General features: G+C 56.5%; 55 protein-coding genes, 1 tRNA gene and 1 pseudogene (1 of these 57 running past the window's edge). 34 read left to right on the top strand and 23 right to left on the bottom strand.

Translation table 11 applies throughout. The features are described from left to right. Positions 1–18 precede the first annotated feature (18 nt). The 4 genes from plsC (at position 19) to OTG14_RS19130 (ending at position 5045) form a co-directional block, all read left to right on the top strand. Positions 19–756 carry a 1-acylglycerol-3-phosphate O-acyltransferase gene (gene plsC, locus OTG14_RS19145; RefSeq protein WP_024906505.1) on the top strand — a complete coding sequence of 246 codons (738 nt, stop codon included), beginning with the start codon at positions 19–21 and terminating at the stop codon, positions 754–756. A 58-nt stretch (positions 757–814) separates the two neighbouring features. Then, complete coding sequence (gene ftsP, locus OTG14_RS19140; RefSeq protein ID WP_267215608.1) at positions 815–2227, top strand: cell division protein FtsP; 1413 nt, start codon at positions 815–817, stop codon at positions 2225–2227. Between the two features lie 131 nt (positions 2228–2358). Then, positions 2359–4533, top strand: coding sequence for a YgiQ family radical SAM protein (locus OTG14_RS19135; RefSeq protein WP_032650245.1), 2175 nt, complete (start codon positions 2359–2361; stop codon positions 4531–4533). Positions 4534–4643: 110 nt separating this feature from the next. Then, positions 4644–5045: a carboxypeptidase-like regulatory domain-containing protein gene (locus OTG14_RS19130; RefSeq protein ID WP_267215607.1), complete on the top strand. Its 402-nt coding sequence runs from the start codon at positions 4644–4646 to the stop codon at positions 5043–5045. Positions 5046–5086: 41 nt separating this feature from the next. Here the strand turns inward: OTG14_RS19130 and dkgA are convergent, their stop codons facing one another. Then, on the bottom strand, positions 5087–5914 hold the full coding sequence (gene dkgA / locus OTG14_RS19125; RefSeq protein WP_048990483.1) for a 2,5-didehydrogluconate reductase DkgA: 828 nt from the start codon (positions 5912–5914) through the stop codon (positions 5087–5089). Between the two features lie 105 nt (positions 5915–6019). Then, entirely contained in the window at positions 6020–7183 is a 1164-nt protein-coding gene (gene yqhD, locus OTG14_RS19120) for an alcohol dehydrogenase (protein ID WP_024906510.1), read from the bottom strand. Positions 7184–7378: 195 nt separating this feature from the next. On the opposite strand from yqhD, the gene OTG14_RS19115 reads away from it, so the two are divergent. Then, a complete protein-coding gene (locus tag OTG14_RS19115) occupies positions 7379–8278 on the top strand; it encodes an AraC family transcriptional regulator (protein WP_032650243.1) in 900 nt (299 codons plus the stop codon). Positions 8279–8326: 48 nt separating this feature from the next. Here the strand turns inward: OTG14_RS19115 and yghB are convergent, their stop codons facing one another. Both yghB and metC read right to left on the bottom strand, forming a co-directional pair. Further along, positions 8327–8986, bottom strand: a complete 660-nt coding sequence (gene yghB / locus OTG14_RS19110; RefSeq protein WP_024906512.1) for a DedA family general envelope maintenance protein YghB — start codon at positions 8984–8986, stop codon at positions 8327–8329. Positions 8987–9129: 143 nt separating this feature from the next. Further along, positions 9130–10317 (bottom strand): cystathionine beta-lyase, encoded by a 1188-nt coding sequence (metC, locus tag OTG14_RS19105; RefSeq protein WP_267215606.1) that lies wholly within the window; start codon positions 10315–10317, stop codon positions 9130–9132. 251 nt (positions 10318–10568) lie between these two features. On the opposite strand from metC, the gene exbB reads away from it, so the two are divergent. The 3 genes from exbB to OTG14_RS19090 all read left to right on the top strand — a co-directional run bounded on the left by exbB (position 10569) and on the right by OTG14_RS19090 (position 13455). Next, positions 10569–11300 carry a tol-pal system-associated acyl-CoA thioesterase gene (gene exbB / locus OTG14_RS19100; protein WP_048990476.1) on the top strand — a complete coding sequence of 244 codons (732 nt, stop codon included), beginning with the start codon at positions 10569–10571 and terminating at the stop codon, positions 11298–11300. Between the two features lie 4 nt (positions 11301–11304). Beyond that, the gene (gene exbD / locus OTG14_RS19095) at positions 11305–11730 is read left to right on the top strand and encodes a TonB system transport protein ExbD (RefSeq protein WP_267215605.1); all 426 of its coding nucleotides are present in this window, start codon (positions 11305–11307) and stop codon (positions 11728–11730) included. A gap of 273 nt (positions 11731–12003) precedes the next feature. Beyond that, positions 12004–13455, top strand: a complete 1452-nt coding sequence (locus OTG14_RS19090) for a methyl-accepting chemotaxis protein (RefSeq protein ID WP_267215604.1) — start codon at positions 12004–12006, stop codon at positions 13453–13455. Here OTG14_RS19090 and OTG14_RS19085 read toward each other — a convergent pair. Beyond that, positions 13452–13898, bottom strand: a complete 447-nt coding sequence (locus OTG14_RS19085; protein ID WP_024906517.1) for a hypothetical protein — start codon at positions 13896–13898, stop codon at positions 13452–13454. The two genes, OTG14_RS19090 and OTG14_RS19085, sit on opposite strands and share 4 nt — an antisense overlap. A gap of 1 nt (position 13899) precedes the next feature. Beyond that, positions 13900–14304, bottom strand: coding sequence for a hypothetical protein (locus tag OTG14_RS19080; RefSeq protein WP_024906518.1), 405 nt, complete (start codon positions 14302–14304; stop codon positions 13900–13902). Positions 14305–14407: 103 nt separating this feature from the next. On the opposite strand from OTG14_RS19080, the gene OTG14_RS19075 reads away from it, so the two are divergent. Both OTG14_RS19075 and OTG14_RS19070 read left to right on the top strand, forming a co-directional pair. Further along, the gene (locus OTG14_RS19075; RefSeq protein ID WP_023309170.1) at positions 14408–14911 is read left to right on the top strand and encodes an ESA_00282 family adhesion-associated protein; all 504 of its coding nucleotides are present in this window, start codon (positions 14408–14410) and stop codon (positions 14909–14911) included. An 81-nt stretch (positions 14912–14992) separates the two neighbouring features. After that, on the top strand, positions 14993–15481 hold the full coding sequence (locus OTG14_RS19070) for a TIGR00645 family protein (protein WP_023333400.1): 489 nt from the start codon (positions 14993–14995) through the stop codon (positions 15479–15481). A 93-nt stretch (positions 15482–15574) separates the two neighbouring features. On the opposite strand, the gene OTG14_RS19065 is transcribed toward OTG14_RS19070, so the two are convergent. Next, a complete protein-coding gene (locus OTG14_RS19065; RefSeq protein WP_267215603.1) occupies positions 15575–16615 on the bottom strand; it encodes an aldo/keto reductase in 1041 nt (346 codons plus the stop codon). Between the two features lie 219 nt (positions 16616–16834). Between OTG14_RS19065 and OTG14_RS19060 the strand changes: the two genes are divergently transcribed. The 3 genes from OTG14_RS19060 (at position 16835) to OTG14_RS19050 (ending at position 19239) form a co-directional block, all read left to right on the top strand. Further along, positions 16835–18382, top strand: a complete 1548-nt coding sequence (locus OTG14_RS19060; protein WP_267215602.1) for a methyl-accepting chemotaxis protein — start codon at positions 16835–16837, stop codon at positions 18380–18382. Positions 18383–18508: 126 nt separating this feature from the next. Continuing rightward, positions 18509–18763: a hypothetical protein gene (locus OTG14_RS19055; protein ID WP_267215601.1), complete on the top strand. Its 255-nt coding sequence runs from the start codon at positions 18509–18511 to the stop codon at positions 18761–18763. Between the two features lie 203 nt (positions 18764–18966). Further along, positions 18967–19239 (top strand): hypothetical protein, encoded by a 273-nt coding sequence (locus OTG14_RS19050; RefSeq protein ID WP_045909956.1) that lies wholly within the window; start codon positions 18967–18969, stop codon positions 19237–19239. Between the two features lie 119 nt (positions 19240–19358). Here OTG14_RS19050 and OTG14_RS19045 read toward each other — a convergent pair whose 3' ends face one another. Together OTG14_RS19045 and yghU are read right to left on the bottom strand one after the other, a co-directional pair. Beyond that, positions 19359–19691 (bottom strand): glycine zipper domain-containing protein, encoded by a 333-nt coding sequence (locus tag OTG14_RS19045; protein ID WP_008499797.1) that lies wholly within the window; start codon positions 19689–19691, stop codon positions 19359–19361. Positions 19692–19849: 158 nt separating this feature from the next. Next, positions 19850–20716: a glutathione-dependent disulfide-bond oxidoreductase gene (gene yghU, locus OTG14_RS19040; protein WP_008499796.1), complete on the bottom strand. Its 867-nt coding sequence runs from the start codon at positions 20714–20716 to the stop codon at positions 19850–19852. A gap of 245 nt (positions 20717–20961) precedes the next feature. Between yghU and OTG14_RS19035 the strand changes: the two genes are divergently transcribed. The 6 genes from OTG14_RS19035 (at position 20962) to gss (ending at position 28319) form a co-directional block, all read left to right on the top strand. Further along, the gene (locus tag OTG14_RS19035) at positions 20962–22551 is read left to right on the top strand and encodes an ABC transporter substrate-binding protein (RefSeq protein ID WP_032650237.1); all 1590 of its coding nucleotides are present in this window, start codon (positions 20962–20964) and stop codon (positions 22549–22551) included. Between the two features lie 45 nt (positions 22552–22596). Then, on the top strand, positions 22597–23550 hold the full coding sequence (locus tag OTG14_RS19030) for an ABC transporter permease (RefSeq protein ID WP_080350521.1): 954 nt from the start codon (positions 22597–22599) through the stop codon (positions 23548–23550). Positions 23551–23555: 5 nt separating this feature from the next. Next, positions 23556–24401, top strand: a complete 846-nt coding sequence (locus OTG14_RS19025) for an ABC transporter permease (RefSeq protein WP_021242100.1) — start codon at positions 23556–23558, stop codon at positions 24399–24401. Next, on the top strand, positions 24394–25371 hold the full coding sequence (locus OTG14_RS19020; protein WP_267215600.1) for an ABC transporter ATP-binding protein: 978 nt from the start codon (positions 24394–24396) through the stop codon (positions 25369–25371). Before OTG14_RS19025 ends, OTG14_RS19020 begins: the two co-directional genes overlap by 8 nt. Further along, the gene (locus OTG14_RS19015) at positions 25368–26345 is read left to right on the top strand and encodes an ABC transporter ATP-binding protein (protein WP_267215599.1); all 978 of its coding nucleotides are present in this window, start codon (positions 25368–25370) and stop codon (positions 26343–26345) included. Before OTG14_RS19020 ends, OTG14_RS19015 begins: the two co-directional genes overlap by 4 nt. Before the next feature lie 111 nt (positions 26346–26456). Further along, positions 26457–28319, top strand: coding sequence for a bifunctional glutathionylspermidine amidase/synthase (gene gss / locus OTG14_RS19010; protein ID WP_024906527.1), 1863 nt, complete (start codon positions 26457–26459; stop codon positions 28317–28319). 52 nt (positions 28320–28371) lie between these two features. On the opposite strand, the gene pgaD is transcribed toward gss, so the two are convergent. The 4 genes from pgaD to pgaA are packed head-to-tail and all read right to left on the bottom strand — an operon-like array spanning position 28372 to position 34508. After that, positions 28372–28803, bottom strand: a complete 432-nt coding sequence (pgaD, locus tag OTG14_RS19005; RefSeq protein ID WP_061714482.1) for a poly-beta-1,6-N-acetyl-D-glucosamine biosynthesis protein PgaD — start codon at positions 28801–28803, stop codon at positions 28372–28374. After that, entirely contained in the window at positions 28800–30131 is a 1332-nt protein-coding gene (gene pgaC, locus OTG14_RS19000) for a poly-beta-1,6-N-acetyl-D-glucosamine synthase (RefSeq protein ID WP_208763251.1), read from the bottom strand. The genes pgaD and pgaC overlap by 4 nt, the downstream gene beginning before the upstream one ends. Then, positions 30124–32061 carry a poly-beta-1,6-N-acetyl-D-glucosamine N-deacetylase PgaB gene (pgaB, locus tag OTG14_RS18995; RefSeq protein WP_267215598.1) on the bottom strand — a complete coding sequence of 646 codons (1938 nt, stop codon included), beginning with the start codon at positions 32059–32061 and terminating at the stop codon, positions 30124–30126. Before pgaB ends, pgaC begins: the two co-directional genes overlap by 8 nt. Before the next feature lie 8 nt (positions 32062–32069). After that, positions 32070–34508: a poly-beta-1,6 N-acetyl-D-glucosamine export porin PgaA gene (gene pgaA / locus OTG14_RS18990; RefSeq protein WP_267215597.1), complete on the bottom strand. Its 2439-nt coding sequence runs from the start codon at positions 34506–34508 to the stop codon at positions 32070–32072. Positions 34509–35180: 672 nt separating this feature from the next. Between pgaA and OTG14_RS18985 the strand changes: the two genes are divergently transcribed. Both OTG14_RS18985 and OTG14_RS18980 read left to right on the top strand, forming a co-directional pair. Continuing rightward, entirely contained in the window at positions 35181–35708 is a 528-nt protein-coding gene (locus OTG14_RS18985; RefSeq protein ID WP_050597738.1) for a helix-turn-helix domain-containing protein, read from the top strand. 284 nt (positions 35709–35992) lie between these two features. After that, a complete protein-coding gene (locus OTG14_RS18980) occupies positions 35993–36319 on the top strand; it encodes a hypothetical protein (protein WP_071995311.1) in 327 nt (108 codons plus the stop codon). Here OTG14_RS18980 and OTG14_RS18975 read toward each other — a convergent pair. Further along, positions 36297–37115 carry a DUF4225 domain-containing protein gene (locus tag OTG14_RS18975; RefSeq protein WP_248207224.1) on the bottom strand — a complete coding sequence of 273 codons (819 nt, stop codon included), beginning with the start codon at positions 37113–37115 and terminating at the stop codon, positions 36297–36299. The two genes, OTG14_RS18980 and OTG14_RS18975, sit on opposite strands and share 23 nt — an antisense overlap. A gap of 321 nt (positions 37116–37436) precedes the next feature. Between OTG14_RS18975 and OTG14_RS18970 the strand changes: the two are divergent. The 3 genes and pseudogenes from OTG14_RS18970 to OTG14_RS18960 form a co-directional block, all read left to right on the top strand. Next, positions 37437–37637: pseudogene (locus OTG14_RS18970) on the top strand (hypothetical protein); the annotation flags it as partial. A 107-nt stretch (positions 37638–37744) separates the two neighbouring features. After that, a complete protein-coding gene (locus tag OTG14_RS18965) occupies positions 37745–38197 on the top strand; it encodes an STM2901 family protein (RefSeq protein ID WP_024906536.1) in 453 nt (150 codons plus the stop codon). Continuing rightward, on the top strand, positions 38197–38514 hold the full coding sequence (locus OTG14_RS18960; RefSeq protein WP_024906537.1) for a DUF1493 family protein: 318 nt from the start codon (positions 38197–38199) through the stop codon (positions 38512–38514). Before OTG14_RS18965 ends, OTG14_RS18960 begins: the two co-directional genes overlap by 1 nt. A 24-nt stretch (positions 38515–38538) precedes the next feature. Here the strand turns inward: OTG14_RS18960 and OTG14_RS18955 are convergent, their stop codons facing one another. The 3 genes from OTG14_RS18955 to OTG14_RS18945 form a co-directional block, all read right to left on the bottom strand. Next, positions 38539–39021 carry an Hcp family type VI secretion system effector gene (locus OTG14_RS18955; protein ID WP_061714485.1) on the bottom strand — a complete coding sequence of 161 codons (483 nt, stop codon included), beginning with the start codon at positions 39019–39021 and terminating at the stop codon, positions 38539–38541. Positions 39022–39293: 272 nt separating this feature from the next. Further along, a tRNA-Phe gene (locus tag OTG14_RS18950) sits at positions 39294–39369 on the bottom strand. Positions 39370–39464: 95 nt separating this feature from the next. Beyond that, positions 39465–40181, bottom strand: a complete 717-nt coding sequence (locus tag OTG14_RS18945; RefSeq protein WP_024906539.1) for a DUF554 domain-containing protein — start codon at positions 40179–40181, stop codon at positions 39465–39467. A 181-nt stretch (positions 40182–40362) separates the two neighbouring features. Here OTG14_RS18945 and OTG14_RS18940 point away from each other — a divergent pair, with 181 nt between their 5' ends. Next, on the top strand, positions 40363–42498 hold the full coding sequence (locus OTG14_RS18940) for an ornithine decarboxylase (RefSeq protein ID WP_267215596.1): 2136 nt from the start codon (positions 40363–40365) through the stop codon (positions 42496–42498). A gap of 54 nt (positions 42499–42552) precedes the next feature. Here the strand turns inward: OTG14_RS18940 and OTG14_RS18935 are convergent, their stop codons facing one another. Together OTG14_RS18935 and OTG14_RS18930 are read right to left on the bottom strand one after the other, a co-directional pair. Continuing rightward, positions 42553–43245 (bottom strand): response regulator, encoded by a 693-nt coding sequence (locus OTG14_RS18935; RefSeq protein ID WP_024906541.1) that lies wholly within the window; start codon positions 43243–43245, stop codon positions 42553–42555. Next, complete coding sequence (locus OTG14_RS18930) at positions 43235–44860, bottom strand: ATP-binding protein (protein WP_061714489.1); 1626 nt, start codon at positions 44858–44860, stop codon at positions 43235–43237. The genes OTG14_RS18935 and OTG14_RS18930 overlap by 11 nt, the downstream gene beginning before the upstream one ends. Positions 44861–45205: 345 nt before the next feature. On the opposite strand from OTG14_RS18930, the gene OTG14_RS18925 reads away from it, so the two are divergent. From OTG14_RS18925 to citG, 8 genes are read left to right on the top strand one after another with little or no spacing between them, the layout of a single operon-like run. Then, the gene (locus OTG14_RS18925) at positions 45206–46567 is read left to right on the top strand and encodes a 2-hydroxycarboxylate transporter family protein (RefSeq protein ID WP_032650157.1); all 1362 of its coding nucleotides are present in this window, start codon (positions 45206–45208) and stop codon (positions 46565–46567) included. A gap of 17 nt (positions 46568–46584) precedes the next feature. After that, positions 46585–47448, top strand: a complete 864-nt coding sequence (locus OTG14_RS18920; protein ID WP_267215595.1) for a fumarylacetoacetate hydrolase family protein — start codon at positions 46585–46587, stop codon at positions 47446–47448. Between the two features lie 10 nt (positions 47449–47458). Then, complete coding sequence (gene citC / locus OTG14_RS18915; RefSeq protein WP_024906545.1) at positions 47459–48481, top strand: [citrate (pro-3S)-lyase] ligase; 1023 nt, start codon at positions 47459–47461, stop codon at positions 48479–48481. A gap of 16 nt (positions 48482–48497) precedes the next feature. Then, positions 48498–48791 (top strand): citrate lyase acyl carrier protein, encoded by a 294-nt coding sequence (gene citD / locus OTG14_RS18910; protein ID WP_267215594.1) that lies wholly within the window; start codon positions 48498–48500, stop codon positions 48789–48791. Beyond that, positions 48788–49663 carry a citrate (pro-3S)-lyase subunit beta gene (gene citE, locus OTG14_RS18905; protein WP_023326048.1) on the top strand — a complete coding sequence of 292 codons (876 nt, stop codon included), beginning with the start codon at positions 48788–48790 and terminating at the stop codon, positions 49661–49663. Before citD ends, citE begins: the two co-directional genes overlap by 4 nt. Positions 49664–49673: 10 nt before the next feature. Then, positions 49674–51197 carry a citrate lyase subunit alpha gene (citF, locus tag OTG14_RS18900; RefSeq protein ID WP_267215635.1) on the top strand — a complete coding sequence of 508 codons (1524 nt, stop codon included), beginning with the start codon at positions 49674–49676 and terminating at the stop codon, positions 51195–51197. After that, positions 51194–51733 carry a citrate lyase holo-[acyl-carrier protein] synthase gene (citX, locus tag OTG14_RS18895; protein ID WP_267215593.1) on the top strand — a complete coding sequence of 180 codons (540 nt, stop codon included), beginning with the start codon at positions 51194–51196 and terminating at the stop codon, positions 51731–51733. Before citF ends, citX begins: the two co-directional genes overlap by 4 nt. Next, entirely contained in the window at positions 51711–52514 is an 804-nt protein-coding gene (gene citG, locus OTG14_RS18890) for a triphosphoribosyl-dephospho-CoA synthase CitG (RefSeq protein WP_267215592.1), read from the top strand. Before citX ends, citG begins: the two co-directional genes overlap by 23 nt. A gap of 79 nt (positions 52515–52593) precedes the next feature. On the opposite strand, the gene OTG14_RS18885 is transcribed toward citG, so the two are convergent. From OTG14_RS18885 to mutY, 4 genes are all read right to left on the bottom strand, one after another. Further along, positions 52594–53850: a nucleoside permease gene (locus OTG14_RS18885; RefSeq protein ID WP_008499767.1), complete on the bottom strand. Its 1257-nt coding sequence runs from the start codon at positions 53848–53850 to the stop codon at positions 52594–52596. Between the two features lie 218 nt (positions 53851–54068). Continuing rightward, positions 54069–55145, bottom strand: coding sequence for a membrane-bound lytic murein transglycosylase MltC (gene mltC / locus OTG14_RS18880; protein WP_024906549.1), 1077 nt, complete (start codon positions 55143–55145; stop codon positions 54069–54071). 56 nt (positions 55146–55201) lie between these two features. Next, positions 55202–55474, bottom strand: coding sequence for an oxidative damage protection protein (locus OTG14_RS18875; RefSeq protein WP_023309138.1), 273 nt, complete (start codon positions 55472–55474; stop codon positions 55202–55204). A gap of 26 nt (positions 55475–55500) precedes the next feature. Next, positions 55501–56553, bottom strand: coding sequence for an A/G-specific adenine glycosylase (gene mutY, locus OTG14_RS18870; RefSeq protein WP_267215591.1), 1053 nt, complete (start codon positions 56551–56553; stop codon positions 55501–55503). Between the two features lie 144 nt (positions 56554–56697). Here mutY and trmB point away from each other — a divergent pair, with 144 nt between their 5' ends. Further along, positions 56698–56726: the 5' end (the start) of a tRNA (guanosine(46)-N7)-methyltransferase TrmB gene (gene trmB, locus OTG14_RS18865; protein WP_023333355.1), read on the top strand. Its footprint extends 691 nt past the window's final position; only the first 29 of its 720 coding nucleotides appear in the window; the start codon lies at positions 56698–56700; its stop codon lies off the right edge, out of view.

Genomic DNA, 56726 nt, shown 5'->3' with positions numbered 1-56726 from the left:
GGGGCTTCAGAGGTCGCTATGCTATATATTGTTCGTCTTATTCTTACCGTTATCTACTGCATTCTGGTCTGTATTTTCGGCTCTATTTATTGCCTGTTCAGCCCGCGTAATCCGAAGCATGTCGCCACCTTCGGCCATATGTTTGGTCGCCTTGCGCCGCTGTTCGGTCTGAAGGTTGAAAAACGTCTGCCGGAAGGGGCGGAGAATTTCGGTAACGCCATCTATATCGCCAACCATCAGAACAACTACGATATGGTAACGGCCTCTAATATCGTGCTTCCACCGACCGTGACGGTGGGCAAAAAAAGCCTGCTGTGGATCCCGTTTTTTGGTCAGCTGTACTGGCTTACCGGTAACCTGCTGATCGACCGTAATAACCGTGCAAAAGCGCACAGCACCATTGCGGAAGTGGTGAATCATTTTAAAAAGCGCAAAATTTCAATCTGGATGTTCCCGGAAGGGACGCGCAGCCGCGGCCGCGGCCTGCTGCCGTTTAAAACCGGTGCGTTTCACGCTGCAATTGCGGCAGGTGTTCCAATTATTCCTGTGTGCGTTTCCAATACTTCGAATAAGATTAATCTTAACCGCCTGAATAACGGGCTGGTGATTGTCGAAATGCTGCCACCCGTCGATACCAGCAAATACGGTAAAGATCAGGTGCGCGAGCTGGCCGCGCACTGCCGTGATCTGATGGCTGAGCATATTGCGCTGCTCGACAAAGAAGTCGCAGAGAGAGAAGCCGCCGGTAAGATTTAATCCGGCGTTGAAGGGAAAACGAATTCCCGCGTTGTTAGTCGTTTCAGATGGAGCTTATATGTCACTCAGTCGGCGTCAGTTTATTCAGGCTTCGGGGATCGCCCTTTGTGCGGGTGCGATGCCGCTGACAGCCAGCGCCGCCGGGCAGCAACAGTCGCTGCCTATTCCGCCACTCATTGAATCCCGTCGCGGTCAGCCGCTTTTTCTGACGCTGCAGCGCAGCCACTGGTCCTTTACCCAGGGGACGCGTGCACCCGTCTGGGGCATTAACGGACGTTACCTTGGGCCGACCATTCGCGTGTGGAATGGCGATGACGTAAAGCTCATCTACAGTAACCGCACCCCTGAAAATGTCGCCATGACCATCAGCGGCCTGCAGGTGCCTGGCCCGCTGATTGGCGGCGCGGCGCGAATGATGTCCCCCAGCGCCGACTGGGCGCCCGTTCTGCCGATTCGCCAGAGCGCGGCAACCCTGTGGTATCACGCCAACACGCCTAACCGCACGGCGCAGCAGGTCTATAACGGCCTGGCCGGAATGTGGCTGGTGGAAGATGAGGTCAGCAAATCCCTGCCGATCCCGAACCACTACGGCGTGGATGACTTCCCGATTATCATACAGGACAAACGTCTGGATAATTTCGGTACCCCGGAATACAGCGAACCGGGCAGCGGCGGCTTCGTTGGCGATACGCTGCTGGTAAACGGCGCGCAGAGCCCGTTTGTCGAAGTGTCCCGTGGCTGGGTGCGCCTGCGTCTGCTCAACGCGTCTAACTCGCGCCGCTATCAGCTGAAAATGAGTGATGGCCGTCCGCTGCACGTAATTTCCGGCGATCAGGGCTTTTTACCGGCGCCGGTTTCCGTCAAACAGCTGGCGCTCTCGCCGGGTGAACGTCGCGAAGTGCTCATTGATATGACCAATGGGGATGAAGTGTCTGTCACCTGCGGTGAAGCGGCCAGCATTGTTGACCGTATTCGCGGGTTCTTTGAACCGTCGAGCATACTTGTCTCGACCCTGGTGCTGACCCTGCGTCCAACCGGTCTGCTGCCGCTGGTGACCGACAGCCTGCCAATGCGTCTGCTGCCGCAGGAGATCATGAGCGGCTCGCCGGCGCGCAGCCGTGATATCAGCCTGGGCGACGATCCGGGGATCAACGGCGCGCTGTGGGATGTTAACCGCATCGACATCACCGCGCAGCAGGGCACCTGGGAGCGCTGGACGGTTCGCTCGGATATGCCGCAGTCGTTCCATATTGAAGGGGTGTCATTCCTGATCCGCAACGTTAACGGCGCGATGCCGTTCCCGGAAGATCGCGGCTGGAAAGATACCGTCTGGGTGGACGGCCAGGTGGAACTGCTTGTCTACTACGGTCAGCCTTCGTGGCCACACTTCCCGTTCCTGTTCCACAGCCAGACGCTGGAGATGATGGACAGGGGCTCCGTGGGGCAGATGCTGATCAATCCGGCACCGTAAATTGCATTTCTCCCTCTCCCTGTGGGAGAGGGCTGGGGTGAGGGCAACAGCCTGCATAATACCCCTTCATTTCCCACATTGATCCAGCGTATAATCCCGCTCCTTTTGTCTATTTTTTCTTCGGAAGCATTATGAGCGCAATTTCCCTGATCCAGCCGGATCGTGACCTCTTCTCCTGGCCCCAGTACTGGGCGGCCTGCTTTGGACCGGCGCCGTTCCTGCCGATGTCCCGGGAAGAGATGGACCAACTGGGCTGGGACAGCTGCGACATTATTCTGGTCACGGGCGATGCCTATGTTGACCATCCGAGCTTCGGCATGGCCATCTGTGGCCGTATGCTTGAGGCGCAGGGCTTCCGCGTGGGGATCATCTCCCAGCCTGACTGGAACAGCAAAGACGACTTTATGCGTCTGGGTAAACCCAACCTGTTCTTCGGCGTGACCGCGGGCAACATGGACTCGATGATCAACCGCTATACCGCCGACCGTAAGCTGCGTCATGACGACGCCTACACGCCGGATAACGTGGCGGGTAAACGTCCGGACCGCGCGACCCTCGTCTATACCCAGCGCTGCAAAGAAGCCTGGAAAGACGTGCCGGTGATCCTGGGCGGCATCGAGGCGAGCCTGCGCCGCACCGCGCACTACGACTACTGGTCAGATACCGTTCGCCGCTCGGTGCTGGTGGACTCCAAAGCCGACATGCTGATTTACGGTAACGGCGAGCGTCCGCTGGTAGAAGTGGCGCACCGTCTGTCGCAGGGCGAGCCGGTGAGCAGCATCCGTGACGTGCGCAATACCGCCATCATGGTGAAAGAGGCGCTGCCGGGCTGGCGCGGTGTGGATTCCCGCATCATTGATATGCCGGGCAAAATCGACCCGATCCCACACCCGTACGGTGAAGATCTTCCGTGTGCCGATAACAAGCCGGTTGAGCCGAAAAAAGCGGAAGCGAAGGCTATCGTCGTGCAGCCGCCGCGCCCGAAACCGTGGGAAAAGACCTACGTGTTGCTGCCGTCCTACGAGAAGGTGAAAGCCGACAAGGTGCTCTACGCGCACGCGTCCCGTATTCTGCACCATGAAACCAACCCGGGCTGCGCCCGCGCGCTGATGCAGAAGCACGGCGAGCGCTTTATCTGGATCAACCCGCCGGCCATCCCGCTCTCCACCGAAGAGATGGACAGCGTCTTTGCGCTTCCGTACAAGCGCGTGCCGCACCCGGCGTACGGCAACGCCCGCATCCCGGCGTATGAGATGATCCGCTTCTCGATCAACATCATGCGCGGCTGCTTCGGCGGATGCTCCTTCTGCTCCATTACCGAGCACGAAGGGCGTATTATTCAGAGCCGTTCGGAAGAGTCGATTATCAATGAGATCGAAGCGATTCGCGACACGGTGCCGGGCTTTACCGGCGTGATTTCTGACCTCGGTGGCCCAACCGCCAACATGTACATGCTGCGCTGCAAGTCGCCGCGCGCGGAGCAAACCTGTCGTCGCCTCTCCTGCGTCTATCCGAGCATTTGCGAGCACATGGACACCAACCACGAGCCGACGATCAACCTCTACCGCCGCGCGCGCGATCTGAAGGGCATCAAGAAGATCCTCATCGCTTCCGGGGTACGTTACGACATCGCCGTGGAAGATCCGCGCTACATCAAAGAGCTGGCGACGCACCACGTCGGCGGCTATCTGAAGATTGCGCCGGAGCATACCGAAGAAGGCCCGCTGTCGAAGATGATGAAGCCGGGCATGGGCAGCTACGATCGCTTTAAAGAGCTGTTCGACACCTACTCGAAGCAGGCGGGCAAAGAGCAGTATCTGATCCCGTACTTCATCTCCGCCCACCCGGGCACGCGCGATGAGGACATGGTGAACCTGGCCCTGTGGCTGAAGCAGCGTCGCTTCCGTCTGGATCAGGTGCAGAACTTCTATCCATCACCGCTCGCCAACTCGACGACCATGTATTACACCGGCAAGAACCCGCTGAGTAAGATTGGCTATAAGAGTGAAGAGGTGGTGGTGCCGAAAGGGGATAAACAGCGTCGTCTGCACAAGGCGCTGCTGCGTTACCACGATCCGAAAAACTGGCCGCTGATCCGCCAGGCGCTGGAAGAGATGGGTAAAAAACATCTGATCGGCTCGCGCCGCGACTGCCTGGTACCGGCCCCGACGCTGGAGGAGATGCGCGAAGCGCGTCGCCAGAACCGCAATACGCGCCCGGCGCTGACCAAGCACACGCCAATTGTGCATCAGCGTTCGAACGGTGGGGCGGGAACGAAGAAGAACGTAAAACGTAAGATCGGTTAAACCTGTAACAATGCCCGGTAGCGCTGCGCTTACCGGGCCTACAGGTCAGCGCGTAGGCCGGGTAAGTCCCGCCACCCGGCTTTTTTCTGCATAAGGGTAGGAGGCCCAAAATGAAAATAAGGAAGTTAACAGGAACGATGCTGATTGGCCTGACGTTATGCGGTTGTGTAATGCACCGCCAGACACAGCCAGAAGTGGAAGGACGTCTAATCGACAGCGCAGGTAAGCCAGTCTCTGGCGCTAAAATAACATTAGAGAGGGAGCAAACGCTTTCTGACGACAACGGTCGTTTTGCTTTTCAGAGCCAGCATGAGTGGATCTTTTTTCTGCCAATAGGTCCGATGGACTGGATTTATCACACCCCGCTCCAGATAAGTGTCAACGGAAAGGAATATGATGTAGAAGCAGGCGGCGGTCTCGGTGGGCCACATAAACTTGAAGGGAAAGTGTATAACGTTATTTGCACATTGCCTGACCTTCCCGGAGAAGCGAGATGTCAGTCCGGTTTATAGATTAAAACGAGCCCGGCGGAAGACCGGGCTCGTTTTAGGTATTACCCGCCAAACTGATCCGGGTCCGGCCCAAGCCGCTTACCCTTATCCAGCTTCGCAATCTCACCCAGCTCGTCTTTGTCCAGACGGAAATCCCAGACGTCGAAGTTCTCGGCGATGCGCGACGGCGTGACTGATTTCGGTATCACCACCAGGCCGTTGTCCAGATGCCAGCGAATGACGATCTGCGCCGGGCTTTTGCCGTATTTATCCGCCAGTTCGCGGATAATTTTTTGATCGAACACGCCCTGGCCACCCTGCGCCAGCGGGCTCCAGGACTCGGTCTGGATTTTATGCGTGGCGTTCCAGGCGTGAAGCTGACGCTGCTGCAGCAGCGGGTGCAGCTCGATCTGGTTAATGACAGGCGCGACGCCCGTCTCGTCAATCAGCCGCTGCAGGTGATGAACCTGGAAATTACAGACGCCGATGCTTTTCACCAGCCCCTCTTTCTGCAGTTCAATCATCCCTTTCCAGGCATCAACGTAGTGATCGATAGCCGGAACCGGCCAGTGCATCAGCCAGAGATCGACGAAGTCGAGCTGGAGTTTTTCCAGGCTCTCTTCCAGGGCTTCGCGGGGACGTTTTTGGTCGTCGTTCCAGAGTTTAGTGGTGATGAACAACTCATCGCGAGGGACACCGGCGCTGGCCAGTGCTGTACCCACGCCGTCCTCGTTTTTGTACGCGGCGGCAGTGTCAATCGACCGGTAGCCGACTTCCAGGGCTTTATGAATGGCGGAGACGACCTCGTCGTTACCGGCTTTCCATACACCTAGCCCCAGCTGGGGCATCACGTTGCCGTCCTGCAGCTTGATTACGGTTTGGTTTGCCATTTTTCCTCCTTCAGGTGCGCATCGCCGGAGGGTTCCTCCGGCGATGGGGTGTGCATTAAGTCTGGACGAAATGTCAAAAAACGAAAGTCGGGGGGACAAAAACGCTTAGCGTGCCGCCTCGTAAATACGACGGCTGACGTCCAGCGTGATGTCGCCGTGCTCGCCCAGATGGGTCATACCGTGCTCTTCGAGTTTCGCCAGCAGGGCAGGGATAGAGCTGCCGTCCAGGCCGTAGCCAGACAGACGCGTTGGCACGCCCAGACCTTCAAAGAAGCTGCGGGTCGCTTCGATGGCGGCATCAATACGCGCATCGTCAGAACCCTCGGTGATGTTCCACACGCGTTCAGCGTACTGCAGCAGTTTGGCGCGTTTAGTGTCGCGTTTTTCGTTCCACAGGGCAGGCAGCACAACGGCCAGCGTCTGAGCGTGGTCCAGACCGTGCATCGCCGTCAGCTCGTGGCCCAGCATGTGGGTTGCCCAGTCCTGCGGCACGCCAGCACCGATCAGGCCGTTCAGCGCCTGCGTGGCGGCCCACATTACGTTGGCGCGAACGTCGTAGTTTTCCGGCTCTTTCAGCGCTTTCGGACCTTCTTCGACGAGCGTCAGCAGAATGCCTTCCGCGAAGCGATCCTGAATTTTGGCATTCACCGGATACGTGACGTACTGCTCAACGGTATGAACAAATGCGTCGACCACGCCGTTCGCCACCTGACGCGCAGGCAGGGTGTAGGTGTAAACCGGGTCCAGAATGGCGAACACAGGCTGAACGTGTTCGTTCATGAAGGCCTGCTTGTCACCGGTGGTTTTACGGGAGATCACCGCGCCCTTGTTGGATTCAGAACCGGTGGCCGGCAGGGTCAGCACGGAGCCCATCGGGATAGCGCTTTTGATGTCGCTGCCGCGGGTTTCCAGAATGTGCCATGGATCGATGCCGTCAGCGTAGTGCGCTGCCGCCGCGATGAATTTGGTACCGTCCAGCACGGAGCCGCCGCCGACCGCCAGCAGGAAGGTGATGTTTTCTTCGCGGGCGATTTTCACCGCGTTCATCAGCGTTTCGTAAGACGGGTTTGGCTCGATGCCGCCGAACTCACGCACGTCCAGACCGTCCAGCGCGCTGTAAACCTGATCCAATACGCCGGTTTTTTTCACGCTGCCGCCACCGTAGGTGATCAGCACGCGGGCGTCAGCAGGGATCTGCGCGCGCAGATCGGCGATAGCGTCTTTACCAAACAGAATGCGGGTTGGGGTGTGAAGATTAAAGTTGTTCATTGCTCGTTCCCTTTAGTGGGTGAAAAACCGTGGTGGCGCAGAGGGCGACCTGTTGCTGCTCATTGTGGCCGCCCGGGGCTACGCCCTCAATGCACATTCCTGCCGATGTCTTGCCCATTTCTACAGAGCGCTGGAGAAAGCGCGGAAAACGACGCACACTGTCAACGTCGAAAACCGTACCCGGAGTAACGCAAGATGAACCGTGAGGCTATCTGCCAGCAGCTCACTGCGCAGATTAAGAGACTGATAGATAACGAAAATGGCGTCAGTGGGCTGCTTCCTGACATTCGCCTGCTTTATGGCACGCAGCCAGGGACGCGCACGCCGGTCATGTACCAGCCGGGCATCGTTTTTCTCTTCTCGGGCCATAAAATTGGCTATATCAACGAGCGCGTGTTCCGCTACGACACCAATGAATATCTGCTTCTGACGGTACCTTTACCCTTCGAATGTGAAACCTTCGCGACAGAGGCGGTTCCGCTGGCCGGTATTCGCGTCAACGTCGATATTCTTCAGCTGCAGGAGCTGCTGATGGAGATAGGTGAAGACGAGTTCTTCCAGCCTTCGATGGCTTCGAGCGGGATTAACTCGGCGACGCTGTCGGAAGAGATCCTCTGCGCCATTGAGCGTCTGCTGGACGTGATGGAGAGGCCGCTGGACGCGCGCATTCTGGGCAAGCAGATTATCCGCGAAATTCTCTACCACGTGCTGCTGGGCCCGGGGGGTGGAGCGTTACTGGCCCTGGTGAGCCGACAGACCCACTTCAGCCTGATAAGCCGCGTGCTCAAGCGTATCGAGAGCCAGTACACCGAAAATCTCAGCGTCGACCAGCTGGCGGCGGAAGCGAACATGAGCGTCTCGGCGTTTCACCATAATTTTAAATCGGTGACCAGCACCTCGCCGCTGCAGTACCTCAAAACCTACCGGCTGCATAAGGCGCGGATGCTGATGATCCACGACGGCATGAAGGCCAGCGCGGCGGCAATGCGGGTAGGCTACGAAAGTGCCTCGCAGTTCAGTCGGGAGTTTAAGCGCTATTTCGGCGTTACGCCGGGAGAAGATGCATCACGTATAAGAACGATGCAGGGAGTCTGACGAAAAACGTAGGCCGGGTAAGCGATAGCGCCACCCGGCTTTGTTGAATTATGCACTGCAGTACTTCTTCTTAATCACCACTGCGATAGTCCCCACCAGGCCCGCCACCAGCAGGAACATCGGCAGCACCATCAGGAAGGTCATCACCTGATCTTCGTGGTGTTTCACGAAGGGGATCATATTCAGCGCGTAGCCGAGCGTCGTCACCACGCCAACCCACAGCAGAGCGCTCAGCCAGTTGAAGAACTGGAAGCGGCGGTTCGACAGGCCGGAAATGCCCGCCATCGTCGGCAGAAGCGTGCGAACGAACGCCAGGAAACGCCCCGCCAGCAGCGCCAGCAGGCCGTGCCGGTCAAACATGCAGGTCGCACGCTGATGATATTTATGCGGCAGCTGCGCCAGCCAGCTTTTGACGACGCGCGTGTTCCCCAGCCAGCGGCCCTGCAGATAGCTCAGCCAGCAGCCCAGGCTGGCGGCGGAGGTGAGGATAACCATCGTTGGCGTGAAGTCCATGACGCCTTTACCGATTAACGCCCCGGCAAGTAAAAGCAGGCTGTCACCGGGTAAAAACGAGGCTGGCAGTAATCCATTTTCCAGAAACAGAGTTGCGAACATCACGAAATAGACGATACCGACGACGTGAGGATCCGCCAGCGCGGCAAAATCGTGGTGCCAGAGCGCCGCGATAATATCTTGAATAACAGCCATGGACTTTCCTGTGGAACAGCAGATATAGCGCTATTGTACTCCCTTATTGGCCCGTCGGGTTTGATCCCGGGCGCAACTCATGCAGACTTTTCCGCTTGCGGTGTCCATAAAAGCGTCCAGAGAGTACATTTTCAGCCAGCACTCTACACGATACGCTCGAACCCTGCTGCTAAATCCGCAATCAGATCGTCAACATTTTCTAAACCGATATGCAGTCGAATCAGGGTACCGCTGAAGTCCACGTCGCCACCGGGGCGCAGGGCCGCAATCTGTTCCGGCTGGTTAGCCAGGATCAGGGATTCAAAACCGCCCCACGAGTAGGCCATGCTGAAGAGGGTAAAATTATCCAGATAGCTTGCCAGTTCGTCGTTATTCAGCCGTTTTTTCAGCACAAACGAGAACAACCCGCTGCTGCCCGTAAAGTCACGCTGCCAGAACTCATGGCCTTTACTGCCGGGTAGCGCGGGGTGATTTACGCGCTCAACCTGCGGATGCTGTGCCAGCCATTGGGCCACCTTCAGGCTGCTTTCATGGTGCTGACGCAGGCGAACCCCCAGCGTGCGGATGCCCCGGCTGGTCATGTAGGCCGTGTCGGCATCCACCATTTGCCCCATCAGGTAGGCGTTTTCACGCAGCTGATCCCAGCAGCGCGCGTTGGAGACCGCCGTGCCGATCATGCCGTCCGAGTGGCCAATCAGGTATTTGGTCGCCGCCTGAATGGAGATATCAATGTCGAATTCCAGCGCTTTGAACAGCACGCCTGCCGCCCAGGTGTTGTCGATCATAACGATCGCCTCTGGCGCTTTGCTGCGCACGGCCTTCACGATAGCCGGCACGTCGTGAACCTCCATGGTAAGCGACCCCGGCGATTCCAGGAACACAATGCGCGTGTTGGGCTGAATAAGTTCGGCAATACCTTCACCAATCAGCGGGTCGAACCAGCCGGTGGTTACGCCGAGCTTGCTGAGAATTTTGGTACAGAAGTCCTGGCTGGGTTCGTAGGCGGTGTTGGTCATCAGGATGTGATCGCCCTGTTCCACGAACGCCAGAATGGTGTTGGCGACCGCAGCCGCTCCGCACGGGAACAGCGCGCAGCCTGCGCCGCCTTCCAGCTCGCACATCGCCTCCTGCAGAGAAAAATGGGTTAGCGTGCCGCGACGGCCATAAAACAGGCCGCCTTTCGCGCGGTTGCGCGTGGCGATTTTTTTCTCCTCAACGGTATCAAACACCAGCGAGGAGGCGCGTTGAATCACGCTGTTGACCGATCCCTGAGTATATTTTTTGCTGCGTCCTGCCTGTACCAGCGTGGTATCAAGATGCTTCTTTGTCATGTTCGCTAACCCTGTTTTTATACGTCTGGACGTCCAGACTACCACGATTGGAAAAAACTGCACCCGCAGGCTTATCGAATAAGCAGAAAATATTAGCAAAAAACCGCATAAGAAATTTTTACTGCGTAAGCGCAAGGAAAGTGAACGAAAATTGCGGCACTATGCAAATACTAATGAGAACTACTATCAATTCGACGACGTTTTGATATTATTACGTTCAGATTTTGTGATTTGCGTCCTGGAGATACAGAGTGGGTAATAATTTGATGCAGGCGGATCTCTCCGTTTGGGGCATGTATCAGCATGCTGACATCGTGGTTAAGATTGTGATGATCGGCCTGATTCTGGCGTCCGTTGTCACCTGGGCTATCTTCTTCAGCAAGAGCGCCGAGCTGCTTTCGCAGAAGCGTCGCCTCAAGCGGGAACAGCAGCAGCTGGCTGAAGCCCGCTCTCTGGATCAGGCTTCAGACATGACCTCATCCTTCCACGTGAAAAGCCTGACCACCCTGCTCGTGAATGAAGCGCAGAACGAGCTGGAACTCTCCGCGGGCAGTGAAGATAACGAAGGCATCAAAGAACGTACCGGTTTCCGCCTGGAGCGTCGCGTGGCGGCCGTTGGCCGACACATGGGGCGCGGCAATGGTTATCTGGCGACCATCGGGGCGATCTCACCGTTTATCGGCCTTTTCGGTACGGTCTGGGGCATCATGAACAGCTTTATCGGTATCGCGCAGACCCAGACCACCAACCTGGCGGTTGTGGCCCCGGGTATCGCAGAAGCGCTGCTGGCGACGGCGATTGGTCTGGTCGCGGCGATTCCGGCGGTGGTTATCTATAACATCTTCGCGCGTATGATTGGCAGCTACAAAGCCACGCTGGGTGACGTTGCCGCGCAGGTTCTGCTGCTGCAAAGTCGCGATCTCGACCTGAATGCCAGCTCGGTTAAGCCGGTGCACGCGGCGTCCAAACTGCGCGTGGGTTGATAGTATGGCGATGCGTCTAAACGAAAATCTGGACGATAACGGTGAAATGCATGAGATCAACGTGACGCCGTTTATCGACGTTATGCTGGTTCTGCTGATTATCTTCATGGTGGCTGCGCCGCTGGCGACGGTGGATATGAAGGTAAATCTGCCTGCCTCATCCAGCCAGCCCCAGCCGCGCCCGGAGAAGCCTATCTACCTGTCGGTGAAGGCGGATAAATCCATGTTCCTCGGCAATGACCCGGTGACGGCCGACTCTGTCATCCCGGCCCTGGATCAGCTTACGGGCGGTAAGAAAGACACCACGGTCTTCTTCCGTGCGGATAAAACCGTTGATTATGAAACCATGATGAAGGTAATGGACACGCTGCATCAGGCGGGTTACCTGAAGATTGGGCTGGTCGGCGAAGAAAAAGCGGCCAAAAAATAGAACGAAAGCTGGCGAAAGCCAGCTTTTTTGTTTTCTGCCACGCAACATCGTTATTATTTTCTGCTGTATATCCCCATTCTTCATATTTCCTTATCAATAAAGCAATAATTAATAATCCATTGATAGTTAAGTAAATATCAGTATTCGGCTGAGCCATTAAAATATATCGTTGGCTGAAATGGCGTCGGGGAATATCCCCACTACGCTTAAAAAAGATAATAAAAACAAACCTTCTTCGAAGGCTCTTTTCACCTGCACAGCAAGAGACTCCCTATGGCTACGATGACATGGCTGTATCCGCACGCGCCTCAAAACGATCTGTTTTCGCTTTCTGCCATTCGACGACGCGCCGACAGGCTAATACTGGTGCTCATCTGGTCGCTGTGGGCCATCTCGCTGGGGGGGGGCTATATCAACGAGAATATCGTGCAGGGGGCGATTATTGGCACCTCTCTGGCCTGTTTATCGACGCTGCTGACGCTGTTGTTTCCCGGCGCGCTGTTGCTCCGCCTGAGCTCTGCGTTTGTGCTAATGGCATTTTCCGCGCTGCTGATTCATCTGGGCGAAGGCGAAACTGAATACCATTTTTCGGTTTTTGTCCTGCTCTCCGCGCTCCTTGCCTGGCGAGACTGGCGCCCGCTGGTGATGGGGGCGGCGGTCATCGCGTTACATCATCTGGTGTTTAACTATCTGCAGGAGAATGACCTTTACGGCGTCGTGGTGTTCATGCACACCGGCTTTCATATGGTGGTTTTCCACGGGCTGTTTGTGGTGGTCCAGACCGCAATTCTGGTTCTGCTGGCGATACGAATGGAGCAGGACGCCCGCTCGGCGAGCGAGGTGGCAAGGCTGGCGGGGGTGATCAACCGTGAACCGGGGTACCTCACGCTGGCCGTCGATGCGGTCCCCGCAGAGTCTTCCTTTGCCCGCACGTTCAGCCTGACGCTGGGCACCATGCGCGCCACGCTTGAGCAGGTTAGCGCCAATATTGGGCAACTGCTGGAGGCATCCCGCGCGTTAGGACAGCGCAACAGCGCGCTGTCGGAACGTACCGATCACCAGGCAAGTTCGCTGGCGACGGCGGCCAGTGCGATGGAACAGTTAAGGGCTGTCGCCACCCTGACCAGTGAAAAAGCAAGCCAGGTCAGGGAGGTGGCGTTCAGCACCAGTAACGTGGCGGAGCAGGGGGGCCATAACGTACGGCAGGCGATTGCGGCGATGGAGCACATTCGCGAGGAGTCGCAGCGCATTTACGCCATTCTGGAGTTGATCGACGGGATTGCGTTCCAGACCAATATTCTGTCGCTCAACGCCTCGGTCGAGGCTGCCAGAGCGGGCGAACATGGCAAAGGCTTCGCGGTGGTTGCCTCGGAAGTGCGCGTGTTGGCCCAGCGCAGCGAGGGGGCTGCAAAAGATATCCGCCAGCTTCTGACCGCATCGCAGGCAACCACGCTGCAGGGCGTCGAGCAGGTTGAGCAGGCGGGTATGACAATGAAGTCGATCATTGAGAGTATCGAAGGGCTTCGCTCTCTGCTGGAGGAGCTGTCGCAGATGAGCGAGCAGCAGCGGGCGAGCATTGCGCAGATGAACGACAGCATTGCCAGCATCGATGCCAGCGTGCAGGAGAACGTGCGTCACGTAGCGCAAACAGTGCAGGTGGCTGAAGCGCAGCGCCAGCAGACGGGTCAGTTAAAAGAGGCGATTGCCGTATTCAGATTTAATTAGCGTTGCGGTTCGGAAGGGGCGCTGGCACCAGACGCCAGCGCGTCTTCATCAAGCGCCACGCAGGTGACGTTTGAGGTACGGAACTCACCGTCTGACAGCTTGCGCGTCAGGCGCAGGGTGGCGATTTCTCTGGCAAGCAGATACTGGTAATTGGCCTCGAGGCGACCCAGAAGCTTCTCTTTCAGCTCTGGCCGCTGTTCCATGATGGCGTTCATCACGGCGCCATAAATTTCTTCTTTGACCTGTAGCGGATAAATTTCGCGGCGATTCTGCCATTTCAGCCGCACCAGCGTTGCCGGGATCGATACCAGGTCCTGGGTAATACGCGTCATCTCGTCATTTTTTGTGTTTCGCAGCGCATCGAGATTTTGCTTTAAGATAAATTCATCACTTTTCTTATCATCTAAAGTCAAATAAACGTCGTTGTTTTTAACTTCCTTCACGTTAATCCTCCCCCAGGCTATAAAAAATTGGGTTGTTTTTTTCGCGCGTAATTAAGTTAAGCCAAATTTCATTGCCTGCTTCATTAATTTCTTGGGTTTTCTCGGCCAATATTTGACTTAGTTTCTGGGCATCTATTTCACCCTCGGCCTGCAGGTCATTCAGCAGGTGGACAAAGGCTTCAATTTTTATGGCGCGAAATAAGCGGTCTTTTATATGGCGATCGTGCTCTTCCAGCAACATATTTCGGGATTTGCCAGTTCGGGAAACACCAATTAATATATCGGGCTCGAAATCAGAGAGCTTTCTTTTCCCCTGAGTGAAACTGGCCTCTTTTTCTGCTTCCGTCGGTTGCTGTTCCACAGGCGTGATGTGGTACTTAGCCGGGACGAGATAGTCGGGCAGCATTTTCAATTTCCTTTAATTTCAACAGGGTGGGGTTGGTAAAGGCGTGAGATTCGTTGACAATATCATGAGGCAAATTTAAAATCAAAAAAAATGGAGCCTACCCATGAACAGCATCTTTTTTACGGTCATCACATTACTATTACTGACCGCTGGTGTTCTTTTATTGATGCAGGAGTTCAATAAAACGAAAGTGTCGAAAGACACCAGTGAACCCCCGCAACCTGAACTGATGACAAAAGAGGAAGGTGAAGACCATTTCTCTGTATTGATGAACTCCGTTACGCCGGTCTGGTACTGGCGGGTGAACCACGAATATATCGACTTTTTACACGCGACAATTAAGCGCATGAAAATGTCGGAAATTAATGATACGCCCGGACTGTTTGAGGCGCAGCGTCGCTGTAGCGACCTGAATTCAGCCGTGTATAAATATTATGACAATATCAAAAAGCGCTGCCTTAACGGCGAGAAGGTCTCTTATTCCGATCTGGACGTATTAAATTTGCGGCAGTGTTTTCGCGAGTTCAGTCTGGAAGCCTATCCTGAGCTGGTGGCGCTTGTCTGGCCGGAGTACGCCCGTCCCGAGGTTAACCCGGACAACGTCTGAGTGACGTACTGTTGAGTTATTGCAAACAGTCAGCGCCGTTGAGATATACTGGGCGCTGGTTTCTTTTGCAAACAGGACTTTATGGAACGCTTTTTTGAAAATGCCATGTACGCCTCTCGCTGGATACTGGCCCCCGTCTATTTTGGCCTTTCGCTGGCGCTTGTCGCGCTGACGATTAAGTTCTTTCAGGAAATCCTGCATGTTCTGCCGAACATTTTTTCCATTGCCGAAGCGGATTTGATTCTGGTTCTGCTGTCGCTGGTGGATATGACCCTGGTGGGCGGGCTGCTGGTGATGGTGATGTTCTCCGGCTACGAGAATTTTGTCTCCCAGCTTGATATCGACGAGCGTAAAGAGAAGCTCAGCTGGCTGGGCAAAATGGATGCATCTTCGCTGAAGAATAAAGTGGCCGCGTCGATTGTGGCTATCTCCTCTATCCACCTGCTACGCGTGTTTATGGACGCGAAGAACGTGCCGGATAACAAACTGATGTGGTACGTCATTATCCACCTGACGTTTGTGCTCTCTGCGTTTGTGATGGGGTATCTGGATAAGATCAGTAAGAAGTAATTCCCCCTCACCCTAACCCTCTCCCACAGGGAGAGGGAAGAGTTAGCTCCCTCTCCCTGTGGGAGAGGGCCGGGGTGAGGGCATCAGACCGCACTATTTATCCGACGACGCCTGCCACAGATTCAACTCCCCATCCGCAACATGCTGGTCAATCCGCTTGAGTTCGTCCTCCGTAAAGCGCAGGTTTTCCAGCGCCTGAACATTCTCTTCCAGCTGTTCCGGGCGGCTTGCGCCAATCAGCACGGACGTCACGCGCGCATCTTTCAGCAGCCAGCTTAGCGCCATCTGCGCCATGGTCTGACCGCGCGCCTGCGCCATTTCACTCAGTAAACGCAGGCTGTTCAGGTTGGCTTCGGTCAGCATTTTTTCGTTCAGACCACGGACTTTCTTGCCTTCACGCTGCATGCGTGAATCTTCAGGAATACCGTTCAGGTATTTTCCGGTCAGCAAACCCTGCGCCAGCGGGGTAAAGGCGATACACCCCGTACCGTTTGCTTCCAGCGCATCCAGCAAACCGGTCTTATCGACCCAGCGGTTGAGCAGGTTATAGGACGGCTGGTGGATCAGCAGGGGGATCTTCCACTCGCGCAGCAGCTCGGCCATTTTTTGCGTGCGCCCGGTTGAGTAGGAGGAAATGCCCACATACAGCGCTTTGCCGCTCTGCACGGCGTGGGCCAGCGCAGAGGCCGTCTCTTCCATCGGCGTGTTTTCATCCACGCGGTGGGAATAGAAAATATCCACATACTCGACGCCCAGGCGCTTCAGGCTCTGGTCGAGGCTGGCGAGCAGATATTTGCGGGAACCGCCCGAGCCGTACGGCCCTGGCCACATGTCGTAACCCGCCTTGGTGGAGATAATCACCTCGTCGCGGTACGCGGCGAAGTCCTCACGCAGCAGGCGGCCGAAATTCTCTTCCGCGCTACCCGCCGGAGGTCCGTAGTTATTGGCGAGATCGAAATGGGTGATGCCGAGGTCGAAGGCTTTGCGCAGCAGCGCGCGCTGGGCATCAAGAGGCTGAACGTGGCCGAAGCTGTGCCACAGTCCCAGCGACAGCGCAGGAAGGCGCAGACCGCTCTTTCCACAGTAGCGGTACTGCATATGTTCATAGCGGGTAGCGTCAGGGTACCAGGACATGATGTCTCCTTTTCTTATCGATAATTTTTTGAAACGTCGTTTTCATTCTGAACTTATCACATCACTAAGCGCGAAGATAATGGTTAACGGCGGCTGTGCGACCAGTGAAGCCACGCTAATTAAAAATGATCACAAAACGTTATAATTTCCCTCGTTCCTGCCGATAACGAGAGTAGTACTCGCCTCTGGGCGAACTCACCCTCACGGCAAGGAAGACTTATGAATATGCTCCGTAATTTCACGATCCGCTTCGTCATGCTGGCGATCCTCGGGATCTTTTGTTTAATGTGGGCGGGTGTTGGGCTGTACAGCACCTGGTCCCTGTCTCGCGTGACTGATGGCAATGAAGTCGATCGCCAACTGGTTAAACAGATGACGGTACTCAGCCAGGGTAACGATCAGTATTTCCGCTTTGTGACCCGTCTGAGCCGCGCAATGGAAGTTAAAGCCGCAGGCGGCACGCCGGATTTGGCCTCTGCCCAGCAGGCGCTGGATAACATGGGCAAGAAGCTGGCCGAGATGAAAGCGATCTCTCCAGGCCCGATGGATGAGCAGATCTCTTCCCGGGTGATCGGCACCTGGCAGGCGCTGCTTGAACAGGGCGTGACGCCGCAAATGCAGCAGGCGAAGCTGGGCGCGCTGGACGGCTACCGTCAGCAGGCCAACAACGTCACCCCACCGCTGAGCCGCGCGTTCGGTGCGGCGGCTGAAGAGTTCAACAATGCTGCCGCGAAGTCGCTCGACAGCACCCGCGTGGTGGTGGACGGCCTGACCAGCATGACCCGCACGGTGATTATCGTCGCCACGATTCTCGGCCTGCTGATCCTGCTCTTTACCGACCGCTACCTGGTGGCGATGCTGGTCAAACCGCTGGATCGCATTCGCCAGCAGTTCCGCCAGATTGCCCAGGGCGATCTCAGCCAGCCCATTGAGCCGTTCGGCCGCAACTGCGTGGGCCAGCTGGTGCCGCTGCTGAGCGCCATGCAGGACAGCCTGCGCGAAGCGGTCAGCACGATCCGCTCCGGCAGTGAGAATATCTGGCGCGGCGCAACGGAGATCTCCAGCGGTAACAACGATCTCTCGTCCCGTACCGAAGAGCAGGCGGCCGCACTGGAAGAGACGGCCGCCAGCATGGAACAGCTGACCGCCACGGTGAAGCTGAACGCGGAAAGCGCGCGTCAGGCAAGCCAGCTGGCCGATGTGGCCTCTACCACTGCCAGCCGCGGCGGCTCGCTGGTGGAAGAGGTGGTGACCACCATGAGCGGGATTTCGGAAAGCTCGAAGAAAATTGCTGAAATCACCAACGTCATTAACAGCATTGCCTTCCAGACCAATATTCTGGCACTCAATGCGGCGGTTGAAGCGGCGCGCGCGGGCGAACAGGGCCGTGGTTTCGCGGTAGTGGCAGGTGAGGTCCGCAACCTGGCAAGCCGCAGCGCCAACGCGGCCAAAGAGATTGAGGGGCTGATTACCGACTCCGTTTCCCGCGTGGAGCAGGGGGCGAAGCTGGTGGGCGACACCGGCACCACCATGGATGCGATTTTGCGTGACGTGACGGAAGTGACGACCATTATGAAGCAAATTGCCTCTGCCTCTGAGGAGCAAAGCAAGGGCATTTCGCAGGTCGGGGTTGCCATTACTCAGATGGACGGCGTTACCCAGCAAAACGCCTCGCTGGTGGAGGAGGTCTCCGCGGCGGCGGCGGCGCTGGAGCGCCAGACCGAAGATCTTCAGCGCTCGGTGCAGAAGTTCCGCCTGACGGCATAACGCAGCGTTGCAAGGCCGTCTTGTGCGGCCTTGCATTATTAACGTCTTCCTCTCCAGCTCGCGCTGAAACTGCTATTCTTTTGCTAACCCCCTGACGTTCTGGGCTCTCTTCTATGAGGTGTTGCTATGAACAGATCGTTATCTGTCATCCCTGTTCTCTCTTTCATTTTTCTGATGCTGTTTTCGGTTTTTGCCAGTGCGACCCAGCAGGCGCAGGAACGGCGCGTGGCGCGTGATGTCAGGCAGGAAACCCGCGATGCGTCACGGCAGGTGAAGCAGACCTGCGTGGCAAACAATAACCAGAGTAATCACGACTGCCGCCAGGACAAGCGCCAGATGAAACAGTCCGGACGGCAAAAAGCGCGGGATGTTAAGTATTAACATAACAGGTTAGGCGGCATGCAAGCGTATTTCTTGCCGCCTTTTTAAAAAACGTAAGGCACTATTTTTTTAAATATTAAAGTATTTGCTTGTAACAATATATTTGGCATTTTCTGCACATTCCAGAACATGAAAATTAATATTGTCTTAAGATTCAGTCGACATAATGAATTATCTTCTTGATACCGGAAATAATTCAATTTATGAAAAACCGTATTATTTTATTTGCTGCCCTGGCAGGTTTTGCCGTGGTCAATACAGCGATGGCCCAGAGCGTCACGGTCGATGTCCCTGCCGGGTATAAGGTCGTGATTGTTCCGCAGTCAGCCACGGTTCCTGAGGCGGTAAGCGTTGCGCCTGCACCTGCACAAACAACGTATGCCGCCCCTGCACCGGTCTATCATCCGCGTGCACGCCATGTGGCGAGCGTGGCGGAAGGGATGGTGATTGAGCATCAGTATGACGATCACCATTGATGTATTCCGGGTGACATTTCTGGCCATAAGTTGAGGGCAAATAGTCGTGATTGGGTGCAGGGAGTTATTACTGAACAGTCATGAGGCCGGGCACGCGCTGCGACGCCCGGCGAAGTTTATCAGTGCGTCGCTTCACCAATCAGCGCGCCCGTTCCCGCGCCAACGGCTGCACCTTTCAGCACGCTCTTGCCGGTAACCGCTGCGGCACCTGCGCCCACGGCAGCACCTACCGCACCACCTTTACGCGCGGCTTTACCTTTGTCGCCGTTTTTGAACATGGCACCGGTGCCTGCGCCAACAACGGCACCGCCAACGGTCGATTTCAGATCTTTACCCGTCGCCGCGCCAATGGCTGCGCCTGCTACCGCGCCAGCGGCGGTTTTGTCGATGGCCATTCCCGAGGTGGAAAAAATGAGGGCGCTGATAACCAGCGTTGTTTTAATAAGTTTCATAACAGATCCTTTGTGACTGCTGTCGGTTGATACGTTGCTTCTCACTCTGAGGTGAGAAAAACGCACAGATAGTGCCAGCAATGCCGGCTCAACCTTTAGGCCAATCATGCCCTGAGCAAGGATCTCTGTGGCCGGGCGGCGAACCGCCCGGCTAGTCGTCACGCCTGACGTTTGTCTTCTGTATTGGTCTCGAAGTCGCTCGCCGCGTGGCGTTCGTGGAGCTGCTCGTTCAGCTCGCCGCTGGTGCGGTTAACGATACGTCCGCGCTTAACGGCATGGCGGTTCGCCACGTCTTTCGCCCAGCGCTGCACGTTGGTGTACTTTTCTGCGTCGAGGAACTCAGCGGCGTTATACACGCTGCCCAGCGCTACGCAGCCGAACCATGGCCAGATAGCGATATCCGCGATGGTGTACTCCTCACCCGCCACGTAGCGGCCGCGCGCCAGCTGTTTATCCAGCACGTCGAACAGGCGTTTGGCTTCCATTGTGAAGCGGTCAATCGCGTACTCGATTTTCACCGGAGCATAGTTGTAGAAGTGGCCAAAACCGCCGCCGAGGAACGGCGCCGCGCCCTGCAGCCAGAACAGCCAGTTCAGCGTCTCGGTGCGTCCCGCCGGATCTTTCGGCAGGAAGTGGCCGAACTTCTCCGCCAGATAGAGCAGAATATTGCCGGATTCAAATACGCGCGTTGGCGGGTTCGTGGAGTGGTCACGAAGCGCCGGTATTTTCGAGTTCGGGTTCACCTCAACGAAGCCGCTGGAGAACTGATCGCCCTCGCCGATGCGGATCAACCACGCGTCGTACTCCGCGCCCGTCACGCCCAGCGCCAGCAGCTCTTCGAGCATGATCGTTACTTTCTGGCCGTTCGGTGTTCCCAGCGAGTAGAGCTGCAGCGGGTGCGAACCGACAGGAAGATCTTTCTCATGGGTCGCGCCGGAAATGGGGCGGTTGATGTTGGCGAACGCGCCGCCGTTGTTCTTTTTCCATTCCCACACTTTTGGTGGCTGATACGTGTTGTCTGACATGTTGGCCTGCCTTTTGAGTGATGTGTTGAGGCAGTGTAGCAGGAGATTTGTGAAGCGTTTAACGAACTGAGCGTAATCGATCTGCCGCTATTCCTTCCGGCGCTTATATATATCAAATCCGGCATTAGCTTAATCGAAAATCGCATTTTCATAATTAATGCGTAAACGGATAAAGCTGCATATGATGCTTCAACATAAATAAAAGATGCAGTAATAAACACTTTATAAGGCAAGGAGTTAGTGAGATGCGCAAGCTTCTGTTATCGGCAGTGGTGGTTTCGCTCGCGTTAGGCCTGGCGGGCTGTGATGATGCGAAAAATAAAGAGACCAATACGCCCTCAGCGGCAAAAAGCGACGCACCAAAAGAGGGCGGTTCGCTGATTATCGGTATTACCTCCGGCGATCCGTTAGCCGTGAATCCGCTCTATGCCAGCGACCGTACCACGTTAACGATCATGCAGGCGCTCTATGCCCCGCTCTATAGCTTCAACAACGGTAAGATCGAGTGGGGCCTGGCGGAAAGCCTGACGCCCTCCGCCGACAACCTGAGCTATACCCTGACGTTAAAACCCAACCTCAAATGGCAGGACGGACAGCCGCTGACGGCGGACGACGTGGTCTTTACGTTCAATAAGCTGCTGGATGCCAAACAGCACAGCTTCTTCCGCAGCATGTTCACCTACGGCGATAAGCCGGTACAGGTAAGCAAGGTTGACGACCGCACCGTTAAGTTCACCTTACCGCAGGTTAGCGCCGCCTTTACCGGCACGCTGGTACAGATCTACCCGATTCCGCAGCACGTGTTCGCAGGTGAAGGTGACCTGGAAAAGAGCAGCAAAAACGATGCGCCGGTCGGCTCCGGGCCGTTCAAATTCAAAGAGTACCGCGCCGGACAATACTACGCCCTGACCCGTTTTGACGATTACTGGAACGGCAAAGCGAAGCTTGATTCGGTTACCTACCGTTTCGCCAAAGACAGCAACGCCGCCAACCTGGCGCTGCAAAACGGAGAAATCAACCTCAAGATGGTTGACCCGCAGGATGTAAACCGCCTGAAAAATACCGGTAAGTTTGACTTCGTGGTCTATCCGGAAGGCCGCCTGGCCTATATGACGTTCAACCAGAACGTGCCGGTGATGAAGAGCAAAGCGCTGCGTCAGGCCATCGCGTATGCCATCAACAAAGACGAGCTCACCCAGACCGCGTTTACCTCGCTGGACTACGCTAAACCGGCGACCTCGTTCCTGACGCCCGATACGCTTTACAAGACGGATGACGTTGAACAGTACAAATTCGATCTGCAAAAAGCCAAAGAGCTGCTTAAAGCGTCCGGCGCGCCGGACAACCTCAAGCTGCGCCTGGCGTATGTGAACACCAACAAAACCCAGGAGAGCATGGCGCTCTATATTCAGCAGGCGCTGAAGGCGATTGGGGTGAACGTGGAGCTGATGCCGCTGGATTCCAACGCCATGTCCCAGCGCAGCCTCGATATGAACAACACCGCGTGGGAGCTGAACCTGGGCGGCTACATCATGGGCTCCGAGCCGGACGGTTACAAATCGCTGTTCATGAGCAACGAAGCCTATAACTACGCGCACTACAAAAATCCGCAGTTTGATGCTCTGTGGGATAAAGGCGCCGTGGAAACCGACGCCGCGAAACGTGCCGATATCTACAAGCACATTCAGCAGACCGTGGCGAACGACATGACGTACTACCCGATTGCCTACACCAATGCGACCGTCGCGGTGGACAAGCGCTTCGGCGGCACCCAGGAGGCAGAGCCGAAACCGGTCTATCTGTTCCAGGATCTGTCAAAAATCTATCAGAAATAAGTGATTGCCCCGGCCGTCAGGTCGGGGATTTTGTAAGGGCATGTCGTGAACACACTCCTCACCCGTCGGCTGCTGCAACTGCTGCCGATGCTGTTCTTTATTTCACTGGTGGCGTTTTTGCTGGTCAAGCTCGCGCCCGGCGATCCGGTGGCGGCGTACATTACGCCGCGCATGGCCCCGGAAGATATCGAACGTATTCGCCAGAGCCTGGGGCTGGATAAGCCGCTGGTCACGCAGTACGTCCTGTGGCTGAAAAACGTCCTGCAGGGCGATCTCGGCTATTCGCTTATCTACCACCGCCCCGTGCTGGAGATGATCGGCGAACGCATTCCGGCCACGCTGGGGCTGATGGGCGCGTCGCTGCTGATGGCGATCGTGCTGGCCATCCCGCTGGGCCTGCTGGCGGGGGCATTTAAGCACCGCTGGCTGGATCACGTGCTTAACCTGTTCGCCTATATCGGCATCTCGGTACCGATTTTCTGGTTCGGCATTTTGCTCATCACCGTTTTTGCCGTGCAGCTTAACTGGTTCCCCAGCATGGGGATGCGCACCATCGGCATGGAAGATAACGCGCTGGACGTGCTGCGTCACGGCGTGCTGCCGTGTATTGCCCTCACGTTCTACAACCTCTCCAGCTACGTGCGCTACATCCGCTCCAACACCATCTCGCAGCTCTCGGCCGACTACGTGCAGACCCAGCTGGCTTACGGCGCCACGCGTTCCAGCATTCTGTTCCGCCACGTGCTGAAAAACGTGCTGCTGCCGGTGATCACCCTGTTCGGCCTGTCGTTCGGTGAGCTGATTGTGGGGGCCTATGTGACGGAAAGCGTCTTCTCGTGGCCGGGGATGGGGCTGCTCGGGATCCAGTCGATCGCCTCGCTGGACTACCCGCTGATCATGGCGATCATCATGCTCTCGTCGATGATGCTGATCGTCGGTAACCTGATCGCCGATCTGCTTTATCGCTTCGCCGATCCCCGCATTCGTACGCTGAGGTAACCCGGATGAGCAGACGCTGGCAGCAGGTTCGTCACCAGCTGCGCCGCAACCGTCCGGCGCAGTTCTCCCTGTTTGTGCTTTTTATTTTCGTTGTCGCCGCGCTCTGTGCGGGCCTAAGTCCGTACGATCCGGATCGGATGGCGCTCGGCGCACGCACGCTACCGCCGGATGCCGCACACTGGTTCGGTACCGACGAGTATGGCCGCGACTACTTCACCCGCGCGCTGTATGGCGGCCAGATCTCCCTGATGGTCGGTTTTCTGGCGATGCTCTTTTCCACGCTTATCGGCACGGTGGTAGGAACGGTGAGCGGCTATTTTGGCGGCTGGCTGGATAACCTGATGATGCGCGCCGTGGATATCCTGATGGCCATTCCGGCCTTCTTCCTGCTGCTGGTGGTGAATGCTTACCTCAAGCCGGGCGTGGATAACATCATTCTGATCATCAGCCTGCTGACGTGGATGAACATGTCGCGGCTGGTGCGCGCAGAAACCTTATCGGTGAAAGAGCGCGAGTATGTGCTTTATGCCCGCGCGTCGGGGGAAAACCCGCTGCGCATTATCGTGCGCCACATTATTCCCGGCGTGCTGCCGACCATTATCGTGGCCGCCACGCTCAATATCGCCTCGGCCATTCTGATGGAGTCGACGCTCAGCTTCTTAGGGCTGGGCGTGCAGGCGCCTGCGGCATCGTGGGGAAGCATGCTCAACAACGCCCAGTCGTATATTGGCGAAGCGTCGTGGCTGGCGATGTTCCCCGGCATTTTGATCCTGCTGACGGTGTTCAGCTTTAACGTGCTGGGCGATGTCTTCCGTACCGCCTTTGAGCCAGGAGCGAATCGCGATGAGTAACTTATTAGCGCTTGAGAACCTGCAAACCACCTTCCGCACCCGCGAGGGCGAGGTTCACGCTGTGCGCGGCGTGAGCTTTCAGGTTCAGCCGGGCGAACTCGTCGGTATCGTCGGCGAGTCGGGCTGCGGGAAAAGCGTCACCTGTAAGTCGATCATTCAGCTTCTGGGGAACAACGGACGGATAACCGGCGGCAGCATCCGCTTCCAGAATGACGATCTGGCGCAGAAAACCCCTGAGCAGATGCGCGCTATTCGCGGCAACGAGATCGCGATGATTTTCCAGGATCCGATGACCGCCCTGAACCCGGTGCTGACCATCGGCAAACAGATGGCGGAGATCCTGATGCGCAATAAAGGACTGACCAAAAAAGCGGCCAAAGCGGCGGCGATCGCCATGCTGGAACAGGTGGGGATTGCCGAAGCGGAACGCCGATACGACCAGTATCCCCACGAGTTTAGCGGCGGGATGCGCCAGCGGGTGATGATCGCGATTGCGCTCTCCTGCAACCCTAAGCTTCTTATTGCCGATGAGCCAACCACCGCGCTGGACGTGACCATTCAGGCGCAGATCCTGCGTCTGCTGAAAAGCCTGCAACAGCAGACCCAAACCGCGATTCTGCTGATCACCCACGATCTCGGCGTGGTGGCGCAGGTCTGCAGCCGCGTGGTGGTGATGTACGGCGGGCTGGTGATGGAGGAGGGGAGCGTGGAGGACATTTTTTATCGCCCTGCGCATCCTTACACTCAGGGTCTGCTGGCCTCGCTGCCGCGCCCGGATGAGGTTAACCAACGCTTATCGCCCATCGAAGGCGCGCCGCCTGGCCTGCTTAACCCGCCGCCGGGCTGTCCGTTCGCCGAACGCTGCCCGAAACGCATGCCCCAGTGTGAACGGCAGCCCGCATTTTACGCCATGGGAGAGGGCCATCGCGCCGCCTGCTGGCTATGGGCCGATAAGGAGATTCAGGCATGAGTGAACAACAGGTGCCATTAGTGAGCGTGCGCGATCTGCACAAACACTATCCGCTCAACGGCGGTCTGCTGCATAAAGGCGTGGCCGTGAAGGCGGTTGATGGCGTGAGCTTTGATATTCAGCCCGGCGAGACGTTTGGCCTGGTGGGAGAGTCCGGCTGTGGGAAATCCACCCTCGGGCGCGCCATCCTGCGCCTTTTCGATATTACCTCTGGCGAGATCCACTTTGCCGGGCAGGCGATCGCTCACGCCCGCGAAAAAGAGCTCAAGCCGCTGCGTAAGCGGATGCAGGCGATTTTTCAGGATCCTTACTCCTCGCTCAACCCCGGCATGACGGTACGACAGCTGGTGGCCGAGCCGATGCAGATCCACGGCTACAGCCGCGAAGAACAGCGGGAACGTACGGAAACGCTGCTCTACAAAGTGGGGCTGAAGCACGAACACCTTGAACGATTCCCGCATGAGTTCAGCGGGGGGCAGCGTCAGCGCATCAGTATTGCCCGCGCGTTGTCCGTGCGTCCTGAATTTGTGCTGTGCGATGAACCGCTTTCGGCGCTGGACGTCTCGGTGCAGGCGCAGGTGGTGAATATTTTGCAGGATCTGCAGCAGGAGCTGGGGCTGACCTATCTGTTCATCGCCCACGATCTCTCCATGGTGCGCCATATCTCCAGCCGCATTGGGGTGATGTATCTCGGTAAGCTGGTGGAGGTGGCCCCGGCGAATGAACTGTATCAGCGTCCGGCGCACCCCTACACCCGCGCGCTGCTGGCGGCGGTTCCCCGGCCCGATCCGCGCATCCGCAATCTCGAAGACGCCACCCTGCGCGGCGACATTCCAGGCCCCACGTCCGCGCTGCCGGGCTGTAAGTTCTGCAGCCGCTGCCCGCACGCCATGCCGGTTTGCCAGACGCAGGAGCCTGCCATGCGGGAGATTGCGCCAGGGCATTTCGCGGCGTGCTGGTTGTTTAACGTGTAATTAATGCCCCACGCAGGTGTATGATAAATGCCCCTCTGTCAGGTTAATTACAACGTGCAGACGACGACAACCCTTAAAAAAATTGCCGCCTGCCTGTTTTAGGTTGGATACATGCGTAAAGGAAAGTTAAGCAGTGATGCGCCATTCGGGACATTGTTAGGCTATGCGCCCGGTGGCGTGGCGATTTACTCTTCAAATTACGGCAGTCTGGACCCGCGCAACTACCCGGAAGATGCGGATTTTCGCAGCTATATTGGCAACGAATACATGGGCCACAAGTGGCAGTGCGTTGAATTTGCCCGCCGTTTCCTGTTTCTCAACTATGGCTTCGTGTTTACCGACGTCGGCATGGCATGGGAGATCTTCTCCCTGCGCTTTTTGCGTCAGGTGGTGAACGATAACATCCTGCCCCTTCAGGCTTTTGCTAATGGCTCAAAACGCGCGCCGCGGGCCGGGGCGCTGCTGATCTGGCAAAAGGGCGGCGAGTTCCATGAGACCGGCCACGTGGCGGTGATCACCCAGCTTCTGGACGATAAGGTGCGTATCGCCGAGCAGAACGTGATTCACTCTCCGCTGCCGCTCGGGCAGCAATGGACGCGCGAGCTGCGTCTGAGCGTGGAGAACGGGTGTTATACGATCCATGACACTTTCAACGACACGGAGATCCTCGGCTGGATGATCCAGACCGACGACACGGAACACAGCATTCCCCAGCCGGAAATCGACGGCGAACTGCTGAAAATCAGCGGCGCGCGGCTGAAAAACAGGCGTCAGTTCGACGGAAAATGGCTTAACGAAAATGACGCATTGCAGCAGGCGTATATCCGCGCCAACGGCCATGTGATCAACAAAGATCCCTGCCAGTACTTCACCATTACCGAAAGCGCCGAGCAGGAGCTGATCAAGGCCACCAACGAACTGCATCTGATGTACCTGCACGCGACGGACAAGGTGCTGAAAGACGACAGCCTGCTGGCGCTTTTCGACATCCCGAAAATCCTCTGGCCGCGCCTGCGCCTCTCCTGGCAGTGGCGTCGTCACCATATGATCACCGGTCGTATGGATTTCTGCATGGATGAGCGCGGCATCAAGGTCTACGAGTACAACGCGGATTCCGCCTCATGCCATACCGAGGGCGGGCTGATTCTCGAAGAGTGGGTGAAAAACGGCTATCGCGGCAACGGGCATAACCCGGCGGAAGGGCTGCTGGAAGAGCTGACCGGCGCCTGGAAGCACAGTCACGCGCGGCCGTTTGTCCACATCATGCAGGACAACGATGTCGAAGAGGACTATCACGCGCTCTTTATCCAGCGTTCGCTGATGCAGGCCGGGTTTGAAACCAAAATCCTGCACGGGCTGGGGGCTCTGAGCTGGGATGCCGCCGGACAGCTGATTGACGACGAAGGTCGCCACGTCAACTGCGTGTGGAAAACCTGGGCGTGGGAGACGGCGATAGAGCAGATCCGTGAGGTCAGCGAAACCGAATATGCCGCCGTGCCGATCCGCACCGGACATCCTGAAGGCGAGGTGCGCCTGATTGACGTCCTGCTGCGCCCGGAGGTGCTGGTCTTTGAACCGCTGTGGACCGTCATTCCCGGCAACAAGGCGATTCTCCCGGTACTGTGGCAGCTGTTCCCGAACCACCGTTACCTGCTCGACACCGATTTTGAGGTTAACGATCTGCTGAAGCAGACCGGCTATGCCGTCAAGCCGATTGCCGGACGCTGCGGCAGCAATATCGACCTGATTAGCGCCCAGGACGAGCTGCTGGATAAATCCAGCGGCAAGTTTGTCGACCGTAAAAACATCTACCAGCAGCTGTGGTGCCTGCCGAAGGTCGACGGCAAGTACATTCAGGTCTGCACCTTCACCGTGGGTGGGAACTACGGCGGAACCTGCCTGCGCGGCGATGACTCGCTGGTGGTGAAGAAAGAGAGTGATATCGAGCCGCTGATTGTAGTTAAAGATAAGTAGCTCTTACCCGCAGTAAAAAAGCCCCCGCAGGGCATTCTGCGGGGGCTTTTCGTTACTGTTCTTCCTCTTCCAGCCCGTTGATCTTCAGATCGATGATGCGGCCAATCTGGTCATGATAGACCGTCAGCAGGTTGTACTGGCTCATCTCGGAGATGATCTGCGGTGAGACATTAAAGCTGCGGGCCAGCTCCTCCTGGTGAAAATAGCCCGGCTGACGCCGCCTCACGTGGGCGCGGCGGCGGTTGTACTGATACCACAAAATCAGCAGCCAGCCGTTGAGCGCGGCGAACAGTAAATAGATCAACACCGTATTAAAGGACGCAATAATGACGCCCCAGCGGTGGTCGCTCTCCTCGGTGAGCTGCATCCAGAGCCGGGCATACAGGAAAAACAGAAAGCCTCCCCACGCCACCAGCGTTAACGCGGCATCGAAAACACGTGGCAATAGCCGATGTTCGGTCAAAATTAAGGTATTTTCGTTCATTGAATGCTTCCTTTTCCCCGGTCCGGACTGATCCAGCGCGCGCGGGCGCGCTGGCGTTTAAGCATGACTTTTGGAAATGCGACGAGGGTGGTGAACAGGCCAATCATCCAGTACACCATCGGGAACCAGATCACCCAGAAAAGCGAGCTGGCCACCTTCCGTTCATAGCGCCGCTCGATGTACAAACTGACCAGGAACTGCAGGAGGCACATCACCCCCAGCAGCAGCCCGGTAAACTCCGGTGGAAAAAGGCTCTCCACGGTCAGCCTGGCAGGAACAGGGGCGATATGGCTGAGGATAAATAACAGCACCGTCATCGCGTACGCGAAGGCCCACAGCGTTGACAGGGCATACTCAAGAAACAGGGGCCACATGCGGTGATGCTCCCAGCGCACAATCCTGCGCAGGTTGACCAGAAACACCTCCGCGCCGCCCTGGGCCCAGCGCAGACGCTGTTTCCACAGACCCTTGAGCGTCTCCGGCATCAGGATCCAGCACAGCGCCCGCGGCTCGAAAAAGATATCCCAGTGGCGCAGCTGGAGCTTCCAGCTGATGTCGATGTCTTCGGTGATCATGTCCGGGCTCCAGTACCCGACGTCCGCCAGCGCCTGTCGGCGAAAGGCGGCAATAACGCCCGAGACGGTAAAGACCCGGCCATAGATCCGCTGCGTCCGCTTGATGAGCCCAATAATCGATGAGAACTCGCCCACCTGGATGCGACCAATCAGCGTGGAGCGCGTGCGAATACGTGGATTGCCGGTGACTGCCCCAACGTGGGGATACTGAATCAGCGGTGCCACCAGATACGCTGCCGTATCGCGATCGAGCAGGGCGTCACCGTCAATGCAGACCAGCAGATCGCCCCGGGCCGCCGCTGCCCCGGCTTTGAGCGCCAGCGCCTTCCCCTGGTTCTCCGCGAGGTTAATCACCCGCAGGCGCGGATGTTCCTGCGCCAGAGCCTGCAATACCTCCGCCGTGTTGTCAGACGAACCGTCGTTGATGGCGATAACTTCTATATTTTCATACCGCTGATCCAGCGCGGCGCTGATGGTCTCCCGGGCATTTCGTCCCTCGTTAAAGCAGGGGATCAGAATGGAGATGAGCGGCTCACCGGCGAGCGTCGGCGCGGGCGTGTCTTTATCCCACGACCAGTGGCGTTCAAGCTGAAACCAGAAATAGAGGCCGCCGGTTATCCAGAGCACCGACATGAACAGCGGCCAGAAGAACACAAAATCCAGAATCAGCTCACCGGTAAAGAGGGCGGCCACGCCTAACGGCAACCCGAATACCAGACATAAAATAGAAAAGGCGATAATGCGATCAGTCATTGTCAGGATACCAGTACGAAGAAAATACAGGCCTGATACGTGAGATATCAGGTTGGTTGTTGATGAAATCATCGGGGTAGTAGCCGTAGTTTTTGACGCCGTTCAGCTGGAGCACGCGCATCCACTGTGCCAGCTGGCTGTCGGAAACGGCGCGCGGCGGTTGCTTATCCCAGTCTCTGGCCTGCAGCTCGAAAATGGTTTTATCGAGCGCGCCGGGACGCGTGGCGACCGCTTTAACCAGACGCGTCAGCCAGGCATCGCTTTCGTCTACCGGGACGGACTCCATCAACGGCATGGCCATCGGCACCGTCCAGTCATACTCCGCCAGAAAATCGTCAAGATTCTGCGCGAACCACGCCTCGCTTTCGGGCTGCAGAATGGGTAAGGCGAACATATTGCGCGCGGTTTTTATCTGCGGGCCACGGATATGCTTCACCGCCAGGCTCAGGGCGTGGGTAAACCCGATAAGCAGTTGGCTCTTCTGGCGAGTCGTGTCCTGCCCGGCATCGTCCACGTCCGTCAGCACCGCATCGTCATGAAACAAAATCCCATTGAAGCTGGCATAGCGGGACAGATCTTCATAGATGTCCGTCACCTGCTGGCGCACCTGCGGGTCCCACGGGGAGAGCCGGATATAGGGCTCGGTGGCCTCGCTCAGTTGGCCTGTCTGGCGATCCCGGCGCTGCACGCGCGGCAGAGCAGGATCGAGATCGAACGAGAGCACCGGCATCCACGCGAAGACTTTCACGCCCGCGCGGGTTTGCAGCTGCCAGGAGACAAAATTAAAGAGATCGGCCCGGACCGGTAGCCGACGGTTGGGAAAATAGAGCGCCTTGATCCTGCCGTCGCCCTGCGGGTCGGCAAACGCCTGCAGGAAAACATGGCTGATTTTCATGTCGTAGACCCGCTGGATCAGCCTGTTGATATTTTGAGTCTGCTGGGCCGGATCGGGATCGTAAACGTAGTCGAGATCGACGTGCATGACGCGCACGGGTTCGCGCTCCTGAACCTGGCTGACCGTACTGGCAAACGCCTTGAGCGAGGGATTGCCGGCGATCAGCAGACGAGGAATATTGCCCAGCTCCTGCACGTTCCCCAGCCCGTCCTCAAGGGTAAAGGCCAGCTGATAACCCTGCTGTCTGGCGATGGCGAGCGACGTGCCGTTGGCTGCGCCATAGGGCCAGACCCAGGCGCGCGGCGCCTTGCCCGTCACCTGCGTGATTTTTTCGGTCACTTTACGAACGTCATCGCCGATCCGCTGGTTGAACTGTTGGTCGGTTTCATAGCGGCCCGTTGCTTTATCATAAAAGCGATTGGCGATCGCCGGTTCGCGGCTGCCCTGCGGGTTGGCCGGAATGCCGTAATGCGAGGCCCAGGTATGCGATCCAATCTCAATCAGCGGGGACTGGCTGAGTTCGCGCACCATGTCCCACGTCGCGAAGCGATCGCGGGGCGTCATCAGGCCGCCGAAGTTAACTTTTTGATTTTCCGGCGTATCCACCCAGCTGCCCACCGGCGCCCACAGCGCAGGAACGTTCCACGCCTGAAGCAGCGGCCAGACGCGGGTGTAAAAGCTGCTGTAGCCGTCGTCAAAGCTGAGCAGAACGGCTTTGGGCGGCAGCGTTTTTTTCCCGTCATGGGCATCCAGGATGTCCTGCACGCTGATGACGTGATAGCCGTTGTGCAGCAGCCAGCTTATCTGCTCGTTTAACGCGCTGGTACGCACGGAGAGGTAGCGCTGATCGGCGGCATCGTCTTCGACGTCGTGGTAGGCCAGTACCAGAAACTGGTTCTGCGGCCAGGGTTTGCTCGCCTCCAGCTGTGGCCGCGCGTTGGGCGCAATAAACGTAAATGCCTGCGCGCAGACGCTCGCGCTGAGGCAGAGCCAGCCGATGAGTATCAGGCTCACGGAAAAACGTGTGTTCATCATCATCATCCTTAAAAGCGTAAAGTCGCATCAAACGTGACGGAGAGGTTGCTCTCGCGTTTGCCGTCGTAAGGGCGCTTGTCCCAGTTCAGCATCACGCCGGTGTCCATGACGTTGTTCCACTGAACGCGTTGTCCGTAACCCAGCAGGGTGATGGCGCCAGCGGACTGATTTTTCTGCCAGTAGCCGCCGCCACCCGCCACGAACTGCTGGCTCCAGAGGGTGTCGTAATGGCGATACATTTCATGGTCGATGGACAGGGCGGCCGTCACGGACAGGTCCCGCGCCGGGTTGTAATAGAGCGTGTCGTGCAGGCTGTTTTTACTGGCGGCGATCCCTGGTTCGAGATCCAGCGTCAGGGACGGGGTCTGCCAGAGACGCTCCTTACCCATGAGGGTGTATTCCTGACGGCGGTTATGGTCTGAGAAGCGGCTGAGGGCGGCGCTGAACTGGTACTCACGGCGCTCGTTTTGATACCAGCGCACCCCGCCTTCACCCCGGTTGGCGCTAATTCCGTTGCGTAACGCCCGCAGGGGCGTGGTGCGCGACAGGCGTTCAAGGCTGCCGCTGACCTGCCAGTTATCCGTCAGAACGTACGAGGTTGAGAGGCGAGCGCCCGGCTTGTTTGCCCCGTGATAGCGGTTGCTGGAGAGCTCGGCTTCGAGCTGGAGGTCGCGTGGTCGCCATTCGACGCCGCCCAACAGGTGACGGCTGGTGCCTTTGCCTTCTTCGAAATTACTCTGCGCATAGCGGGTGCCGGCAAACAGCCGCCAGTTATCCGCTACGGGCGGGCCATAGAGCGTGGCGTCCCAGTTGAGGTCGTGCGTCCCGCTGACGGGGTTATCGGAGTGCAAGCCCTTGCTCGCGTTGAGGCGCAGTTCGGACATATGGTGGACGGTGCGTAGCCTGTCCAGACGCCTGGCGCTGCGATCGACGGGCGTGCGGGTGATGACGTCGTCGGCCAGTAAATCCATCTGCCGCCACTCCTGCAGATCCATGGCGACGTAAGCCTGCTGCTGCTCAAGTTCCAGATTCGAGGGCTCCAGCGCCTCCGCCATTTTCAGCGTTTGCTCGGCCGCGCGCGGCAGACCCCGCGCCTGAAGCAGCGTGGCGTAGTCAATCTGTAATCCCTGATTGCCCGGCGCCGTTGTCGCCAGATGGTGTGCCAGCTTTTCGGCTTCCGGCAGGGCATTCGTCGCCAGCAAATAGTTAAAACGGAGCGACTGCCCGGTAAGCCACAGATCGTTAGGCTGAGGGGTAGGGGAGCCGAAATCGTAACGGGTCCAGGGGACGTTGCGGGTCTGGCGCTCTGCATACCGGCGGGCGGACGGATACTCTCCCGTATCCAGCCAGGCGTAGAAAAGCGCGTGCTCCTCGTCCTGCGGGTCGGAAGCGTATTGCGGATAGCGTTGCAGAAGCGCGAAGGCGGCAGCCGCGTTTTTCTCCTGCAGGTACGCGGAGATCACCCAGCCGATTGCCCAGCCCGGCACCGGATGCTGGGCTGCCGTCAGATCCTGATATTCGCTGATGACCCGCGGGTAATCACCATGGGCATACAGCGCGCCGAGCCGGTCGATACGCGCAAGGATGATGTCTTCCGCCGCCTGCGGCTCGCGTTGCCAGCGAGCAAGCAGCGCGCCGTAACGATTCAGCGCAGATTGCGCAAGCTGCAGGCGCTCCTTTTCTGTTCGGCCAGGCACATCGGCAAGGCGAACGCTTTCGGCTGCGGCATTCAGCTCAAGGCGACGACGCTCTGCGGGGGACAGCGCCACCTTTTGTGAAAGAAGGAGCGCGGGGGTATTGACCCGGTTATCCGTTAGCGCATCAATCAGCTCCCTGAGGAGCGTTTTATTCTCAGGTGCGATATTCAGCGCGCGCGTGTCTGCTAAGAGCCGATCCCAGCTTTTTCCCTGGCGTAACCAGACATACGCCAGCGTCTGAAGATGCGCCTGAGAGGGATTTTCCGCCACCAGCCGCCGGGCTTCCTGCAGGGCAAGCGTATCTTTGCGGGCATCGGCCAGGGTTTTGATATAGCCGATACGATAATCGTCGTTATCCGGCGCAAGGCTGCGCGCCTTTTCCCAGAGCGCCAGGGCGGGCTGCCACGCCTTTTGATTTCGCCTGGATTGCGCGACAGCCGCAACGCCACGGGCGGGTAGCGGCATATAAATGCTGTAGCGCTGCCAGACCTGAATAACCTCGTCATCATGACCTGCCCAGGCTGCCACCTGTAACCAGTCCGCGACGTGTTCAGGCGTCAGGGCATGCTGCTGCTGATAACGCTGAAGATAATCGAGAAACGACGTGTAATTACCGTTACGCGCCTGTTGAATCTGTTGCTCATAAACGGATTCCGTAGCCTGAACCAGAACAGGAAAGAGTAATAACAGAAACAATAATGTTGGGGTGCGATAAAAGAATAATGTACTGAAGCTAAGTGATCTTTCCATATCTATTTGCCATTTGTTTATCATGAATCCATTGCATAACACGGCCGCCTTTAAGCTCAGCGTAAAAGGCCATAAATGAGAACATTAAATCTGAATGCAGTGATGTTACGGGGTACTTACTTAAAGGTAATTATGGATCCTCATCTCAGTAGACTGGATGGGAGGTAATGTACACCTGATATGTTGCCGGATAAATATGCTGAAAAGCGGCTGAGTAGTTTTGAGATAATTCTGGAATGAGCAGGTTTTAATGATTATTTTGAATTGGAGGATTAATCGTAACTAACTGAAATAAAATGATTTTATTTTTATTGTGACAGTTTTGTATATATTTTTAATGACGTTTATCCGCCTCAATTAAAGTACTTTCTGGTGCATGTTTGGGAAGTTTCATGACAAAAATTCTTAATGTTTAGAGAAGTGACTTTTCTGCGATTGTTTTTTATTTATAATTAATGGCAGACATTGAATGATAGTCTACAGGAAGTCTTACTCATCAATGTCTGTATTGAGGGATGTCCAAAGCCAGAATACATTTATCGTTAATATAACAGCGCTATAAAACGAAGGCGGCCTTCTTTCTGAAGGATCGTTCTTGCTTTAATCTAAAAGGGATGGTTAGTGGCAACTTCAATAGTGTTAGTGACTCAGGATCGCTACCTTGTCAGGGGAATGCGGATATTTTTTCCGGATATTATCCTGCTCGACTCGATTGACAGAAACATATTTGATAACGGTGCAGATGAATATTCTGTATTGATTGATAGTCGTTGTCCGCTCCGTTTATATGATTACCTGATACGCCATCCGGCCAGAACGAAAAAAACAATCTGCTGCGTTATGCTTGATATGCGTCACCGCGAGGAGAATCTGCTCAGTATGAAGCTGTTTATGAACACGTCGCTTACTGCGCCGGATATGGCCTCGCTGTTTAATCTGGTGCTCAATATGAAGGGCAGGCGCCTGACCACGAAGTGGCTGCTGAATTTACGGCTTAGCACGCACGAAGCGATCATGCTGCGGCTGCTGAGGGCAGGGATGCCGATGGAAGCCATTGCCGATGAGCTGAATACGTCGGTGAAAAGCCTCTACCGCAAACGAACAGCGCTCTCGGAACGCCTGGGGGCGGAGAACTTCAACGAAGCGTGTTTGTTTATCTTTAAAAATAAACTGCTGGACGCAGGTGGGAACGATCCCTAGGGTGGGGAGAGATCAAAAGCAAAATTGCGGGCGGTATTCTGAGCTTTGAGAATGCTGGATGAGGACAACTTCCTGGCCTTGGGTTTGGATTTACTCTGGCTCAAAACGACACAAGGACGTTGTCATGGACACGATTGAAGAGTCTGGTCACCGCTACTGTGTAGCATATCTTCAAATATTTGATTTAAATAAAAATTTTACAAATATCGTCAAGGAGCGATTTATCCGTCAAATTAAGTTAAACTTCGTCACAGGTTTCAGTGAGTTATGGGACGGATGGCAGAATGACGAGCGAAGAAGCACTTTTAAAATCAGGTTTTAGTAAACGAGATCTTCAAAAGCTAAAAAACAATATCGAGAATTACGGTGGTTCGTTTGATAGCGTAACTCATGATCTGGCCAATCGTTTTAAGGCAATGAAGTGGATAACTATTATTGCCTTTATCATACTGGCTTTAACTCTTTTACTTGCATCCAGGGATACAAGTCTGACACTTGCGCTCACGTTATTGATTGTACTCCCTTTTATCTGGTATATAACGCCAGCAAAACTTGGCTACAAATCCTGGCGTTATCGTAAAATGCTGACTAATTCTGGGACGGGTCGCTGACGGACAACAGATCAAAAATAATCTTAGCTTTGACCCCATAACCAGCAATTTTCATTGTAAGCTGCGGGCGGCTCAGCGTGCTCACCTTTCGGTAATAGTCTGTGGGTAGATAACGAAACAGTCGCCAGGTACCTGGTCGCCGCAACAAGCCAAAAATGGTATAAGCGTTAGCGGCCAGTGAAATTGATTTGTAGACACCTAACCCGTTCTCACGACTAAAGCCCATAAACTCAGCTGTAGACATCGCGGCATCCGCGACCAGCCCTTCACTGGTAGTGTTGTTCGTTGCGTAGCGAGCCACTTCTTTACTGATGCTGTTTGCCCCGTCAGTAACCAGAACCGCACCAGCAAGGACCCCGAGAGGGGTCATAGTGCCAATAAGGGTAAATCCTGCGGCTATTTCAGCACCGGCCAGGACAACACTAACTGCCGAGATCACATACCCAACAATTTTGTTATTCTCTCGGATGAACTCGACTTTAGCGTAAAGCTTCGCTGCCTTAGTTCGTAATAAACGAGCTTGTTCCAGAAGGTTATAGTTTTCTTCTCTAAGTTTTTTAACGCATTCCATGCATTCTTCATCTGATTTAGCACGACGAGCTAACGTAAACTGTTGTTCTATGAGGTCCCGAATTTCCTGAATAAACTTCATTCGAGTCAGACCATCGCTGAGATGAAAAGCCGACAGAGTGTTGGCTGTATTTACCAGTTTTCTGGCTTCCATATTCACCATCGTTTCCGCCCAGGCTTTATTTCTTCCACCTGATTGCATCATGTTAAGCAATGCTGCATCCATTGTAATTCCTCTCAATTGCTTTACCGGCATCTGTTTAGACTGATAAACGGCTCCCTCTGACAGCCATGCGTGCCAACGCATGGACAATATAGTAGCAATGTAGTTACGGGGTCTGAAGCAGAAGTCGCTTTTTGCAGCTTCGCTCCTCGGCCTGCTTTGTCGCCGGTGCTCACATGTGTTGTGCCACTCCTGCTCCAGTGAATAGCTGCCCTACATATCTGAAAGCAATCTTTGCACTTTCGATAAAGCCGGATGACGGGGAGAGCCCCTATCCTGTTGAGTAATTTACTCATTTCGCTGAGTGGTTGGCGGGGTCAGTCCATGTTGAGGGCAGGGATGTTAATGGAGGAGGTTGCAGGCGAGCTGAATACGTCGGTGAAAAGTCTCTATCGTAAACGGACGGCGCTCTCGGAACGGCTGGGGGCGGAGAATTTTAATGAGGCGTGTTTGTTTATCTTCAAAAACAAACTGCTGGGCGCAGGTAGGAACGATCCCTGGGTTGGGGAGAGACCAAAAGCATAAAACTGTCTTGCGGGCGCTATTCTGAGTTTTAAGAAAAATGGACGGTGACAGCATCCTTGTTTCAGATATGGATTTACTCTGGCTCAAAACGAGAGAAAGGACGCGTAATGGACACGGTTGAAGAGTCTGGTGGAACATATTTCTATCACGGTAATGCTAACGTAACAGCGCAGGAGCTATTTTTGCTCATATTTGCTGAAGGTCTTGCAAATCATATAGGGGTGACGGTTGAGACTGCTGCAACCATTTTGGCTGGGCAACCCCTTCTGCCTAAGCGAAAGGTCCTGGGTGCATCCGGATCACGGACAAGTATTGCCTCGAAAGTGGCGCGGCGTATTTTAAAGGGAGCACGTTTCCCCGATGGCATAAGGGTCGAAACCACCATTGGTATGGGTAAGACACGTCTAACAAACAAGGTCGGGGCAGCAGTAGGGCGGGCGGTTCCGTATGTTGGCTATACTCAGGCGGTGATTATTTTTATTACGGTTGCCAGAGAAACGAGAAGCAAGTACAACCTCATCGCGCGACCTAAAGATCGTATTGCCTGGACATACTTCTGATGTTGCTTCCTGATGAGCAAGAATTACTAGATTACATCACTGAGAATTATAGTGACCGTAAAACTCCGGCAAGGAAAGAATGGACCTTCCAGGAGCATTTCAATCTCGTACCAGAAGATCTTGAGGACATGCTGCTTGACCTTTTCACCCGGTATGGAATTGAATATAGCAACTTTGTGATGGACCATTATTTTGAACCGGAGCTGTATTGGTTTCAGTTTCGGCTCAGAAAAAAATTCCGCGATCGGCAGTACAAGCCGCTAAATCTCGAAATGATTATTGAGTCGGCAAAAGCGGGGCGCTGGCTATATGACTAAGGGGCTGAAAGCCCCTTATGATGTTTACGCCGATTGACGCTCGTTCCATGCATCACTAAAGATGATGTTCCCATCGTTATGCTTCCAGGTGATTTTCTCGTACCTGAGTTCGATGGTTTCCATATGGTTTTCGTTAGGGTTATCGCCTGAAGCCATCGCAGGGGAAATCGACACTATCCTGACGTCTTCAAGCAACATGTTGAAATACTCTTCTTCCATGCCAGAGTAATTTATTCGATACCACTTTATCTCAGCTGATGACAGGTTTTGACCTGTCGCAACGGCTTTGTAGAGGTATGGGCTTGAACAATCGAATTCCTTAATGATCAACATAGGTGAGTGCATTCGCGTACCGGTTATTTTACCGGTTGCATTATCTGTTGGGATAACAAGGTTATGATGAAAACCTTTCACTTCAATGCTGCATTCTCTGTGTTGAACATCAACTCCGCCTTTAATCAACGCGCCACCATCGTCCTTCAGCCATAGATAAGCCGGTATAGCCATTCGAATATTCCTTCCTTTTTGCGTGTGGATCTCCATCCTGCTTTCGCAGACCATTCGGGCAAGCGTATACGCGTAGCTGGTATAGAAGTTCAAAACAGATCATGTTTACGGCCTGTCTTTGTTTTTTAAGACAATGACTTGTTATTTTTTAATCAAAAATTAAAAGAAAGTCTGACGCTGGAAGCGTAATACTTTGTCAGTGATTGGCTGTATGAGCTGCTGGACTAGCGCAAAAGCAAAAACCCGCCACGAGGGCGGGTTTTCTGAAGAAGTGGTGCCCGGACTCGGAATCGAACCAAGGACACGGGGATTTTCAATCCCCTGCTCTACCGACTGAGCTATCCGGGCAACGGGGCGCATTAAACCCGATCTGCCCGGTGGCGTCAACGAAAAATGTTGTTTTCGTTACAGACTGCGCAATCTCTCACCATTTCGCCGCATCCTTAAGCGAAAAAGTGCGTCCAGAGTGCGGAGAGCGGCATGGCGAGCAGCAGTGCGGGCAGCATGTTCACCACGGCAAACATCTTAATCCCACAGATGCGCAGCCCGGTAGCCAGCAGCAGCAGGCCGCCGACGGCGGTAAAGTCTGCCATCATCGCCGGCGTAGTGAGCGGGAGAATTAACGTGGCGCAGGTAGCCAGTGCCAGCTGGATAAGCAGCATCGGGACGCAAATCGCCGCCACGGCGACGCCAAGAGTAGTGGCGAAAATGGTGGCGGTGAAGAAATCAAGAAACGCCTTCGCAATCAATATGCTCGGGTCGCCCGTCATCCCTTCCTGCATCGAACCGAAAATCCCGGTGCCGCTGGCGCAAAACAGAATGATGATGGCGACATAGTTTTGAATAAACGACTCGTGCGTGCCGTGTTTCGCCTTGCCGCCGGGTCGGGCAATCAGGTTTTTGGCTTTACTCACCGCGCCGTTAATGCCTTTTTCCAGATAGCAGAACTCGCCAATCAGCGCGCCGAGCAGGGTGGCCAGCACCATCACCGGCAGGTTGGCGCATTTGACCACCAACAGAATACCGATCCCTAACGATGCCAGGCCGAATATCGAGGGCATGGAGGTGCGAATCCGCTCCGGCAACCGCTGGCTCAGCACGGCGCCGAGTACGCCGCCCAGCAATACGGCTCCTGCGTTGATAAATGGCCCGATAACCAAAGTTAACTCCTGTTATTTAATCATTGATATTGCATTATTATGGCACGTCAGGCCTGCTCGAGCCTTAGCTTTGGGTGGTTTCGTGCATACTGATTCCTTCTTGCACCTCAAAATAAAAGGTGACATTATTGCGCGAATTTTCTCCTCCCTGTCTCACCGCTCGGTGAGGGTAACTGCGCCTATGAAAACCATGAAAATTGCCGTCAGCCGCGAGCTGGTCTCCACCGTGTCTACGCACCGCGAAAAGGTGACGCTTGACAGCACTGATTTTACCGATGTGGCGGCCGTCGTCATCACAACAGCTGAAAGTCGCAGCGGCATTCTTGCACTGCTGAAACGTACGGGCTTTCAGCTACCGGTGTTTATTTTCTCGCAGGAGGCAACGGACGTACCTGACGGTGCCACCGCGGTCATCTCGGGTAAAGCTCAGGAGTTTCTGGAACTGGAAACTGCTGCCAGCCGTTATGAAGAGAATTTGCTGCCGCCGTTTTTCGACACCTTGAGTCAGTATGTGGAGATGGGCAACAGCACTTTCGCCTGCCCGGGACACCAGCACGGCGCCTTTTTCAAAAAACACCCGGCAGGGCGGCAGTTCTATGATTTCTTCGGTGAGAACGTGTTTCGCGCCGACATGTGCAATGCCGACGTGAAGCTGGGCGATCTGCTGATCCACGAAGGGTCCGCCAAGCACGCGCAAAAGTTCGCGGCGAAAGTGTTCAACGCGGATAAAACCTACTTCGTGCTGAACGGAACGTCGGCGGCCAACAAGGTAGTGACCAACGCGCTGCTCACCCGCGGCGACCTGGTGCTGTTCGACCGCAACAACCATAAATCTAACCACCACGGGGCGCTGATCCAGGCGGGTGCCACGCCGGTTTATCTGGAGGCTGCACGTAACCCGTTTGGCTTTATTGGCGGGATTGACGAGCACTGCTTTGACGACGCGTATCTGCGGGACCTGATCCGCGAGGCGGCGCCGGAGAAAGCCGACGAGGCGCGTCCGTTCCGCCTGGCGATCATTCAGCTCGGCACCTACGATGGGACGATCTACAACGCCCGTCAGGTGATCGACAAGATCGGCCATCTCTGCGACTACATCCTCTTTGACTCCGCCTGGGTGGGCTACGAGCAATTTATTCCGATGATGGCGGCAACGTCCCCGCTGTTGCTGGAGCTGAACGAGAACGATCCGGGCATTTTTGTGACCCAGTCGGTGCACAAACAGCAGGCCGGGTTCTCACAAACGTCGCAGATCCATAAAAAGGATAACCACATCCGCGGTCAGGCGCGTTTCTGCCCGCACAAGCGGCTGAACAACGCCTTTATGCTGCATGCCTCCACCAGCCCGTTTTACCCGCTGTTCGCCGCGCTGGATGTGAATGCCAAGATCCACGAAGGGGAAAGCGGGCGCAGGCTGTGGGCCGAGTGCGTTGAGCTGGGGATTGAGGCGCGCAAGGCGATCATTGCCAACTGTCATATGATCAAACCGTTTATCCCACCGGTGGTGGCGGGGCGGCCGTGGCAGGATCATCCGACGCACGCCATTGCCAGCGAGCTGCGCTTCTTCAGCTTTGAGCCGGGGGCCAAATGGCACGGGTTTGAGGGCTATGCTCACGAGCAGTACTTTGTCGACCCATGCAAGCTGCTGCTGACCACGCCGGGTATCGATGCCGAAACCGGGGAGTACACCGATTTCGGGATCCCGGCGACGATTCTGGCGCACTACCTGCGCGAAAACGGCATCGTGCCGGAGAAATGCGACCTCAACTCGATCCTGTTCCTGCTGACGCCTGCCGAAAGCAGCGAGAAGCTGGCGCAGCTGGTGGCGATGCTGGGGCAGTTTGAACAGCATATTGAAGACGATACGCCGCTGGCGGACGTGCTGCCGACGATCTTCCAGAAATACCCGGTGCGCTACCGGGATTATACCCTCCGCCAGCTGTGCCAGGAGATGCACGATCTCTACGTCAGCTTTGACGTGAAGGATTTGCAGAAGGCGATGTTCCGCAAGGAGAGCCTGCCTGAGGTGGTGATGAACCCGCAGGATGCCAATCAGGCGTATATTCGCGGAGACGTGGAGCTGGTTCGCATACGGGATGCCGAAGGACGGATTGCTGCCGAAGGGGCGCTGCCCTATCCGCCGGGCGTGCTGTGCGTGGTGCCGGGTGAAGTCTGGGGCGGGGCGGTACAGCGTTACTTCCTGGCGCTGGAGGAGGGGATCAACCTGCTGCCGGGCTTCTCGCCGGAGCTGCAGGGGGTTTACAGCGAGAAGGATGCCGACGGGATCAAGCGGCTGTATGGGTATGTGTTGAGATAGTGCGGGCTGCAGCCCTCACCCTAACCCTCTCCCACAGGGAGAGGGAACCTTTCATCAAACCGCACTACGCTTGTACATCCTCCTCGGATGCCCAATCTTGCCGTACAGCATCTCCACCGTCAGAAAACCTGCCTCCACGCAGTGTTCCAGATAGCGCCGGGTGGTGGTTTTGCTTAATCCCGTTTCGCTCACCACCTCATCCACGGTAAAGCAGTGGGTTGCCTTGTCGTTAAACAGTGACTGCACCCGCGCCAGCGTATTCTCCTCAATACCCTTGCTGCCGTTGTCCTGGCGGTAGTTTTTCGCCTGTAGCTGATACAGCGAATCCACGTTCTGCTGGTCGACAATCTTCCAGACCCGCTGCTGTTCGGCAAACTGCACAAACCGCTCCAGCGACTGGCTGAGCCGCTTCCAGGAGACGGGTTTGAGGATGTAGTCGAACGCGCCGTTGCGGATCGCCTGGCTGCAGGTATCCATATCGCTGGCGGCGGTAATAAAAATCACCGAGCAGTTGGCACGGGCCAGCATGGGGTTATTGATCAGCGAGATCCCTTTGCCGTCTGGCAGATAGTTATCCAGCAGCACCAGCTGCGGCTGTTTGTTTGCAAGCTCTGCCTGGGCCGCAGCCAGCGACGAGGCAATGCCCACCAGCCTCAGTCGCGGATGTTTGCTTATCAGCTCCGCGTGCAGTTGCGCCAGCTCGTTCTCGTCTTCAACAATCAGTACGTCGATAAGTTCATGTTGCATAGTCGGTGTCTTCCAGTTGCCGGGCGGTTCCCGTGGCCGGGATAAACAAGGAGAAAATGGCGCCGCGCGGGGTATTATCGGCAACTTCTATCGCGCCGCCAGCCTGTGTGACATAGCTTTCGATCAGATACAGGCCAATCCCATGATCGCCGCGTGTTTTGGTGGTGATGCCGCGTTCAAAGATCCGGTCACGGATCTCCGGTGTAATGCCAACGCCCTGGTCGGCCACTTCAATAATCAGCTCCTGTTCGCTGAGTTTTATCAGCACTTCTACCGGCGCATGGGGAAGCGGCGATCGCTGTGTCGCTTCGATGGCGTTATCCAGCAGGTTGCCAATAATCGAAATCAGCTCTTGCTCCCCTAACGGCAGGAACGGCCTGTCCAGCCGACATGCCGGGTCGAAACTCAGTTCGACGCCTTTCTCCCGCGCGCGGGCGGCTTTCCCCAGCAGCAGGCCGCACAGGGTCGGGGAGCTGAAGCGCGAAGAGATAAAGTCCAGCAGCTCCTGGGCATGCTCCGACTGCGCCTGAATGTAGCCAATGGCTTCCTCATAGCGGCCCATATGCAGCAGGCCGGAGAGCGTGGTCATTCGGTTTAACTGCTCATGGCGCATAATACGCAGGTTATCGACATAGCGTTTTACCTGGCTGAGCTGGGCGCTCAGCGAGTCGATTTCGTTGCGATCGCGGAAGGTGATCACCCACCCCTGCAGCGACCCCTCAAGCATGATGTGCACCCGGCTGGCAATTACCGTGAGATCGTTAAAACGGCAAATCTCGTCATGGGTATCTTTCGCCAGCATCGTCTGCGTGTCGAAGAACGGGACCGGATCGATAACCTGGCTTATCAGCTGCCCGCGCAGCTCACGGGCCGGCTGGCTCAGACCCAGCAGCTTGCGCGCCGCCTGGTTGATCACTTCAATCCGCCGCCGATCGTCAATGGCAATCACCCCTTCATAAATAGACTCCATTAGCGCCTTCTGCTGGCGCACCAGCAGCCCGATTTCTCGCGGCTCAAGAGAGAAGATCTGCTTCTTGATGCTGCGGGTAAAGAACCAGGAGAAGATAAAGAGAGCGATCAGCAGCAGCACGGCGGCAATCAGGATATTGACCACCTTACTGACGGTAATGGTGTCCAGGTAGCTGGTGAGATAGCCGACCGAAACAATGCCGACCACCTGTCCGGCAGCGTTGAAGATGGGGGCCTTACTGCGCAGCGAAATACCCAACCCGCCTTTGCGAATGGTGGTGGTGCTTTTACCCTGCAATACGGCTTCGTTGTCTCCGCCAACCAGGGTTGTGCCCACTCTGTCGGCAAAGACGGAGTGAAAAAGATGCTGACCCTTATTATCACCAATCACAATAAAGCTGGCGTCACTGTGCGCAGAAATCTTCTGCATAAAATCATGGATGGCGCTGATATTTTTTTGTTCAACTTCATTACGCAATGTCGGAATAAGCGCAATTTCTTCAGCCTGTATTTTGGCTCGCGTACTCATTTCCTGATATAGCTGTTTTCCGACGTCGGCATAATAATATCCGCCCAGTAACGCAAAAAGTACTGAGAAAAAGGCAACCAGCGAAATAAACAACTTGATCTGGAAAGAGACTTTCATAACTATCACGCAAGGTAGCAGCAAAGATCGCCAATATATCATCTTTTTTCACGCGGACGCCCGCTTTGCCGAAAACTTGTGATCCCTTGCACAGCGGGCGCTGTAAAAGCGTTATCCTAAAGTCTGCCGTGCCTCTGGCTGCATGAACAAATGTTATTTGTTTGTTCGATTCGGAAAAGAAACCATAAAAACCACGCTAATAAATAAGGTATAAATCACATTAAATAAAAGAAACCATTAAAACCATAGCTGCCATTAAAACTTCGCTTTTAATATGCCATTCCTCACATAAAGTAAGCCTTTGTGACTCTAAGCTGAACGCACAAAATAACCAAGGGGCTTATTATGAGCACAACTGACGATTCTTTCTCTGTTACCCACGACCCGATTGAAATTCAGCGACCTTCGCTCAAAGAGCGTTGGTGGCATATTATGGATACCTGGAAAATTGGGATTATTCCTCTGCCGCTGTTCGTTCTGGCGGGCGCACTGATCGCGATTGATTGCCTGGGCGGAAAACTGCCGAGCGATATCGTGGTGATGGTGGCAACGCTGGCCTTCTTCGGCTTTGCCTGCGGCGAGTTTGGCAAACGCCTGCCGATTGTCGGCAAGCTCGGCGCGGCGGCGATTTGCGCCACCTTTATTCCTTCCGCGCTGGTCTACTATGGCCTGCTGCCGGACGTGGTGGTCGAGTCCACCACCAAGTTCTACAAATCCACCAACATTCTCTATCTCTATATCTGCTGCATTATTGTCGGCAGCATCATGAGCATGAACCGCACGGTGCTGATTCAGGGCTTCCTTCGCATCTTCTTCCCGATGCTGTGCGGCGAAATCGTCGGCATGCTGGTGGGGATGGGCGTCGGCCTGGCGCTGGGTCTTGAGCCGTTCCAGATCTTCTTCTTTATCATTCTGCCTATTATGGCGGGCGGCGTCGGGGAAGGGGCGATCCCGCTTTCCATCGGCTATGCCACCTTACTGCACATGGACCAGGGCGTGGCGCTCGGCCGCGTGCTGCCGATGGTGATGCTCGGTGGTCTGACGGCGATCATTATCTCCGGCTGCCTGAACCAGCTCGGTAAACGTTTCCCGCACCTGACCGGTGAAGGCCAGCTGATGCCTAACCGCGCCAATGCCGATACCACCGTCTCTCAGCCTGCGTTCTCCGGCAAAGCGGATGTGACCACTATCGCCTCCGGCGCGCTGCTGGCGGTGCTGCTCTACATGCTGGGCATGCTCGGCCACAAGCTGATTGGCCTGCCTGCTCCGGTCGGCATGCTGTTTATGGCGGTGCTGGTGAAGCTCTGCAACGGCGCTTCTCCACGCCTGCTGGAAGGTTCTCAGGTGGTGTACAAATTCTTCCAGACTTCTGTGACCTACCCGATCCTCTTCGCCGTTGGCGTGGCCATCACCCCATGGCATGAACTGGTGGCGGCGTTCACCGTCAGCAACCTGCTGGTGATTGTCAGCACCGTTTCTGCACTGGTCGCCACCGGCTTCTTCGTCGGCAAAAAGATTGGTATGCACCCGATTGATGTCGCCATCGTCTCCTGCTGCCAGAGCGGCCAGGGCGGTACCGGCGACGTGGCGATCCTGACCGCAGGCAACCGCATGAGCCTGATGCCGTTCGCCCAGATTGCTACCCGTATCGGCGGGGCGATTAACGTCTCTGTCTCACTGCTGATTCTGGGCAACTTCCTCGTTTAAGTTTTCAGGAAAGAACAATGAAACTCGCAAGCTTTTTATACCAGGGAAAACGCAGCTACGGCATCGTCCAGGCCGACGGCGTGATTGATTTAGGCCGCCGTCTGGGCGACCGCTACAGCGACCTCAAGGCGCTGCTGCAGGGCAACGGGCTGGCACAGGCCACCCGCTACCTGAACGATGCCGTGGACGTGCCGATGAGCGCCATCACCTTCTTACCGGTGATTGAGCAGCCGGAAAAAATCCTCTGCGTGGGCATGAACTACGCCGACAAGCGCAAGGAGTTTGACCAGCACAACCCGGCCCCAACGCTGTTTGTCCGCTTCCCGGATTCACAGACCGGCCACAACGAGCCGGTGCTGAAGCCGCGCCACTCCAGCGAATTCGACTACGAAGGCGAGCTGGCGGTGATCATCGGTAAAGGCGGAGAGAACATCAGCCGCGAAGACGCCCTGCGCCACGTGGCGGGCTACAGCTGCTACATGGACGGCTCCGCCCGCGACTGGCAGCACACCTGGTTTACCGCCGGTAAAAACTGGCGTCAGACCGGCGCGTTCGGCCCGTGGATGGCAACGGCGGACGAGATCCCGGATCCGCATCAGCTGGCGATCCGCACCTGGCTGAACGGCCGCATGGTGCAGGAAGACAACACCAGCAGCATGATCCACAAGGTTGCGGAGCTGATTGAGTACATCAGCACCTTTACCCGCTTAAGCCCAGGCGACGTGATCATCACCGGATCCCCGGGCGGGGTGGGTAAAAAGCGTAACCCGCCGCTGTTTATGAAAGAGGGCGACCGCATTGAGGTGGAGATCGAGCATATCGGTCATCTGAGCAACGTGATCGTGGAAGCGCCAGCCGTCGGGCTTGCGGCGGCACACTGAGTAAGGCGGCATGAACAGTCAACCCATCGATTTTCGCCACACCCTCGTGGCGAAGCATCCGGAACGCTTAAGCCAGATCCGTTACCTGCTGGCAGACAGCGGCCTTGGCCTGGACAACGACATCACGCTGTTTGTCGAAGCCTGGTCAGGCCCGCAGCTGGTGGGTTGCGCAGGGCTTGCCGCCAACGTCATCAAGTGCGTGGCGGTCAACGAGCAGCTTCGCGGCGAGAACCTCAGCGCGCGGCTGCTGGCAGAGGTGGAACATGCGGCGCTGGAGCGCGGCCATTTTCATCTTTTCCTCTGCACCCGTCCGTGCAATCGGGAGCGCTTTGCCCGCAGCGGCTTCTGGCCGATTGCCCAGAGCGGGAACAACGCCGTGCTGATGGAGAACACCCCGCAGGGGATCGAGCGCTACTGCCGTTCTCTGCGCGCGAACCGCAGGTGCGGGGAGAAGATTGGCGCCATCGTGATGAACGCCAATCCGTTCACCCTCGGCCACCGCCATCTGGTGGAGCAGGCGGCGGCGCAGTGCGACGCCCTGCACCTGTTCGTGGTGCGCGAAGACGCGTCGTTCTTCCCGTTCAGCGCGCGCCTCGAGATGGTGCGCGCGGGCGTGGCGCATCTGCCGAACGTGGTGGTGCATGAAGGCTCGCAGTACATCATCTCTCGCGCCACGTTTCCGGCCTACTTCCTGAAGGAGACCGGCAAAGTGCAGCAGGCGTGGAGCGAGATCGACGTGCTGATCTTCCGGGACTTTATCGCCCCGGCGCTCGGCATCACGCACCGCTTCATCGGCTCGGAGCCGTTCTGCGATATCACCCGTCAGTACAACCAGACGCTGCACGACCTGCTGGCCTCGCATATCGAGGTGGTGGAGATGCCGCGCATCAAGGCCACCGGCAACGCCATATCGGCATCCGAAGTGCGCCGATTACTGAAGACACAGCAGTTTTCCCGGATCCGGGAGATTGTCCCGGACTCCACCTTCGCGCATCTCGAAACGCATTACCGTGCGAGTGCGGAAGTCGCTTAACTACCAGGAATTTATCATGAAAATTGTAAGGGAGGCGCTGGCCGGAACGCAGGAGTCCAGCGACCTGATGGTGAAAATCGCTCCCGCTCACGGCGAGCTGGAGATCGTCATCCACAGCGAAGTGATTAAGCAGTTTGGCGAGCACATTCGCCAGGTGGTCAACGACACATTGCGCGCCATGAACGTGCACCAGGCATTAATCATTATTGAAGACAAAGGGGCGCTGGACTGTGTGATCCGCGCCCGCCTGCAAAGCGCGCTGATGCGTGCCGCCGATGAACAGGCCATCAACTGGGGGGCGCTGAAATGAGCAAACTCCGCCGCAGCATGCTGTTCCTGCCGGGCGCCAACGCCGCCATGCTCTCGACCGCCTTTATCTACCGTCCCGACTCCATCATGTTTGACCTTGAGGACGCCGTTGCCCTGCGCGAGAAGGATACCGCGCGCATGCTGGTGTTTCACGCGCTGCAGCACCCGATGTATCAGGATATCGAAACCGTGGTGCGCATTAACCCGCTCAGCACGCCGTTTGGCCTGCTGGATCTGGAAGCCGCCGTGCGGGCCGGCGTGGACGTGATCCGCCTGCCGAAAACCGACACGCCGGACGACATCTACGAGCTGGAGGGCCACCTCGAGCGCATCGAGCAGGCGTGCGGCCGCGAGGTCGGCTCCACCCGCGTGATGGCGGCGATTGAGTCGGCCATTGGCGTCATCAACGCCGTGGCGATTGCCCGCAGCTCCCCGCGCCTCATCGGCATCGCGCTGGCCGCCTTTGACTACGTGATGGACATGCAGACCGAGCGCGGCGACGGCACCGAGCTGTTCTACGCCCGCTGCGCCGTGCTGCACGCCGCCCGCGCTGCCGGTATCGACGCCTTCGACGTGGTGTGGTCAGACGTTAACGACGAGGCCGGGTTCCTGCGCGAGGTCGATCTGATCCGCAAGATGGGCTTCAACGGCAAATCGCTGATCAACCCGCGTCAGATTGATCTGCTGCACAACGCCTACGCCCCGACGCAGGAAGAGGTGGATCACGCCAGAAGGGTGATTGAGGCGGCAGAAGAGGGCGAGCGTAACGGCCTGGGCGTGGTGTCGCTCAACGGCAAAATGGTGGATGCACCGATTATTAACCACGCGCAGGTGGTGCTGGAGCGCGCGGCAGCCTCCGGAGTGCGTCGGTAAGGATAAGATGATGAACCAGACTGAACTTCTTCACGTGAATTTTCCCCATCTGCGGGACTTAAAACCCTTCGATACCGCCCACAGCGCCACGCCGTGGCTGGCGGACAGCGATGCGAAGCACAGCCGTAAGCTCTGCGCCTCTGTTGAAGAGGCGGTTAAGCGCTGCGGCCTGCAGGACGGGATGACCATCTCCTTCCACCATGCGTTTCGCGAAGGCGACCGGGTGATCAACACCGTCGTGGCGCTGCTGGCGCGGATGGGCTTTAAAAACCTGACGCTGGCCTCCAGCTCGCTGATGACCTGCAACGACGCGCTGATCGAGCATATCAAAAGCGGCGTCATCACCCGGATTTACACCTCCGGCATGCGCGGCAGGCTGGCGGACGCCATCTCCCACGGGCTGATGGACGAGCCGGTGCAAATTCACTCCCACGGCGGGCGCGTGAAGCTGCTCCAGGACGGCGAGCTGAATATCGACGTGGCATTTCTCGGCGTGCCGTGCAGCGATGAGTTTGGCAACGCCAACGGGACGCACGGCAAATCGTGCTGCGGTTCTCTCGGCTACGCGATGGTGGACGCCCACTTTGCGCGCAAGGTGGTGCTGCTGACTGAAGAGCTGGTGCCGTTCCCCAATATGCCCGCCAGCCTGGTGCAGGACCAGGTGGACTACATCGTGCAGGTCGAGAGCGTGGGCGACCCGGCGAAAATCAGCGTCGGCGCGGCGCGCGTCACCAGCAACCCGCGCGAGCTGATGATCGCCCGCTATGCGGCGGACGTGATCGAGCATTCCGGCTACTTTAAACCGGGCTTCTCGATGCAGACCGGCTCCGGCGCGGCGGCCACGGCCTGCACGCGCTTTATGGAAGAGAAGATGGAGCGCAGCGGCGTGAAGGCGCGCTTTGCACTCGGCGGCATCACCGGCAGCCTGGTGGATCTGCACGAGAAGGGGCTCATCGAAAAGCTGCTCGATACCCAGTGCTTTGACGGCCAGGCGGCGGCCTCGCTGGCGCGTAACCCGAACCACGTGGAGATCTCCACCAACGTTTACGCTAACCCAGGCAGCAAGGCGGCAAGCTGCGACCAGCTCGACGTGGTGATCCTCAGCGCGCTGGAAATCGACGTCGAGTTCAACGTCAACGTCATCACCGGATCCGACGGCGTGATGCGCGGCGCGTCCGGCGGGCACTGCGACGTGGCCGCCGCGGCGAACCTGACCATCGTCGTTGCCCCTCTGCTGCGCAGCCGCATTCCGACGGTGGTGAAGCGGGTTACCACGCGCCTCACGCCGGGCGAAAGCATCGACGTGCTGGTTACCGATCACGGCATCGCGGTCAACCCGGCGCGCCCGGAAATCCGCGAGCGGCTGCTGGAGGCCGGGCTGAAGGTTGTGGATATCAACGCGCTGTACGAGCGGGCGATCTCCCTGACCGGCGTCCCGAAACCGATTGAGTTTACCGATAAAATCGTCGGGGTGATCCGCTACCGCGACGGCAGCGTGATCGACACCGTGCGACAGGTGAAGGAGGAAGAATGACTTTAGCGACACCCGTGCGGGCGGGTGTCAGCCTTGACGAACTGCTGGCGGCGAAAGAGCGCCGCGCAGCGCGCCAGGCTGACATGCTCGAGCACTATCAACAACCGGTGATTTCCCTCACGCTGGTCACGCCAGGGGAAATCAAGGACAGCCTGCGCTACCGCAATACCATGGGCGTGGCGCTGCAGATGTGCGACCAGCTGCTGTGGGAAAACCGCTGGCAGGTGCTGGACCGTCAGGTGCTGTGGCTCCCGACCGGGCCAGAAGCCCTCTGGTGCGTGGCCCATCCGGCGGTGGAAATCAAAGCGCACTGTACGGATCTGGAGCAGACGCACCCGCTCGGCAGGCTGTGGGATCTGGACGTGATCTGCCCTCAGCATGGCCACGTCGGGCGTCAGTCGCTGGGGGCGAATCTCAGGCGCTGCCTGATCTGCGACGCGCCCGCTCATGCCTGTTCCCGTTCGCGCAATCACCCCGTTGAGCAGGTGGTTTCCCGCGTGGAGAAGATGATCGATGACTGGTTTGCTCGCGACTAAACCGCGCCCGGCTGACGTGCCCGCGCTTGCCGAGGCGGCGCTGTGGCAGGAGCTGGAGCTGACGCCCAAGCCGGGACTGGTGGACAAGCTCAATAACGGTTCCCATCGGGATATGGACCACGCGCTGTTTGTTCGCAGCATTGCGGCGATTACGCCGTGGTTTTCGCGCTTTGCCGAGCTGGGCAGCGCGCATGCGGATAAACCCGCTGGCGAACAGCTACGGTTTCTCCGCCCGATGGGGCTGGCCTGCGAGCAGGCGATGTATGCCGCGACGAACGGGGTGAACACGCACAAAGGCGGGATTTTTGCCCTGGGTTTACTGTGCTTCGCCGCCGGTCGTGTGAAAAATATCTCCGCAGAGAGCCTCTGCTGTGAGGTGAGTAACATCTGCCGCGGGCTGGTGTCGCGGGAGCTGGCCGCACGCAGCGGACAGGCGACGGCTGGCGAGCGACAGTTCCAGCAGTACGGCTTAACCGGCGCGCGCGGTGAGGCGGAGAGCGGCTTTGCGACGGTGTGTAAGGCGCTGGCGCAGTGGAACGGACATTCACTTCACGGCCTGCTGTTACGCCTGATGGCCGTCAATCAGGACAGTAATCTGGTATCTCGCGGCGGCATGGAAGGGCTGCGCTACGTTCAGGGCTACGCGCGGGAACTGCTGGCTAACGGCTGGGACCGCGAGGCGTTGCTTAGGATGGATAACGCATTGATTGAACGCAATCTGAGTCCGGGCGGCAGTGCGGATTTGCTGTCGGTGGGATGGGTGCTGTCTGCAATAAAATAGCCGGGTGGCGGCTTCGCCTTACCCGGCCTACGGTCTGGTTTTGTAGGCCCGGCAAGCGCAGCGCCACCGGGCACAACAATCAATGCGCTATTGGCTGCGCACCGTGTGGTTCACGTACGTGCTTGTACTTGAACAGCGCGATGAACGCGAAGAACAGCACCAGCGAGTACGCCGCGAAGATCAGCCATACAGGCTGCCAGTTGGTGATACCGTTGGTGGTGTACATCTCCACCACTTTACCGCTCACCACGCCGCCCAGAATACAGCCGAAGCCGTTTGTCATCATCAGGAACATACCCTGCGCGCTGGCGCGGATTTCAGGCTTCACCTCTTTTTCTACAAACACGGAACCGGAGATATTGAAGAAGTCGAAGGCGCAGCCGTAAACAATCATCGACAGCACCAGCAGCACGGTGCCGAACGGGCTTGGGTCGCCGTAGGCGAACAGACCGAAGCGCAACATCCATGCCGCGATACTGATCAGCATGACGTTCTTGATGCCGTAGCGGCTCAGGAAGAACGGGATGGTCAGGATGAACAGCGTCTCAGAGATCTGAGAGATGGACATCATCACCGACGCATGTTCAACGATAAAGCTGCCTGAGAACAGCGGATTGTTATCGAAGCTGTGCAGGAAGGTGTTGCCGAACATGTTGGTGATCTGCAGCTCCGCGCCCAGCAGCATGGAGAAGATGAAGAAGATCGCCATGCGTTTGTTTTTGAACAGCGCGAAGGCGTCCAGGCCGAGCATGGTGCTCCAGCTCTGGTTTTTCTGCTGGTTAGACACCGGAATGGTTGGCAGCGTCAGGGTGAAGATCGCCAGCAGCACGGAGAGCGCCGCACCGATATAGAGCTGCATATGGCTCAGTTCGAAGCCCGCGAAGCTCACGCCCCACATCGCCATGATAAAGCCGATGGTGCCCCAGATACGGATTGGCGGGAAATCGGTCACGATATCCATATCCGCGGATTTCAGGCGGTAGTAGGAGATGGTGTTGATCAGCCCAAGCGTTGGCATATAGGCCAGCGAGTTAAGCAGGATCACCATGAACATTGCCCCCGGCGTGGTCACCTGGGCTGCCATAAACAGCGTCCCCGCGCCCACCAGATGGCAAAGCATGTACAGCCATTTGGCGCTTAGCCATTTATCCGCCACGATCCCCAGCAGCGTTGGCATGAAGACCGCCGCAATACCGAGCGAGCTGTATACGGCACCGATTGACGCACCATCGAACTTGAGCGTCACAAACATATAGGAGCCGAGTGTAGTCAGCCAGCTACCCCACAGGCAGAACTGCAGAAACGACAATATTTTAAGCTGCAGCTTAAGGTTCATGTTACTTTCCTCACAAGTGAGCGGGAGATATGTTGTTATAGGAACATTCAGGGTTGTTATTTGATGCAATTCTATCAGTTGGCAACGATATGTTTTGTTACCTCCCGCAAAAAAATGCAATCCACATTAATTTGCAGTTTGGATTGTGATGCAAATAACATTTTCGTATGTGTGGGGGGAAGCAGAACACCTTCTCCTTGCAGGAGAAGGTGTGCCGATCACCGACGACGATAGTTTTTCTGCGCCGTATTCACCTTATACAGGTACCGGCGGGATTCCGCAGAAGGGTGGCGGGTGGTGAGGGTGGAGTAAACATCCCCCGGCGCCATGCTGTTGATGATGTTCGCGGCCTGCACTTTGTCATTCGAGAAGACGCGCAGCACGCTGCCCGCGCCGCCGTTATAGGCGGTGATCACCGCATAGCGGCGCGACGTTGGGTTATCAATTCCGCCCAGATACACATTGTTCAGCATCGCCAGATAGGCGGTACCGGTATCAATGTTGCTCTGCGGGTCGAACAGATAGCTGCGGCTCGGCGTGCCGGATTTCCCCTGCGCGCGGAAGACGTCTTTCCCGGCGCTGTGCTGCACCACCTGCATCAGCCCCAGGGCGTCGGAACGGCTTACCGCATACGGGTTAAACGAGGATTCGGTCTGCATAATCGCCAGGATCAGCGACTCATCCACGCCGTACTTACGTGAGGCCTGACGCACCATCCCAATGTACTTATGCGCACGCTTGTCGAGGTGGTTCGGGACGAGGTTTATGGTGACACTGTAGATGATCTTCAGACCGTTAGAGCGGCTTTTCAGGCGCGTCTGCAGCAGGTAGTCGGCAAATTTCGTGGCGCGACCTTCCCAGCGGATCGGCTGGCCGGTCTGATCGACAACCTGACCGTACAGGAACGGCTCTTTCGAGATCGTAATATCGTCGGCATCGGAGTAGAGATCGATAGATCCCGGATCGTCACCCATCAGCAGGGTTTTGATAATGGCCTGACGTAAGCGCGCTGCAGGGTCAGTGCCTGCAATGGTCTCAATCGTGATCGTACCCTCATCAAAGTTGATGTGGCTACGGGTCAAATAGGCGTCGGTGTACTTAACGTAGTCCTTGGGTCCGGCAATAAGAACTTCGTTAAATCCCCATATGTTCTCGATGTTGTGGGCAAACTGCCCCATCAAAATGTCAAAACCGTTGGTGTCCTTGATCCAGGCTTCGTTGTAATCTTCGCCTTTTTTTGACGAACACGAGACAAGCAACGGCGCAACAAGGGCTAGCGCTAAAAGTTTTTTCATCATTCCGGGAGTGCGTGTTGTGTTTGCTTTAACGGCGGGGTTTCCCCCGCACGCTGTTATTTTTCCGGTGGCGTATAGCCTTCGATGTGCACGTCTTTACCTTCGAACAGGAAGCTTACCATCTCCTGCTCCAGCAGCTTGCGGTGTTCCGGGTTCATCATGCTGAGTTTCTTCTCGTTGATCAGCATGGTCTGCTTTTTCTGCCACTGTCCCCAGGCTTCTTTGGAGATTTCATTGTAGATGCGTTTACCCAGGTCGCCCGGATAAAGCTGGAAATCCTGGCCCTCAGCGTCACGCTGCAGGAAAGTACAAAAAATCGTTCTGGCCATACACATTCCTCTTTTTCTTGTCGATGCTAAACCATTGCACCGGCACGTAATTGCTGTAACAGGCGCTCCACGGGAGCCGCCAGTCCGACTGATGGCGGTTGCGCTAAGTTATACCAGAGAGCGGTGCCTTCATCCATGCACGAGGCAAATGACGACACGGGAAGCCACATGGGTACAATATCCAGGTGGAAATGGCTGAAGGTATGGCGAAACGCGGTCAACTGCGTCAGGTTATCGGCAGCAATCCCGCGCTTTTTAAGCCATTCACGCAGCAAGTCTTCATCTTCAAACTGTGGGAAGCAGTATAGACCACCCCACAGGCCGCTCGGCGGACGCTGGGCCAGGAAGACCTCGTCGCCGTGCTGCATCAGCAGCATATAGCCTGTGCGCTCCGGCAGCGTCTGTTTGGGTTTCTTACCCGGATACTGCGCCCAGGAATGGTTGGCATACGCCACGCAGAGAGTATTCACCGGGCAGAGTTCGCATTTTGGTTTTGAGCGCGTGCAGACCATGGCGCCGAGATCCATCATCGCCTGGTTGAAACGCTCGACGCCGTTGGCCGGGGTGACCGCTTCACTAATTTCCCAAAGACGTTTTTCAACGTCCTTCTTCCCCGGCCAGCCGTCGACGGCATAGCAGCGTGCCAGCACGCGCTTTACGTTGCCGTCGAGGATCGGGAAATGCTTGCCTAACGACAGGGAAAGAATCGCACCTGCGGTTGAGCGTCCGACGCCGGGGAGATCGGCCACCTCGTCGAAGGTTTCCGGGAATTTCCCGTTGCGGCGCGTCGCGACCTGCTGTGCGGCCTTGTGAAGGTTACGCGCGCGGGCGTAATAGCCAAGACCGGTCCACAGGTGCAGGACCTCGTCCAGCGGGGCGTTGGCCAGATCGGTCACCGTCGGGAAGCGCGCCATAAAACGCTCGAAGTAAGGGATCACCGTGGCGACCTGCGTTTGTTGCAACATCACCTCGGAGAGCCATACTTTGTAAGGCGTTTTTTCAATTTGCCAGGGCAGGGTTTTACGCCCGTATTTGTCGTACCAGTCCAGCACCTGGGCTGAAAATTGAGAGGCTTGCATGGTCATCGATTCGCATAATCAGGGACGCAGATTGCAGCACAGCGTCAATCTGCTGTAAACCGGATCTTTCCCATGCTTGCATAGAAGCCTTAACTTTGGATAATGCCCGTTTCCCGAACATTCTCACAAGCAGACAACTCTTTTATGAAAAACGACGTCATTTCACCGGAATT

Origin of the sequence: Enterobacter pseudoroggenkampii (assembly GCF_026420145.1) — a bacterium.
GTDB classification, from domain to species: domain Bacteria; phylum Pseudomonadota; class Gammaproteobacteria; order Enterobacterales; family Enterobacteriaceae; genus Enterobacter; species Enterobacter pseudoroggenkampii.
The sequence above is the reverse complement of the archived record's forward strand: the minus strand, read 5'-3'. Positions and strand labels throughout refer to the sequence as shown.

Coding starts and splice junctions, on each gene's coding strand:
- plsC (WP_024906505.1), top strand. CDS start 19: ATGCTATATATTGTTCGTCTTATTCTTACCGTTATCTACTGCATTCTG.
- ftsP (WP_267215608.1), top strand. CDS start 815: ATGTCACTCAGTCGGCGTCAGTTTATTCAGGCTTCGGGGATCGCCCTT.
- OTG14_RS19135 (WP_032650245.1), top strand. CDS start 2,359: ATGAGCGCAATTTCCCTGATCCAGCCGGATCGTGACCTCTTCTCCTGG.
- OTG14_RS19130 (WP_267215607.1), top strand. CDS start 4,644: ATGAAAATAAGGAAGTTAACAGGAACGATGCTGATTGGCCTGACGTTA.
- dkgA (WP_048990483.1), bottom strand. CDS start 5,914: ATGGCAAACCAAACCGTAATCAAGCTGCAGGACGGCAACGTGATGCCC.
- yqhD (WP_024906510.1), bottom strand. CDS start 7,183: ATGAACAACTTTAATCTTCACACCCCAACCCGCATTCTGTTTGGTAAA.
- OTG14_RS19115 (WP_032650243.1), top strand. CDS start 7,379: ATGAACCGTGAGGCTATCTGCCAGCAGCTCACTGCGCAGATTAAGAGA.
- yghB (WP_024906512.1), bottom strand. CDS start 8,986: ATGGCTGTTATTCAAGATATTATCGCGGCGCTCTGGCACCACGATTTT.
- metC (WP_267215606.1), bottom strand. CDS start 10,317: ATGACAAAGAAGCATCTTGATACCACGCTGGTACAGGCAGGACGCAGC.
- exbD (WP_267215605.1), top strand. CDS start 11,305: ATGGCGATGCGTCTAAACGAAAATCTGGACGATAACGGTGAAATGCAT.
- OTG14_RS19090 (WP_267215604.1), top strand. CDS start 12,004: ATGGCTACGATGACATGGCTGTATCCGCACGCGCCTCAAAACGATCTG.
- OTG14_RS19080 (WP_024906518.1), bottom strand. CDS start 14,304: ATGCTGCCCGACTATCTCGTCCCGGCTAAGTACCACATCACGCCTGTG.
- OTG14_RS19075 (WP_023309170.1), top strand. CDS start 14,408: ATGAACAGCATCTTTTTTACGGTCATCACATTACTATTACTGACCGCT.
- OTG14_RS19070 (WP_023333400.1), top strand. CDS start 14,993: ATGGAACGCTTTTTTGAAAATGCCATGTACGCCTCTCGCTGGATACTG.
- OTG14_RS19065 (WP_267215603.1), bottom strand. CDS start 16,615: ATGTCCTGGTACCCTGACGCTACCCGCTATGAACATATGCAGTACCGC.
- OTG14_RS19060 (WP_267215602.1), top strand. CDS start 16,835: ATGAATATGCTCCGTAATTTCACGATCCGCTTCGTCATGCTGGCGATC.
- OTG14_RS19055 (WP_267215601.1), top strand. CDS start 18,509: ATGAACAGATCGTTATCTGTCATCCCTGTTCTCTCTTTCATTTTTCTG.
- OTG14_RS19050 (WP_045909956.1), top strand. CDS start 18,967: ATGAAAAACCGTATTATTTTATTTGCTGCCCTGGCAGGTTTTGCCGTG.
- OTG14_RS19045 (WP_008499797.1), bottom strand. CDS start 19,691: ATGAAACTTATTAAAACAACGCTGGTTATCAGCGCCCTCATTTTTTCC.
- yghU (WP_008499796.1), bottom strand. CDS start 20,716: ATGTCAGACAACACGTATCAGCCACCAAAAGTGTGGGAATGGAAAAAG.
- OTG14_RS19035 (WP_032650237.1), top strand. CDS start 20,962: ATGCGCAAGCTTCTGTTATCGGCAGTGGTGGTTTCGCTCGCGTTAGGC.
- OTG14_RS19025 (WP_021242100.1), top strand. CDS start 23,556: ATGAGCAGACGCTGGCAGCAGGTTCGTCACCAGCTGCGCCGCAACCGT.
- OTG14_RS19020 (WP_267215600.1), top strand. CDS start 24,394: ATGAGTAACTTATTAGCGCTTGAGAACCTGCAAACCACCTTCCGCACC.
- OTG14_RS19015 (WP_267215599.1), top strand. CDS start 25,368: ATGAGTGAACAACAGGTGCCATTAGTGAGCGTGCGCGATCTGCACAAA.
- gss (WP_024906527.1), top strand. CDS start 26,457: ATGCGTAAAGGAAAGTTAAGCAGTGATGCGCCATTCGGGACATTGTTA.
- pgaD (WP_061714482.1), bottom strand. CDS start 28,803: ATGAACGAAAATACCTTAATTTTGACCGAACATCGGCTATTGCCACGT.
- pgaC (WP_208763251.1), bottom strand. CDS start 30,131: ATGACTGATCGCATTATCGCCTTTTCTATTTTATGTCTGGTATTCGGG.
- pgaB (WP_267215598.1), bottom strand. CDS start 32,061: ATGATGAACACACGTTTTTCCGTGAGCCTGATACTCATCGGCTGGCTC.
- pgaA (WP_267215597.1), bottom strand. CDS start 34,508: ATGGAAAGATCACTTAGCTTCAGTACATTATTCTTTTATCGCACCCCA.
- OTG14_RS18985 (WP_050597738.1), top strand. CDS start 35,181: ATGCGGATATTTTTTCCGGATATTATCCTGCTCGACTCGATTGACAGA.
- OTG14_RS18980 (WP_071995311.1), top strand. CDS start 35,993: ATGACGAGCGAAGAAGCACTTTTAAAATCAGGTTTTAGTAAACGAGAT.
- OTG14_RS18975 (WP_248207224.1), bottom strand. CDS start 37,115: ATGGATGCAGCATTGCTTAACATGATGCAATCAGGTGGAAGAAATAAA.
- OTG14_RS18965 (WP_024906536.1), top strand. CDS start 37,745: ATGGACACGGTTGAAGAGTCTGGTGGAACATATTTCTATCACGGTAAT.
- OTG14_RS18960 (WP_024906537.1), top strand. CDS start 38,197: ATGTTGCTTCCTGATGAGCAAGAATTACTAGATTACATCACTGAGAAT.
- OTG14_RS18955 (WP_061714485.1), bottom strand. CDS start 39,021: ATGGCTATACCGGCTTATCTATGGCTGAAGGACGATGGTGGCGCGTTG.
- OTG14_RS18940 (WP_267215596.1), top strand. CDS start 40,363: ATGAAAACCATGAAAATTGCCGTCAGCCGCGAGCTGGTCTCCACCGTG.
- OTG14_RS18935 (WP_024906541.1), bottom strand. CDS start 43,245: ATGCAACATGAACTTATCGACGTACTGATTGTTGAAGACGAGAACGAG.
- OTG14_RS18930 (WP_061714489.1), bottom strand. CDS start 44,860: ATGAAAGTCTCTTTCCAGATCAAGTTGTTTATTTCGCTGGTTGCCTTT.
- OTG14_RS18925 (WP_032650157.1), top strand. CDS start 45,206: ATGAGCACAACTGACGATTCTTTCTCTGTTACCCACGACCCGATTGAA.
- OTG14_RS18920 (WP_267215595.1), top strand. CDS start 46,585: ATGAAACTCGCAAGCTTTTTATACCAGGGAAAACGCAGCTACGGCATC.
- citC (WP_024906545.1), top strand. CDS start 47,459: ATGAACAGTCAACCCATCGATTTTCGCCACACCCTCGTGGCGAAGCAT.
- citD (WP_267215594.1), top strand. CDS start 48,498: ATGAAAATTGTAAGGGAGGCGCTGGCCGGAACGCAGGAGTCCAGCGAC.
- citE (WP_023326048.1), top strand. CDS start 48,788: ATGAGCAAACTCCGCCGCAGCATGCTGTTCCTGCCGGGCGCCAACGCC.
- citF (WP_267215635.1), top strand. CDS start 49,674: ATGAACCAGACTGAACTTCTTCACGTGAATTTTCCCCATCTGCGGGAC.
- citX (WP_267215593.1), top strand. CDS start 51,194: ATGACTTTAGCGACACCCGTGCGGGCGGGTGTCAGCCTTGACGAACTG.
- citG (WP_267215592.1), top strand. CDS start 51,711: ATGACTGGTTTGCTCGCGACTAAACCGCGCCCGGCTGACGTGCCCGCG.
- OTG14_RS18885 (WP_008499767.1), bottom strand. CDS start 53,850: ATGAACCTTAAGCTGCAGCTTAAAATATTGTCGTTTCTGCAGTTCTGC.
- mltC (WP_024906549.1), bottom strand. CDS start 55,145: ATGAAAAAACTTTTAGCGCTAGCCCTTGTTGCGCCGTTGCTTGTCTCG.
- OTG14_RS18875 (WP_023309138.1), bottom strand. CDS start 55,474: ATGGCCAGAACGATTTTTTGTACTTTCCTGCAGCGTGACGCTGAGGGC.
- mutY (WP_267215591.1), bottom strand. CDS start 56,553: ATGCAAGCCTCTCAATTTTCAGCCCAGGTGCTGGACTGGTACGACAAA.